Raw genomic sequence first — 57,671 nt, 5'->3', positions numbered from 1 at the left:
CTAGGTAGTTATCGGTAATCGTCTGTTTAACTAAAACCGTTACAGGCTTCGGCAAGTGAATGTAACGACTTGAAGACGCCGCTTCTTGAATCAGGTCGCGGGCTAGGGTGATGTCTTCATCCATACCGACGTAAAACGGAATCACCACCTGCATGTCCAATGCGCCATAGTTACCACTGGTGGTCACTTCATTTAAGAACTTGTTGTTCGGAATGGTAATAATGTCATCATTCAGGGTTCTCATGCGTACCGAACGCAAACCGATGGTAATAATATCGCCGTAGTTGCCTTCGAACGTGACACGGTCACCAACTTGAAAGGGTCTATCAATCATCACAGTGATACCCGCGATGAATGAAGCTGCCAAGTCTTTAAGTGCAAAGCCGACCGACACGGCGAGGGTACCACCAATCAAAGCCAGTATTTGGTCGTTGATTCTAAAGCTCATCATGAACACGATAAGACCGGTGCTCACGTAGATAAAGAACTGAGTAAACGACTGCAGTTTCTGTAGCAGCATTCGATATTGCACGAATTGGCTACCAAAACTGGTCACCATTGAGTTGATAAACTTAAGCAGCAACCACATTGCAGCGATAACGATCATGGAGAAGAACACGCCGCTCCATCGCACTAGGCTCGCTATCTTTGAGATGTTTTCTACATTTGCTAACTCTTCCGTCGCAAAAGTCGGGAAACTGACAGCACTTGCCAAGCCAACAAATAGTAGGATAAATAACTTCTTCATTTTACTTCACCAGTAGATGTTGACGGTCGAGGACGTTAGTAATGTGGCGGAACCAGTGCTCGGAAATTCGAGCCTTTTCTTCATGCCAACCAATATAACCACGGCTTTCAAAGTAACGCAGAATGCCCGTTATCTCAGCCGTACTTAGCTGCGTACAATCAGACAAGACTTCCGGAGACGCGATTTCCAATTGCACGATAGAGCGAAGCACAGCCAACATAGGTTTTGGCATGTTTTCCAGCTCTTGTGCTTCAGGAACATGGAACAAGCGCACCACGGCTTGATCGGTATCTTTGTTTCGATTCAAAGAAAGTCGGAAGAAGCGCAGAGCAACGGTAGGGTTACCATCAGAGTAATGCCACAAGATTCGGTAGAAACCTTGGCGTGCGCGGTCTTCCTCGCTCATGTCATCTTGGTCCCACTGTTTAGGCACCACCAAACCATCAAACGACAGCGGCTTCTCAAGCTCTGTATTGATACGGCTATTCAGAAGCTCACCGACCTGTTTCTCTGTCCAACGTGGTAGAAAACACACCAAATCAAACAGCAGACGTTCACCACGCGCACGATCGACAAATCGCCAGCTCGATTTAGCAATCGAAATCACGATACGGTGGTTCTTTTTAGAACGGCGCAGTAGGTTGGTTAAACGAATCAAATCAGACAGGCCGCCAACCATTGGCTTAACTAGACGTTGTGCATTGTCGATCGCAATCAAGTACGTGGTCTTGCTTTTACGAAGGTGCGCCAAGATCTGAATCTCAGTCGCTTTCTCTTCCAAGCCGATGCTCACAGCTAGATGCGCTAACAGCTCTTGATAACCTGCGTAAGGGCAACTTACGTAGACAGGTTCAGCGTTAGAGACTTTGTGCAATAGGGTATAAAGCAGCGTTGTTGCGCCCACACCACGTTCACCTGAAACAATACAGATAGCAGGGCTGTCTGACATCAGGTAGCGAGACAGTTGCTTAACCTCATCACCGGCGTAATCAATTAGAGTGCTGTCGATATTACCCGGCAGGATGTACTCATAGGTTTGATCGCCTTTGATTCGAACCAAGTTTTGTTGGTTTTTATCAAGGTCAGACTGCTTAGCCACTTCGATTCTAAATAGATAAGCCAAAGCTTGGCTAAACAGCGTGTAATTAGATAGCAAGGCCATGATGCGGTGTTGGAAGCTGTACACGCTCAACCATACGATGCCAATTGCCGTCGCTAATATATTGAGTAGGAAGGTTTCCTTACGGTTTACTGCCCAGTTCACCCATACCGGACGATCGGAGATATGTTGCAGCGTATCAAAGACTTTCACGCGCCATAATCTAAGCACTGAAATGGTAACCAGTACAAACCAGAAAAATAGGGCGCTGTAGATCCAGCTATAGATAGTACCTTTGCCTAGCGTGATGCTCGATATCTGAAGGGTCACACCCGCAACAATGAAGCTCCATACATAACGGCGAATAGTCGATAGGCGCAGCGCAATCACTTCTTGATTGGATGTGCGACCCAAACGATACGCAAATTCCAAAATAAAGCTGATGGCAATCGAACCACCTAGAATCCACCAGGTGAAGATCTCAAGGAAAATCAGGTGTTGTAGGCTAGGGATGCTGGAGAGCACTCTTAGAGAAAGCGTAATCGCGATTAACCAAGCAATCGCACGATCAGCGCGGCTGATATACCAGATCACACGTACTAAGAAAGGAGGGTTCGTTTTCGCTTCAAGAAAATTAATTCTGAACAACTCAATCAAGCGAGTGCTGTTGGCAAGCCACCACGCTAAACCAAAATAGATGAACAACACTTTTAACGATGCACCAATCACAGGTACTGGCGAAATAAAGATGTCTTTAACGAGCGCTTTAAAGCTACGAATCTGGAAGTAAACAAGATACTCAATGTTGAGCTTGGTTAATTCCCACTCTTGTTTAAATTGAGTTACGCCGTAAGGACCAAAACCGGTTAGACGCTCTTTATTAGCGGAGTTCGTCTGCTCTAACAGGTGTTGCTTGCTTACATTCAAGCTATTCAAAGTGACGTAGCTGGTTTGAACGGCAAACCATTGTTCGGCGTCATTGTTCGCTCTGTAGGCTTTTATCTGTTGCTCGAAGGTTTTGATTTCCTGTTTTTGAACTTGTAGCACTTCAGCGAGTAATATATTGACTTGGCGTCTGTCCGACGGCTCCATAAAGAGGGGGTCGGGTAACGAATCAATTCGATCATCGAGATCAACAGCGGAATCGGATACCTGCGGCTGAGATTGTAAGTCATATTCCAAGTTGGCATGACTAGGCCAAGAGAGAATGGCCAAAGTGAGGATTAAGAAGCGCGATAGTGAACGCATAAAAGTCTCTTAGAATTATGAGGTTAGGATTACTATAGTTAGATAATCTGACTTTGTGAAATCCAACCCCGTGTCGGGGGCGAGTACTTTATTCCCGTTTCGGCTGATTTTGTCATAAAATTGTCAGGGATTAGGCTAGTCTTGCCTATGTATGTTGTTGCTTTGATCGGGTTAGTTTTACTGTGACCAATCAGCATACGATATATTCAATGGTTGGCATGATTTGGGACGTTATATACCGCCCATTATGGGGCTCTGTTCGATATTTTGTTTTTCCTTAAAATCGACGGTTTTACTGCGATAAATAGAAAATCAAAAATGTGAGTCAGCTCAAACTATGATTTGGCTAGGTTATCACTCACTTAATGGCCAGTAATTGCAATCAATACTTGCAGTTAAAGCCCTGAACAAGTAACGTTGCGGCGTTTTTCACATTAAAAAGGTAATGGCATTGATCTCCACAGCAAATATCACCCAACAATTCGGCGCTAAGCCACTTTTCGAAAATATTTCAGTTAAGTTCGGCGAAGGCAACCGCTACGGTTTAATCGGCGCGAATGGCTGTGGTAAATCGACGTTCATGAAGATCCTATCTGGTGAACTAGAGCCAAGTGCTGGTAACGTAAGCTACGATCCAAACGAGCGCGTTGCTAAGCTAAACCAAGACCAATTTGCTTACGAAGAATTCACGGTAATCGACACGGTTATCATGGGTCACAAAGAGCTTTGGGCTATTAAGCAAGAGCGTGACCGCATTTACTCTTTGCCAGAAATGAGCGAAGAAGACGGCATGAAAGTGGCTGACCTTGAAGTTCAGTTCGCTGAAATGGATGGCTACATGGCAGAAGCTAAAGCGGGTGAGCTTCTTCTTGCGGTAGGTATTGAAGAATCAATGCACTTCGGTCTGATGAGCGAAGTAGCACCGGGTTGGAAACTTCGTGTTCTATTGTCTCAAGTACTGTTTGCAGACCCGCATATCATGCTTCTTGACGAACCAACGAACAACCTGGACATGGATACCATCAAGTGGTTGGAAGATACGCTAAACCAACGTAACTGCACAATGATCATCATTTCGCACGACCGTCACTTCCTAAACTCTGTTTGTACACACATGGCTGACCTTGATTACGGCGAACTTCGTCTATTCCCAGGTAACTACGATGAGTACATGACGGCTGCGACTCAAGCTCGTGAGCGTCTATTGTCTGACAACGCTAAGAAGAAAGCGCAAATTGCTGAACTTCAAACGTTCGTATCTCGTTTCTCTGCTAACGCATCGAAAGCGAAGCAAGCAACGTCTCGTGCTAAGCAGATCGATAAGATCCAACTAGATGAAGTTAAAGCGTCTAGCCGTCAAAACCCATTCATCCGTTTCGAACAATCTAAAGAGCTATTCCGTAACGCACTTGTGGTTGAAAACCTATCTCAAGGTTTTGAAGAAGACCTATACAACAAGTTCGACGGTATCTTCGAAGTAGGTGAGCGTGTTGCTATCATCGGTGAGAACGGTGTGGGTAAAACAACACTACTTAACACACTAGCTGGCGCTCTTGAGCCTCGCACTGGTGAGTACAAGTGGTCTGAAAACTCAAACATCGGTTACTACGCTCAAGATCACGCACATGATTTCGAGACAGACATGAACCTGTTTGATTGGATGAGCCAATGGCGCCAAGAAGGCGAAGACGAGCAAGTTGTTCGTGGCTTCCTAGGTCGTATGCTATTTGGTCAAGACGACATTAAGAAATCTGTAAAGGTTATCTCTGGTGGTGAGCAAGGTCGTATGCTTCTTGGTAAGATCATGATGCATAAACCAAACATCCTGCTAATGGATGAGCCAACAAACCACATGGATATGGAATCTATCGAAGCGCTTAACTTGGCTCTTGAGAACTACAAAGGCACATTGTTCTTCGTATCTCACGACCGTGTATTCGTAGACTCACTTGCAACTCGTATCCTTGAAATTAAAGATGGCAAGATCAACGATTTCCGCGGTACTTACGCTGAGTTCTTGAAAGCACGCGGCTAATACCGTGTAGCAAGAACTAATACGTAATAACACGTTAGTACGTATTCAAAATTAGAAAGGCCTCTATCTTATTAGTAAGATAGAGGCCTTTTGTTTTTCCATACCGCATAAATCAACTAACTTGCGTTAATCACTAATCACTAGTACTTGAACTGCGCGACAATCTTCTCTAGCTTCACACTCACGCTCGAGACTTGTTCACTGCAACGCACTGATCCAGAAACCACGGTATAGGTATCACTGGCAAGGTGTGCGATATCCGTAATGTTTCGGTCAATCTCAACCGACACCATTGATTGCTCTTCGGACGCTGTTGAGATCTGACTGTTTAAGTCGAACATCTCGCCAACTTGGAAGTGTATTCCTTCAATCGCATTCACCACGTCTTTGGTTTGGCTTTTCACCAGCTCAGTTTGTTCTAAGCTCGCTGTCATCTTAGCGACGGTCTTGTCTATCCCAGTGGTTAAACCATGAATCGTGGATTCTATTTGATGGGTTGAGTCGTTGGTCATTAGGGAAAGCTCTCGCACTTCCGAGGCAACCACAGCGAAACCTCGTCCATGATCACCAGCACGCGCTGCTTCAATCGCAGCATTAAGTGCCAATAGGTTAGTTTGCTCAGCAATACCTTGAATGGTCGTCACCACCTGATTGATTTCACGGCTCTGTTCTTCAAGCTGAACGATGAGATCCTGAGACTCTGCGATGTTTTCTACCAAGACATTAATGCTGTCGTTGGTTGATTGTGTCTTTTGTAGCGCTTGATGGGCATTTTCTTTGATCTTCTCGGCATTGGTTGCGGCATTTTCGATGTTCGCCGTCACCTCATTACTGGTCATCACTAACTCGTTAACTGCCGTCGCTACCGATTCAGATTGCTGCTTTTGTTTCTCTGCATTGCTCATGCTTTTAACTGCCGCTTCTTCAGAGCTGCATGAACTGTCTGTCAGCACCGTCATCACGCCGGATAGCTCTTTGATGTTACCGTGCAGTTTATCGATGAAGGTATCGAACGAGTGGGCAAGTTGAGCGAGCTCGTCGTGACCTTTGGCGTTCATTCTGACGGTTAAGTCTCCATCTCCATTTGCAATAGACTCCATCATCACGTTTATCGCTTTGATACGACCCAGGATGTTGCGACCGATGAACACCAATAACAGAGAAAGCAGAGCGACGATAGCTGCACCAAACAGATGTAACATGTTTTGTGTGTTTCTTACTGCCGCTGTAATCGCTTGGCTTATCTCATTCTGCACTTCTTCAATAGCTTGCTCCGTTTGATGAACATTGCTACGTAAGGCGCCTCTAAGCCCCAACTCTGCAGACAAACCTAGATTGCTGTTAGCAACCAACAGAGTTTCAACCGCAGCCTTATATTCGGAATAGGCTTGTTCAGTCGCAATCGAAGTTTGGGAGTAGGGTTCAAACTCAACAAGAGCCTTGGTTAACGCTGCATTCGTTTGGCTATTAATATGTGCGAGGTAATGGAAGTCTTTTTCGATCAGCTCTAACAACGCAAGTTCCAGTGCCAAACTTGATTCTGATTCGATTGCTGACTTCAGCGCTGTTCTTTTTCCATCGAGAGTTGCGACAAAGCCCAAAGGTGGGGTGGTGCGTTCAATGTCGTTCACTTGATTAACGATCTGGTGGAACTGTTTCTGATATTGATGAAGGGTATCGGAGATCTTGGTCATTTGATCGGTCAGGTGAAGCTCGTGCGAGGTTAGGGTTTGGTTCAACGTCACCAATCTTTGATTCAATGTGGCGGCGGTTTTATCGAAACGCTCTGCGTATTTTTGATCGTGGCGAGACAAGAAGTCTTTCTCATGTCGCCTAAGCGTTAATAAATCGACTGAGCTTCTGAGATTTTCGGTTGCAGCGATCTCCAATGATTCCAATTTGTCTAAGCTGAACTGCTCGTAGATGGCATAGATAAAAACAGAAATAAATAGGGTGAGGTTGATTAAAATAAACTTACTGCGAATAGAAAGAGACAGCAAACGATGCTGAGGTTCTGATGGATTGTTCATGGTTAACTCCCTTTAGCCGATGACGTTTCATGTCCATCTATGCTTAATAGTTATTAGATACATTTAAATGATGGATATGTAACTAATAGCCTATAGGGTTGTTAAAGCAAGGTCGGTTGGTGGGGAAAGCAACTTAATCGATGATATGCACCAACTTAACGATTAACTTAGTAATTTGAAGAGTCTAGTTTGCTTGATCAGATGAGGTTAAGCTCATGAGATTAGATGCGAAAAGAAAAAGTCCTCATTAACACTCATGTCGGCAATCTTGAAATCGCAGGCATCGCATTAAATGAGGACTTTCAGCTATTTTAAGTAGTTAGCTTACTATCGAGTTAACAGTTGTTAGTAACTTTACCGATCAATTTTGTTCGTTTTGTTCATCGAGAAAGTCGGTGTGCTCTAACCACAGCGCATTAATGATTCCAAACGCGCAGGCGAGTAATACGCCCAGTACCCAACATAAATACCACATAGGTTATCCTCCTATTTCATCTTTAATTAATACAGTGACGAGCTGTTATCGTGAATGTATTGGCTGTCTAGTCGACCGAACATTTTGTAGTAACACCAGATTGTGTAACCCAAAATAATTGGCACCACGATAACTGCCACAACCGAGATAATGCTCAGTGTTAACTCACTCGATGTTCCGTCCCACAGCGTTAAGCTATGCGATGGCATCAAGCTAGATGGCATGATCATTGGGAATAGGGCAACGCCCGCTGTCGTTATGATGCTTGCTATCGATAAGCTCGAAGAAGCGAAGGCCAAACCAGCGCGGTTAAGTCGAGTCATCACTGCACAGCTCAGCATTCCGATGATGCCTAATGCAGGAATTCCCCAAAGTACCGGATAGTTTTCGTAGTTGTGTAGCAGTAGGTCATCAAACTTCATGACATGTTTTAATAACGGGTTTGAAACACCATCAGTCACAACTGGGCTAGTAATCAGGTAACCCGGAAGTGTATACGCGTATATCCCACCAACAATAAACAGTCCGACAGTGACAAGCGCCATACATACGATCACTTTCTGCGCACGTTGTTTTAAATCACCCGTCGTTTTCATCTGTAGGAATGCCGCGCCTTGCGTGACAACCATCGCCAAGCTCACCAAGCCACATAGTAGTGGGAAGGGCGTGAGTAGATCCCAGAAACCACCTTGGTATGACATCATTAGCAATTCGTTAAATTCAAACGGAACACCAATCATCAAGTTACCGAAACCAACACCAAAGATAACCGGAGGAATGAAGCCACTGACGATAAGTGCAATATCACAAGCTTTCTTCCATTGTGGGTTGTCAATTTTAGCGCGGTAATCCATACCGAGCGGTCTTAACCACAAGGTCGCCAACACGATAATCATGGCTAAATAGAACCCGGAGAACGCAGCCGCGTAGATTGCAGGCCATATCGCAAAGATAGCGCCACCCGCGGTAACCAACCATACTTGGTTGCCATCCCAGTGAGGGGCAATCGAGTTAATCATGATTCGTCGATCAACTTCCGACTTCCCTAGAACAGGGAGCAACGCTGCAACGCCCATGTCGAAACCATCGGTAATGATAAAACCGATCAACAACACGCCAATAACTGCCCATGTAAACAGGCGAAGATTTTCGTAATCAAACATCTGAATTCCTTAATGAAGGTCGATAGTTTTATCTAGCTGACGCGGTGCGCTTTGCTCACCTGTAAGGGCTAGATCTTGGTTTGATTGCTCATGGTGATAGCGACCTGTTTTCAGTGCGCTCGGGCCCATTTTTGCAAACTTAACCATCAGGAACATTTCTACAATCAGGAATGCGGTGTAGAACAAGTAAACCAATCCGATAGAGATCCATAAACTTGAAGCGGGTAGATTAGAAGCCGCCATGTTTACTGGCAGAATTTCACCAATAGCCCAAGGCTGACGACCGTATTCCGCAACAAACCAACCGGCTTCACAGGCAATCCAAGGTAGTGGAATCGCGCATATTGTTGCTTTCAGTAACCAACGGTTGGTACCAATCTTACGACGACAAATTTGTACGAATGAAAGACCAATGATGGCAAACATCAAGACGCCACACACCACCATGATGCGGAAGCTCCAGAACAGAGGGGCAACCGTGGGGATTGTGTCTTTGGCTGCTTGTTTGATCTGTTGCTCTGTTGCATCCACCACATTATCGCTGTATTTCTTAACCAGTAATCCATAACCTAGATCATGTTTAACCGATTCAAAATCATCGATATTTTGTTGTGATTTATCACCAGAACGCAGTTTTTCTAATAGCCCATAAGCTAAGATGCCGCTGCGAACACGTTCTTCATTCTTTGCCAATAGATCACGAATGCCGACAACTGGCGTATCCAGAGATCGCGTTGCGATAATACCCATCACGTATGGGATCTTAATCGCGTAATCCGTTTCCATGGTTTCTTGATTCGGGAAGCCAAACAGTGTGAATGAGGCAGGGGCTTCTTCTGTGTGCCATTCAGCTTCGATAGCCGCCAGCTTCACCTGTTGAACATCACCCAATTCATAACCAGATTCATCGCCTAGCATCACTGTCGAAACAATCGCAGCCATACCAAAAGCACTTGCCACTGCAAATGAACGACGAGCGAACGGTAAATCACGCCCTTTAAGCATGTAGTAAGCACTGATACCCATAATAAATAGCGCGCCGGTTGTGTAACCTGCCGCAACGGTATGTACGAACTTCACTTGAGTCACTGGGTTGAAGATCACTTCGACGAAGTCTGTCATCTCCATACGCATGGTTTCGAAGTTAAACTCTGCGCCCACCGGGTTTTGCATCCAGCCATTGGCCATCAGAATCCACAGACCAGAGAAGTTCGAACCCAACGCCGTCAACCACGTTACCGATAAGTGCTGACGCTTAGAAAGCTTGTCCCAACCGAAGAAGAACATACCGACTAAGGTTGATTCCAAGAAAAACGCAATCAAGGCTTCAATGGCCAGCGGAGCGCCAAAGATATCGCCTACGTAATGCGAGTAATAAGCCCAGTTAGTACCGAACTGGAATTCCATGGTTAAGCCGGTAGCAACACCGACAGCAAAGTTAATACCAAACAACTTACCCCAGAACTTGGTCATGTCCTTGTAGATGGTTTTGTTGGTCATGACATACAGCGATTCCATCACTGCGAGTAAGAAGGAGAGGCCTATAGTTAGGGGGACGAATATAAAGTGATAAAGAGCGGTACTTGCGAATTGAAACCGCGACAGATCAACGACATCTGTAAGCATAAAAACTCCTTCCCGCCACGAGTGTGACGGGTAAGATAATGGAAAATAAGATGATAATTAGAGAGAACTAATTAAGGGTTTTACATGTAGCTGTGTGAAAAGAATCTATTACCAACGAAGTGCTTTGTTTTGTTTTTTAGAGAACTGTTTACGCAGCCAGTAATCTGCACTCACGTAACGGCCACCACCGTAAACAAGCAGTACTAACAACATCACGAAGTAGGTTCCTGCGAACTCCATACCGTTGTTCAGCATTACCGGGTCGCCAAGTTCTGTGATGTAGTTGTAACGACCTGGGAAGTTAACCGCGAGCCATTCGATGAAGCCGTTAAGACGAACGGTTGCTTCCATACCACCAGTCGCAATCGCATCCCAACCGTGTTTCCAGTGAACCATTGCACTCGCTACGCTCATCATGAAAATCATTGGAATCGAGATAAAGCGAGTAAACAGGCCTAGCGCGATACAGATACAACCTAATACTTCGGTCGCTGCCGCTAGGAATGCCAGTAGCTCAGGGAAGGGAAGGTTAAGACCGCCGTCGGCCGCCGAAGCACCAAACCAAGCCACCGTTCCCGAGAAGCCCAGTACTTTAGAGCGCGCACCGACGTAAATCACCGGAATCAGATAAAGACGTACTGAAAGCAGTACTAAGTAATCGTATTGTTTGCATTTTTCGACAATAGCGTCGTACCAGCTGAGGGCTGACTTAATCATAATTTTTCTCCTAAAGAGTGAACGCCAATCAGTTCAACTTCACTGAAATGTTCGACCCAATTAATAAACTCGAATCTCGCCAATTGTTGAGCAATTATTTGTTTTATATCGGCTAAAGAACGATTTGGTTGTTGTTGAATTATTTGAATAATCGCAACATCAATTTCTCTTAGTTTTATCGTGTTGACGCGTTGGTCACGGTCGCGATAAATCGCGTAGTAAATGGGGTGTCGCCTTTGTGTTAGAAACGTCAGTGACTCACCATGAACAAGGAAAGGTACCTGTACGAGCTTCATCGTACTGTTGACTAACAAACCCAATTGAAGCTGTTGTTCATCAACACGAAGGTCACCCGTCCATGACATCGGCAATACTTGCTTTGAAGCGTCAATTTCAACGCAAAAGGCACACCATTCGTACTCCAACACCGCTAGCTGGTCGGCTGTGAGATCATGACTCGCACTCAAAGTAGACAAATCACTCAGATTAGACATACCCATTGGTTGAGTGCGACGCTGGATAAAGCTGACAAACTCAGTTGCTATATGATGAAACTCCGGCTCTGAGGCGTAATGCACCACTACAAACTCATCAACCAATATCAGTAGTTGGTCTTGGTCGACTTGCTGGCAAAACAGCGGGAATGTGTTGTTTAATACACCAAATACGTTGTCTCTAATGAACTCGCTGTATCGACACACTGCGTTGTCTTCAAGTGGCGAACGTATCAGCGCGGTTAGTGCGTGTGTTTGAGTAATCATCATGCTCGGAGGGTTATGCATAAACCAACTCCTGATTCATTGGGCGATGAGCAACACCAGCATCTAGAACCTGACTGTGCATCGTTCGTAATTCCTCAGTCAGCACGACCAAAGGCGGTACGTTGTTGTCTCTTTCTAGCAATAACGGTTTACAGCCATGAATAGAGAAGGTGTAACGTGCCAAGTCAATAACCGCTTGCTGTACCGGCATACCGTGGGTATCAATCAGCGATTTGTTGCCTCCATCTGAGCCATCACTTTCAACTAAATGCCCAGCAATGTGGTAGTAGCGAATAGCATCGCTTGGTAAAGCCTTAAGCATTTCAGCCGCATCAAAATGGTGGTTATGACTGTTCACGTAGAGATTGTTGATGTCGACCAACAACTCACAGCCACTGCGCTTTGCTATTTCAGCGATAAACTCACCCTCAGGCATCTCATCTCCGTAGTTGTGGTAATAAGAGATGTTCTCCATTACCAAAGGACGTTGAATGATGTCTTGGACTTGCTTGATTCTGTCCGCTAAATAGCCGATATTTTCTGCGTGACGTGGCACGGGTAACAGTTCATACAGATACCCTTGGCTGTCTCGAGAGAAGCTCAGATGCTCGCTGTATACCTGAATATTCAGTTCATCGAGAAATTGACCAACCTGACGTACAAACTTCGTGTTAAGCGGCTGACAATCTCCAATGGATAAGCTTAAACCGTGTGCGATCAAAGGGTATTGCTTCGCTATATCCTGCAGTTGTTCGCGCTTAAGACCACCTAAGCTCATCCAGTTCTCGGGAGCCAATTCCAGAAAATCAATATCAGGGTGCTTTGGGGAACGAGCGAGCAGTTCAATATGCTCACTGCGTAGTCCAATGCCTTTGTCTGTATTCTGAATGGTTCGCACTTTATGGTTTAACTCGCTGCTTTTAGGGGCTTGGTCATTTGATGCTAAAGCCTTAGTTTTTAAAGCTTTGGTTTTATGCGTTTCTACTGGCCACATACTCCACCTGTCACCTTGCTATTCGCCGTTAGGATGCGCTCTTTGCTTGGCGAGATACCTTCAGCCGTTAAGCCACATTTCCCATCACGAGCGCGCACTAAACGGTCTTGAGGGTTGCTTGTCAGTTCCGCTTTTTCGAAGCGTTTTTCTGTACCACATTTACCCGCAGCACATTTACCACCGTGTCCTGAAGATTGTTTAGCTTCAACAGGGGCTTCGGCAGGTGCATCAGCAAATGCCATTGCAGAGTTAAGGCTAATCACAGACGTGATCGCGATTGATAGGGCGATTTTGTTGTTCATATTATTTCTCCTTTACCGCAGACATAGGGAAGCTCGCTAAATCACGACCAGACATGATTGGTCCGTCGTAGTATTCGCGTACAATTTTGATTGATTCAGATTTGCGCTTAAGGCCTAGACCCATCCAGTGGTTAAGTACCAACATTTTTGGATTGATCTCTTTTGCAATTTCACCAATTACAGAAGGCTTAGCGTGCATGAATGTAGAGACACCATCGGCTTGTTCATGAATCGCCATTGGCATCATCATGATGTCGGCGCCACGAGCGAAGTCTAAAAACGCAGGGTTGCTACCGTTTTGGTCAGCTGAAATCACCATCACGCCTTCTTCACTTTCAATTCGGTAAGCGAGACAAGGCACATCACCATGAGGAATACCCAGAGCCGTGATTTTCAAACCATCTTTTTCGTAAACGACGGTTGGCACTGTGGATTTATAGTCAACATCGGTAAGATTGACTGGGAATAGGCCATCGGTTCCATCGTATAAGCCAGCAAGGTAAGCGTATGCGCCATGGTCTGGGTCAAAGTTCGCTGCAAAGTAACCGTTGAGGCTTGGGAAGGCTGAACCTGCGGCTGGACCTGAAATCTCCAACGCCTTTTCACGTTCAAAGAAGTAGCCACCTTTAAGAAGAGCAGGCATGTCATTGACGTGATCGGTATGGAAGTGAGTTATACCCATGAAATCTAGGTCTTCAAGTTTTGCACCCGCTTGACCGAAACGTAGGTAAACACCGCCACCGGCATCAATCATGATTCGTGATTTGCCTTTCCACCATACGATTTCACCTGATGATGCACGTAGGTCATCCGAGATAGGACCACCTGAACCCAGTATTTGTAATGTAAAGTCGGTATCGACCGGCTTAAGTTCAATTGCGTGACAGTTGGCACCCAAGGTCAATCCAAGAGCTATTGCTAAAGCTTTTAAAGGCTGTTTCATATTGTTATCCAATTCTTTTTTCTTATGTATTTTCTTCGAAGTGAGCATTCAAAGAAGTGAAACTTTCGCCAAGCAGCACGATAAGTGCGTGCTTCGTTCTGTTCACGGAGCATAAGATAAAGAATTGTTAACGTTTGGTATATCTAGTAATTTTGAAATCAACGTTAAGTAAAACTAAACAGAAATGTTAAGCGCGTTCTGTTGCTGAAATAATGTGCAGAAAGGGGGTAACAGCGAACTGGCTGTTAAAATTATGCGAATAGAATGATGGAGCAAGCAGAGGGAACGGTAAGGAGAGTAAATGGAATAAAAGAAACAAAAGAAAAAGGTGCAAGCCTTCGCCTACACCTTATATAAGTTCACCAGAAAACTAGCTTTAGATAGCATTTGTCTTTAGAGAAGTTGGCCTTTAAAGAACTTACGCTGATTGTTCGCCTTTTACATCAAAGTCGATCTTGTCTGCCCCTGTGAACACTTGGAAGCGTAAACCTTTAGCGCGAGCAATCGTGGTGATGCCGAACTTCTGAGCCAGGTCTAACCCCATTTGTGTCACGCCAGAACGCGATAGCAAAACAGGGATACCCATCTGAGCAACCTTAATCACCATCTCAGACGTTAAACGGCCTGTGGTATAGAAGATCTTATCTTCACCAGTCTCTTTGTTAAGCCACATCTCACCAGCCAATGTATCAACGGCATTGTGTCGGCCAACATCTTCAACAAACGATAGAACCTTGTCGTCTTTGCAAACCGCACAACCGTGCACCGCGCCTGCTTTCTTGTAGGTATCGTTGTAGTGAGTCAACGCTTCAAGCGCTGTGTAGATTTCAGATTGTTTAATCTTGTTTTGAGGCACTTGGTAATCTTCCAACTGCTTCATTACGTTGCCATACATGGTGCCCTGACCGCAGCCAGAGGTTACTGTCTTCTTCTTAAGCGCTTGCTCAAGTTGGCTTGTATCTTCTTTGGTGATAACCGCAGCAGAGCTGGTTTCCCAATCGATGATAATAGATTCAACCGCTTCCGGATCAGAAAGGAAGCTTTGGTTTTTCAAATAGCCTAATACTAATGACTCAGGACGAGAGCCCAATGTCATTAAGGTTACTATCTCTTTCCAGTTCAACATTACGGTAAGAGGGCGCTCACACGCGATCTGTTTTGTTAGCTTTTCGCCATATTCATCAAACACTTCAACTTCGATTGTCTGAAGTGGGTTCTCACTGGTTTTTATTATGTTTGGTTTTACCACAGTCATTTCCTACTTAATGAGATAGCGATTTTATGAGATAAGAAGTCAACAAGAGCAATAAGGCTCTCATTCATCAATGCGCTAGTTTGTTGGTTCGCTTTGGCCTAGGTTTCGATTATCGTTCCGAACATGCCATAGCTCTGAGAATACATAGCTCTGTGAATAACATTAGCGAATTAGCTAAAGCAAATCTTATTCCAAAATAACGGGGATTGATGGAAACATGAAGCATTAGATTAAAATAGCGCAAAATATGAGAGTTCACCGGGTGGAGTTGTCTGAAATAACCAGTTTCGACTAACGTTATAGTGACAACTTGATAACGAACGCTATAGATACGCTCTCGCAATTAATCCGTATTGGCGTGTTTATTGCTTTATGGGGTGTATATGATTGCGCACAGTACAAAATGTCCTAAGTGCATTCAGACCAAAGAAAATCAATTGGGTGAAGTATGTCTGAGATAAAAGAATTCAAAGAACAATATGAAAAAACAGAAGCAGCTTGGCCAATCGGTGTCCAAAGAATAGAGAAAGAGATCAAAACAGGTATCTGGATAACGACGCAATGGGAATTGACGGGGTTTGAACTGTCGCCAGAACACGATGCCCAAGACGTGTGTTTACTCCAATTACATAAAGACGAGCGTACAGACTATCGTTTCAACCTCAGCTCTCAGCAACCTAAACTTTTCTTAGTAATGGATAATGTTGATTCTGGCGTTAAGCCCGTCATTCAGTTACTTACAGCATCACAAACCGTTGCAGGGCAATACATGGACGGTGACAACCAAGTCCTTTCATACGACATTCCATTGCCTGTACAAGCTTGGATGGAAGCGTTCATCGGTCGTCATGGCGAGTTATTGGAAGCAAGACGTAAGAAACGTAAAGGCGCGGGTCGATCAAATGGCAACTAACTTTTTTAGCCGTTGGTCTCAACGAAAGCTTGATGAATCGACCGACCAACCATTAGAAGCGCAACAAACGCTTGAGGAAACTGAGCTTACTTCCGCTGAAGCTTCGACTGCTGCTTCATCTATAGACGCAGAAACATCGGAGTCATTAGACCGTGAGGTTTTAGAAAATAGAGCTTTAGAAAATGAGTCTCCAGAACAGAATGAAGACGCTCATGCTGTCGATTCTCAAGCTATTGAATCTCAGGAGATAGCATCAGAAACGACTGAAGACTTGTCTGTTGCTCAATTATTGGTGTCAGAAGCCTCAGAGAGCGTAAAAAAAGCGGCATTGCGTAAATTATTCCTCTCAGAAGAGTTCAACATTCGTGATGGTTTAGATGATTACGACGACGATTACAGCAATCTTAAGTCTCTTTCTGAAGGGGTAGCGGAAACCTTGCGTGATTGGGTTAAAGACAATACGGAAGAAGAAACTGCGCCAGAAGAAGAACAACTCATTGATAATAAAGACGAAGGTGAAGTTTTAGAAAATTATGAAAGCGATCTCGAGGTGTCTGATAGTGAACTTGAAACGTCAGAAAGTGCCGAAATAACCGAACAAGAAAAAGAAAAAGAACTGTATAAAAACACAGTATCAGATAATAACGCTACAATGTCAGACGAAGCTGACCTGAAAAAGATGGGACAAAATATACCACACAAAGAATAGGTACATTTTGACTAAACACTCAATGAGCCGCTTGCGACAAAATGTCCCAAGCGGTTTTTTTATACGCACAATAAACGCTATAAATCATTAAACTACTGATATATAGGGCTTATTAAACTGGCATGGCATTTGCTAAATAACGTTCATTATCAACTTTTTTGTAGATAGACGAGTTCATGGTCTGGCGAACGGCACACTGGCTAAAGGGTTAGTTGTTAACGGATTACTCAGCAAGTTCTCTATCGCTTACTACAATGAAAGTTGAACAGATTATCCATGTCCAAAGATGGAACTGAGCAATGCTTAAACAATTATTAGAACAAGCAACTTCAAATAACGCTAAAGCAAGACTGTATGCATTTGAAAATACAGTTGAGTTAACAAATCTGATTCCACCTACCGTTAGCTACGAAAGCGGCGGTAATACTCTTGTTATTGGTCCAACTGCGATCATTGAAAGTGCTGCGGCTCAATTACCTCAATTGACGAGCCTAACCTTATTGTCAACAGATGGCGAAAAGGGCACAAACCCAGAACTGTACTTCGCGAATTCGGTTCAAGTATCCGGTTTCCTTGGCACGTTTGAAGTTGTGATCGAAAACAAAGGCACATCAAGCAACCTGGCGAAGGTCGCGATTAATCACGATTGTTTTGATGTTGTTTTAGACCTATGTCTGAATAGCTGCATGACAGAAGAAGTACCTGTACCGGGTTATTACCCTGTAGGCCGTGGCTATCCAAAACTGGCTGAAGCACTGGAAGAGATTCCAACGCTTATGGGCACATTTGATAAGCCTAAGTTCTTCCGTCTAGACACTGACCTTTGTGCACACAGTTCTCGTGGCGTAAAAGGCTGTGAGCGTTGTGTAGATGCTTGTCCCGCTGGCGCACTTTCAAGTGAAGGCTCTGATAAGACAGGCCACAAGATTGAGATTAACCCTTACCTATGTCAAGGCGTTGGTACTTGTGCAACTAGCTGTCCTACAGAAGCAATTACCTATGCGCTTCCAAATCCTGACGATACACAAAAGTTTATTGAACGTACGCTAGCGAATTATGAGCAAGCGGGCGGTCTGGATCCAATCGTACTTATCTGCAGCTCTCGTCATGAAACCTACAATGTGATGGCGCTAAAAGCATTGCCAGATAACGTGATTCCAATCGTTGTTGAAGAACTGCCTTCTATTGGTATTGATACTTGGTTTGCAGCGCTAGTGAATGGCGCAACTCAAGTTCTGTTTGCTGCTTCTCGTTTTATGCCAGAAACCATCATTCGTGTTCTTAATAACGAAGTAGGGATCGCTCAAGAGTTACTAGACCAAATCGGTGTTCCAAAAGAAACCATCGATATCCTGTATTTAGAGTCTCTACGTGAAGGTCCTCCAACACTTTGTGTTGATTCATTCGATCTTGCACTTGGCGATCTTCAAGGCAATAAACGTCAACGTCTATTCACAGCACTTGATGCTATGTCTTCATCTCGCATTCCTGTTGAGAACATCGTTGAGCTTCCTTCGAATGCGCCATATGGCACGGTTTCGTGTGAAAGCAAAGATTGTACTTTGTGTATGAGTTGTGTGGCTGTTTGTCCTACACGTGCTCTTCATACCGATGGCGCATCTCCATCACTTAAGTTTGTAGAACAAGACTGTATTCAATGTGGTCTGTGTGAAAAAGCGTGTCCTGAAAATGTTCTGACTCTAACGCCTCGTATGAACTGGGTGAAAGAAGAACGTCAGAAGGCCGTTGTGATTCATGAAGAGAAGGCAGCGGAATGTATTCGTTGTCATAAGCCATTCGCACCGCAGTCTATGATTGACATGTTACAAAATAAGTTACGCGGTCACTCTCATTTTTCAGACGAATCAGCAATCAACCGTATTGCGATGTGTGAAGACTGCCGTGTGATAGATATGTTTGATTCGATGGCTCAAGACCCATTGAAACAACTGAAATACTAGGAGTTGGCATTGGAAACAAATTTAGATCAAGAACAGACACTAAGAACTGAAATCTATTTGGTTCTTTCTGCATTATTTCGAAGCGCACCTTCTGAAGAGGTGATTGATTTCCTTAAGATGCTAGACATTGAAGCGTCTGAGAGCGCGATGCAAAAAGCTTGGATTGCGATTCAACAAGCGGCAACGGAATCAAATCGCGAAGCATTAGAAGACGAATATCAAGACCTGTTCATTGGCATTGGCCGTGGAGAGATTGTTCCATTTGGTTCTTGGCATAGAACTGGCGCCATGATGGAAAAACCATTGGCAGAGATTCGTCATGATTTAGAGCTTTTAGGCATTGAGCGTGACGATCAAGTGAAAGAGCCAGAAGATCATATTGCGGCATTGTGTGAAGTAATGGCCATGCTAAACGGTGAAGAAGAAGCACTTCAACAAGCCGTTTTCAATAAGCACCTTGGTCCTTGGTTCAACTCTTTTACGCGTCAGCTTGAAAGTGCAGAAAGTGCGAACTTCTACAAATCAGCGGCTCAGCTGTGTGAAGCATTCCTAACGTTAGAGCAAGTGCGTTTTAGCGTTAATACCAAAAGCAGTAAGCATAAATTAAAGATTGATGTGAAAAACGTCACTGATTACGAGTAATCGAGCAGTACGCGATTATATCGATAGAGGGGCATTAAGCCTCCAAAAAGATCTACCGTAAGGTAAGGAAGCAATGATGAAAGATAATAAAGAAATAAACTCAAGCCGTAGGGACTTACTCAAAGGCTTAACGACTGCAGCCGTTGCTGGTGCCGTTGTCGCTGGTACAACGAAAGTGGCAACTGCTTCAGAAACGGTTGAAATGCCGAAAGAAGACATGAAGAAGACGGGCTATCGTGAAACGCAACACATTCGCGATTACTACGACACACTTTAGGAGATAACGGATGAAACTTGTCAAACGCTCCGATAGTGTGAGCAAAGAAACCAATCAACTGGGTGTGTCTCGACGTGCCTTCATGAAAAACACTTCATTAGCCGCTGGTGGCGCGGTAGTAGGCGCAAGTCTATTCGCACCGGGCATGATGAAAAAGGCGCAGGCTAAATCAGTCGACCCTGAAACGAAAACAGAAGTGAAACGTACTATCTGTTCTCACTGTTCTGTGGGTTGTGGTATTTACGCTGAAGTTCAAAACGGTGTTTGGACAGGTCAAGAGCCTGCGTTCGATCACCCATTCAACGCTGGTGGACACTGTGCGAAAGGTGCAGCTCTGCGTGAACACGGCCACGGTGAACGTCGTCTTAAGTACCCAATGAAACTGGAAGGCGGTAAGTGGAAGAAGCTTTCTTGGGAACAAGCGATTGAAGAGATCGGTAACAAAGCGCTAGAACTTCGTAAAGAGTCTGGCCCTGATTCGGTTTACTTCCTAGGTAGTGCAAAACACAGTAACGAACAAGCTTACGCATTCCGTAAGATGGCGTCGCTTTGGGGCACCAACAACGTTGACCACCAAGCGCGTATTTGTCACTCAACCACAGTAGCCGGTGTTGCAAACACTTGGGGTTACGGTGCGATGACAAACTCGTTCAATGACATGCACAACTGTAAGTCGATGCTGTTCATTGGTTCGAACCCTGCAGAAGCTCACCCAGTAGCGATGCAACACATCTTAATCGCGAAAGAGAAGAACAACTGTAAGATCGTTGTTGCGGATCCTCGTCGTACGCGTACTGCTGCGAAATCTGATCACTATGTTTCTCTTCGCCCAGGTTCAGACGTTGCGTTTATCTGGGGCGTGTTATGGCATGTCTTTGCTAACAAATGGGAAGACCAAGAATTCATCCGCCAACGTGTATTCGGCATGGACGAGATCCGTGAAGAAGTTGCGAAGTGGAGCCCAGCTGAAGTTGAGCGCGTTACTGGCGTAAGCGAAGAAGACGTTTACCACACAGCAAAACTGCTTTCTGAAAACCGTCCGGGTTGTATCGTTTGGTGTATGGGTGGTACTCAGCACACGACTGGTAACAACAACACACGTGCTTACTGTGTACTTGAGCTTGCGCTAGGTAACATCGGTAAGTCAGGTGGCGGTGCAAACATTTTCCGTGGTCACGATAACGTACAAGGCGCAACTGACCTTGGCGTACTGTCAGACACTCTTCCAGGTTACTACGGCTTGTCTGAAGGCTCATGGCGCCACTGGTCGAAAGTTTGGGACGTAGACTTTGACTGGATCAAAGGTCGTTTCGACGACAACGCATACGGCGGTCAAAAACCAATGAACAGTGCAGGTATTCCTGTCTCTCGTTGGGTTGATGGCGTGCTTGAAGACAAAGACAAGATTCGTCAGCGCGAAAACATCCGTGCCATGTTCTACTGGGGTCACGCGGTGAACTCTCAGACTCGTGGTCCAGAAATGAAGAAGGCGATGCAAAAGCTGGATATGATGGTTATCGTTGACCCATACCCAACAGTCGCGGCAGTAATGAACGATCGTACTGATGGCGTTTACTTGCTTCCAGCTACTACTCAGTTTGAAACCTACGGCAGTGTAACGGCATCAAACCGTTCGCTACAGTGGCGTGACAAGGTTGTTGATCCTCTGTTCGAATCTAAGCCTGACCACGAAATCATGTACCTTCTTTCTAAGAAGCTTGGTTTCTCTGATCAGCTGTTCAAAAACATCCGTGTTGAGAACAACCAACCATTGATTGAAGACATCACACGTGAATTCAACAAAGGTATGTGGACGATCGGTTACACAGGTCAAAGTCCAGAGCGTTTGAAAGAACACCAACAAAACTGGCACACATTCCACAAAACCACACTTGCTGCAGAAGGCGGCCCAGCGAATGGCGAGACTTACGGTCTTCCTTGGCCATGTTGGGGCAACCCAGAGATGAAACACCCGGGTACGCATATCCTTTACGATACGTCTAAGACTGTCGCTGAAGGTGGTGGTAACTTCCGTACTCGTTTCGGTGTGGAATTTGAAGGTCAAAGCCTATTGGCGGAAGACAGCTACTCAAAAGGCAGCGAAATCAAAGATGGCTACCCTGAGTTCAGTGACAAACTACTGAAACAACTGGGTTGGTGGGATGACCTAACAGCAGAAGAGAAAGCCTCTGCTGAAGGTAAAAACTGGAAGACTGACGTTTCTGGCGGCATTCAACGCGTGGCTATCAAGCACGGTTGTATTCCTTTTGGTAACGCGAAAGCGCGTGCGATCGTTTGGACATTCCCAGACCGCGTACCACTGCACCGTGAACCACTTTACACACCGCGTCGTGACCTAGTTGCTGACTACCCAACATGGGATGACAAGGAAGCAATCTTCCGTGTTCCTACGTTGTACAAGTCAATCCAAGAGCAAGACAAGTCTGGTGAATACCCGATTATTCTTACTTCCGGTCGTCTGGTTGAATACGAAGGTGGTGGTGAAGAAACTCGTTCTAACCCTTGGCTAGCAGAACTACAACAAGAGATGTTTGTTGAAGTGAACCCGAAAGATGCAAACGACATTGGCTTTAAAGATGGCGATGACGTTTGGGTTGAAGGTGCTGAGAAGGGCCGAATTAAGGTGAAAGCGATGGTAACACGTCGTGTGAAACCGGGTCTGGCGTTCATCCCATTCCACTTCGGTGGTAAGTTCGAAGGCGAAGATTTGCGTTCTAAGTATCCAAAAGGCACTGATCCTTACGTTATTGGTGAAGCTGCTAACACAGCAACCACATACGGTTACGACCCTGTCACGTTGATGCAGGAAACGAAAGTAACCCTTTGTAATATTCGTAAAGCGTAAGGAGTCTTAAAATGGCTAGAATGAAATTTCTTTGTGACACCAAGCGTTGTATCGAATGTAACGGTTGTGTCACTGCATGTAAGAATGAAAATGATGATGCTCTGGAATGGGGTATTCAGCGTCGCCGCGTTGTAACACTAAACGACGGTGAACCGGGTGAAAACTCTATCTCAGTAGCGTGTATGCACTGTACTGATGCACCTTGTATGGCAGTTTGTCCTGCAGACTGTTTTGAACATACAGAAGACGGCATCGTACTTCACAATAAAGACCTATGTATTGGTTGTGGTTACTGCTTGTTTGCTTGTCCGTTTGGCGCACCTCAATTCCCTAAACAGGAAGCATTTGGTGAGCGCGGTAAGATGGACAAATGTACATTCTGTGCAGGTGGCCCTGAAACAGAGCCAGGTTCTGTTGAAGAGCGTCAGAAGTACGGAGCGAACCGTATTGCTGAAGGCAAACTACCTATGTGTGCTTCTTTATGTTCAACCAAAGCACTGCTAGCGGGTGACGCAGAGAAAGTTTCTGATGTTTTCCGTCAGCGTGTTGTTGAACGTGGTGCGAAAGGTGCAGGTTGGACAGACGGCAACGACCTTTCTTACGATGCGACTAAGAGCTAAGTAGGAGAGACATATGCTTACAATGTTTAAGCGTCTCTTCCTTGTTGTGCTGCCGATGTTGGCAGCACTAACAATGCTTTCTCCTATGAGTCATGCATCTGAGACGAACTCATCACAAACTCAATCGAGCTCTGCTCAACGAGAAATCACACAACTTGCTGGCGCTGATTTTTGGCGACAAGTAAGAAATGGTGAGGAAGGTTACACCACATCTCAATCAGCTGAGCACGGTGTGTTGATCAGTACTCCGGGTCAAACGTGGTACATATTGAAAGAGAAGTGGATGTCACCAGCCGGTGCTGTCGCGATCTTTGGCAGTATTGCTTTCGTGACTTTGATGTACGTTGTGATTGGCCCGCTAATGCTGAGCGCGCCAAGAACTGGTCGTAAAATCAAACGTTGGTCTCGACTAGACCGTGCCTTACACTGGAGTATGGCGTTTACCTTCTTAACACTGGCATTCAGTGGTTTGATGTTGGTTTACGGTAAGCACTTCTTGAAGCCGTACATTCCAACGGACCTTTGGGGCTTCATCGTTCTACTGGCTAAGCAATACCATAACTACATCGGCCCAATTTTCTATGTGCTGTTGATGGCTGTTCTTATCAAGTGGTGGCGTAAGTCTATCTTCAAGATGGTCGATATCCAGTGGTTCATGAAACTGGGCGGCATGGTAGGGAAACATAAAGGTTCTCATCCATCTGCTGAGTTTTCGAACGCGGGTGAGAAAGCACTGTTCTGGCTATTGATTGTTATGGGTAGTGTCGCTGCGATCAGTGGTTTGGTTTTAGACTTCCCAATCTTCGGTCAAACCCGTCGAGATATGGAGCTTTCAAACCTAGTCCACATGTTGGCTGCTTTGATCCTTATCTGTGGTTTTGTGTTCCACATCTACATCGGCTTGTTCGGTATGGAAGGTGCACTAGAAGGCATGGTAACAGGCGAAGTTGATGAAACTTGGGCAAAAGAGCACCATGACCTTTGGTACAATGAAGTGATGGAACAAGAGAAAAACGGCGTTGAACAAAGCGCTAACGCAGCAACAGAGAAAAGTGAAGGGGTGAATAAGAATGAACAAACCTCATAAAGGTATTTGGGTTGCTTACATCCTAAGCTGCTTTACACCATTTACTTGTCTTCTCTCTGGTGTAATTGCCATCATCTACGCAGGCTATCGTTTAGATAAAGGTGAAGACGGCGAAGTAGTGGATACCCATTACTACGGCTTGATTCGCTCGTTCTTCTTGAACCTGACGTTCTTTGTTGTGCTTATCGTGACCGTAGCAACCTCTAATGGCGTGTTGATCGGTGTTAACGATTACTGGTATCAAAACCACATTATCGATGACATCGCTTACTACATCCCGTATGTAGGCATGTTGTTTGGTGGTGTTGCGATTGTGGTTTGGTTTATTCGTATGTATCAAGGTATGCAGCGTTTAAGTCAAAACCTACCGCAAAACCCGACAACAGGTCCAAACTTGTAGTCGAGCATAGACTCACTAGATAGCGAATTATCTAGCACAATAGTCCTTTTGAAAGCCCAATGATTTCGGTCATTGGGCTTTTTGTTTCTAATCAGCAACGAAACTTAATGAAGCATGGTATTGACCGCTTCAATATGGTGCAACTCCCTTAATTGGTGCAATTCTTGTTTCCATTTTCACGCTTATTAAGAACCAAGAAAGTGCACCGATAAATTTATTATCAATTAATCAGCAAGTTACAAGTAAAAACTGTTGCACGAAAATTACACCACACACTTGGAACGCATCTTGCGTTCACTGTTGAGTCTTTAATTAATTACAACATTGAATCGCACGATATCAGTGCAAATCAGATAAAGCGAAGGAGAATGCTTTAATGAGTGAAACGGTGACTCAAGTTCATAGTGCAGTACAAACCCTTACCCAAAGTTCAGATACTTTATTCCTATTACTCGGTGCCATCATGGTTTTCTTGATGCACGCTGGCTTTGCATTTCTAGAAGTCGGTACCGTTCGAAAGAAGAACCAAGTAAACGCGCTCGTTAAGATCCTGTCGGATTTTGGTGTCTCCGCCATTGCTTACTTCTTTATCGGTTACTGGGTTGCTTACGGTGCACACTTTTTTGCAGACGCAGAAACACTGTCGCAAGGCAACGGATATGAGCTGGTGAAGTTCTTCTTCCTTATGACATTCGCAGCGGCAATCCCAGCGATCGTTTCAGGCGGTATCGCAGAGCGTGCACGTTTCTACCCAATTTTGATTGCGACACTGTTTACGGTTGGTTTCATCTATCCATTTTTTGAAGGCATCATTTGGAACGGCAACTTTGGATTCCAAGATTGGCTAGAAGGCCAGTTTGGTTATGGGTTCCATGACTTCGCAGGCTCTGTAGTGGTTCACGGCGTAGGTGGTTGGATTGCTTTGGTTGCGGTTTACTTCCTAGGGATGCGTAAAGGTCGAATCCGTGCGGGTAAACACACCAACTTTGCACCATCGAATATCCCATTCTTAGCACTAGGCTCTTGGATCTTATGTGTGGGTTGGTTTGGCTTTAACGTGATGTCAGCTCAAGCGATCAATGGTATCAGCGGCTTGGTGGCGATGAACTCACTCATGGCAATGGTTGGCGGTATTCTTGCGGCTCTAATTGCAGGTAAAAATGACCCAGGCTTCATCCACAATGGTCCTTTGGCTGGTCTCGTCGCTATCTGTGCGGGCTCAGATTTGATGCACCCACTTGGCGCTTTGGTGACGGGCGGCGTGGCAGGCGCGCTATTTGTTTACCTATTTACTTACATGCAAAACAAAACACAGATTGATGATGTACTGGGTGTGTGGCCTCTACACGGCGTATGTGGTGCTTGGGGTGGCATTGCAGCAGGTATCTTCGGTTCGCAGACATTCTGGGGGCTAGGGGGCGTGAGCTTTGCTTCTCAAGTTGTCGGTACACTAGCGGGTATTGCTGTGGCATTGATTGGCGCAATGATTGTTTATGGTGTGTTGAGCAAACTAACAGGCCTGCGTTTAAGTGAAGAAGACGAATTCAACGGCGCGGATCTTTCAATCCATAAGATCTCGTCTATCAACGAAGACTAACGTCGTTCACTTTGATGGGTTTAGGCTCATCAAGTAGGCATCAGTTAAACAGAACTAAGCGGCTTCGGTCGCTTTTTTGGTTCGGTGAAAAGCAAAACGGAGAGTTTGCGTAACAACGGCAGCACCCATCAAGCGAGTTATGTCACAAATAGCCAATGAATTCAGTTGCCTAAGACTATGGTCTAATCCCTAAAACTATTGTTGGAATTTGAACAGTGCTAAGCTGTTACAAAGTGACATATTGAAAAGGACGTTGTATGCATTTCCCATATCGAAATATCGTAATTCTTACTGGCGCTGGCATCTCTGCGGAGTCGGGGATACAAACATTCCGAGCACAAGACGGGCTATGGGAAAACCATAAAATCGAAGATGTCGCTACTCCAGAGGGGTTTGCAAAAGATCCCGACTTGGTTCAAGCATTCTATAACAAGCGTCGCCATGGCTTACAAGGTGAGACCATTCAACCAAATTCGGCCCATAAGGCGCTAGGTGAGCTCGAAGACAAACTTGATGGCAAAGTAACAATCATCACTCAGAACATCGACAACCTGCACGAGAGAGGCGGTAGCAACAACATTATTCACATGCATGGTGAACTTTTAAAAGCACGTTGCAGTGAATCCAATCAAGTTATCGAACATAAAGGTGACATCGAAACAGGTGAACTTTGTCACTGCTGTCAAATTCCAGCTCAAATGCGCCCTCATATTGTGTGGTTTGGCGAAATGCCATTACGAATGGGTGACATCTATTCAGCACTCGAAGAAGCAGATCTGTTTATCTCTATCGGAACTTCAGGGGTTGTTTATCCAGCGGCAGGCTTTGTTCATGATGCGAAAATGCATGGTGCGCATACCATCGAGATAAACCTCGAACCTAGTGCGGTTGAAAGTGAATTTGAAGAGAAGCGTTATGGCAAGGCGAGTATCGAGGTGCCTAAACTGGTTGGCGAGCTGTTATGTTCAGAGAAGGGCTCTCTAACGGCTTAATACTTCCTAATCCGTTATCAATGGCAAATGTACATCGGCTTTAAGAACCTTATAGTCACATGTATGTTTGCTTTTTTGTTTCTACTTACGCTTTCGCAAGTGTCATAAGTCAGGAGCGGTCATTAAAGCAAGATTCAATTAAGTTCGTTGGGCTTTCTTCATCTCGTACATTGCCTTATCGGACTCAATAAGCGCCTGTTTGAAGTTATCTTGATTGGTCACTTCAATTCCGTAAGAGAAACTGATGTTTTCTCCATGCAGTAGGTTAGTAAGTTGAGTAACAAACTCGCCTCCACGGCCAAGTTGGGCTGTCGCAACAAACTCATCGCCTCCAACCCTAAAGACCATTTCATCTTCAAGTGCAGCTTGACTGAGCGCTTGAGAGAAACGAACGATCATCAGATCGCCAACTTGATGCCCTTTGCGGTCATTGACCTGCTTTAATCCATCCAAATCAAAGTAAATTAGCTCGAACTCCTTAAGCTGGATCGCGTCGAACTTCTTGCGATTGTATAGGCCTGTTAGCTCATCTTGCTTGCCCTGATCTTTCAATTTGGTTGTCAGTTCAGTAATACCGTAAGCGATAAGTAGGAAGGCGATCTGCAATGAACCATCTTCAAGAAATGTATCGAGTAATTCGTTTCTATCTGCCCACTCATCAAGATATTTGAGCTCTGTCGTTACATCATAAAAGAGGTTGAAAATAAGCAGTAGAGCGCCGCAGCGAAGGATTTTATGAGGGCGAATAGCGTGACGAGCAACGTAATAGATGTACATGGTAATCACGAGCGTATTCGTTTCGAAGAACAGGTCGTAATTAGAATCTATGTGAATGAATGTGCTCAGACCAAGCATCAAGAATGACGCCACGAGCATCAGAGTCACAATCAATAAAATAGGGTTTGCAGGCATATTAAATCGAACTTTATACGGTTTAAATTAATCCTATATAAAGTGTAGATAAAAATAAAGCGGCTTACGCCGCTTTAATTAACTTATTAGCAAGAACCTAGTTGTTTACTTTAAGTTTTTGGAAGTACTCGTCATAAATGACACTCGCTTCACCAACTTCGTCTTGCCAAACACCGTTATCCATCACTGATTGTGGTGGGAAAACGTTCTTGTCTTCAGCAAATTCTTTAGGAAGAAGAGGGTAAGCGGTTTTAACTGGTGTCGGGTAACCGATCTCTAGAGCAATTTTCGCAGCGTTCTCTGGGCGAAGAAGGAAGTCGATCATCTTATGAGCCGCTTCAGTGTTCTTTGCACCTGCTGGAATTGCTAGGCTGTCCATCCAGAAGATAGCGCCTTTTTCTGGCCAGATAATGTCAATCGTTGCGCCTTCTTGGCGTGCCATGTAAGCAGAGCCATTCCAAAGCATACCAAGAGACACTTCACCCGCTAGGTAAGGGTTCGCTGGGAAATCTGAGTTAAATACCAATACGTTTGGCATTAGCTTACGAAGTTCTTCATAGGCTTCTTTGATTTCTTCAGGGTTAGTCGTGTTTGGAGAGTAGCCCAGTTTAGATAGAGCGATATGGAAAACCTCACGAGAGTCATCCATCATCATCAATTGACCTTCCCACTGCGTATCCCACAGATCGCCCCAGTTTTTAACTGAAGACTTGTCTAGCATGTCAGAGTTGATACCAATACCCGTCGCACCCCAAATGTATGGGATTGAGTAGTTGTTATTTGGGTCAAATGGCTTATCTAAGTAATTTGGATCCAAATCTGCAAAGTGGCTTAGCTTGGTTTTATCAAGCTCTTGAAGCATGCCTTCTTTACGCATCTTAGAAACGAAGTAAGTAGAAGGAACCACTAAGTCGTAACCCGTACCTTGAGTTTTTAACTTAGCGTACATGCTTTCGTTAGACTCGTAAGTTGAGTAGAAGACTTTGATGCCAGTCTCTTCTGTGAAGTCTTCTAGTACTTCATTTGGAATATATTCAGACCAGTTGTAAAAATACAGTTCTTGGTCAGCTGCGAAAGAGGGTGTAGAAAGTAAAGTAGCAGCACACAATGCGCCGGTATACAGTGTTTTTTTCATTACTGTTCCGTTCATTTGTTTGATTTGGAGCTGGGTAGTGAACCCAAGGTAAAAGGATTTCGAAAAATCGCGCTATATTATAGCAGCGATATAATAAAATAGGCAGCCTAAGCTGCCTATTCATTGATATTCTTATTTTTAACTTATTGATTTTCTATATCGGCTTATTAAGTAAACCAGTTACTTAGTTGCCATGAGATAATAAGCTAAATTACTGACCTGCTTTAAGTTTCATGAAGTAATCTTCGTACTTCACTGTCTTATCGCCAACCGCAGCTTGCCATTCAACACGATCAAGGTCTTCTTGCGATGGGAATAGCGCAGGGCTATCTTTGAACTTCTCGTTAGACGCTTTAACGGCCGTTAGGTAGCCTGTGTCACGAGAAATTTGCTCAGCAATTTCAGGGCGAAGTAGGAAATCGATCATCTTATGAGCTGCTTCTACGTTTACCGCACCAGAGCTAATCGCAAAGTTATCAACCCAACCGATACCGCCTTCTTTAGGGAAAACCAGTTTGATTGGTAGACCTTCGTTTTGCGCTGCAGCAGCAGAACCGTTCCACAGCATACCAAGACCCACTTCACCAGACATGTAAGGCGCGCCTGGGTTGTCTGAGTTAAATACTAGAACGTTTGGCATAAGCTTTTGTAGTTCAGCGTAAGCTTCGTCGATCTCTTTCTCGTTGGTTGTGTTACCTGAGTAACCTAACTTACGCAGTGCGATGTGGAACACTTCACGAGTGTCGTCCATCATCATCAGTTGACCTTCAAGCTCAGGCTTCCATAGGTCAGCCCAGCTTTGGAAATCTTCTGGATCGAACATGTCAGTGTTAACAGCAAGACCTGTGATCGCAACTACGTGTGGAATAGAGTAGTCGTTGCTTGGGTCGTACGGCTTATCTAGGTAGTTAGTATCTAGATTCTTGAAGTTGTTCAGCTTAGTTTTGTCGATCTTTTGTAGCATACCTTCGTCACGCATCTTAGATACGAAGTAAGTCGACGGCACAACTAGGTCATAGCCTTTGTTGTGTGTTTTTAGCTTTGCGTACAGGGTTTCGTTCGATTCGTAAGTCGAGTAGATAACCTTGATACCAGTTTCATCAGTGAACTGTTCTAGAATCTCACTGTTGATGTAAGGTCCCCAGTTCATGAATACCAATTCTTTGTTATCTTTTGCAAATGATGGTGCAGATAACATTGAAAGCGCACATGCACTACCAGCTAATAGAGTAGCCCATTTTTTCATTGACGTTAGCTCCAAACTAAACGTTGCCCGAAGGCAGTAGATAGAAAAACAGAATGGCAATTTACCATTCTGTTTATGATTAACACTTTTTAGAACTTGAAGTCTCTTAACTTCTTAATCAAGCCAGTCTCTATATAGAGTAGGAGACTTACTTGATTTTTTCTCTCGCTAATAACTGAGAAATGATCACCAGTATTAACGACACCACTAACATCACTGTTGCTAGGGCGTTTACCTCAGGAGAGATACCCACTTTAACCATTGAGTAAATCTTCAGTGGTAAGATTTCATACGTTGGGCCGGTTACGAAAGAGCTGATGATCACATCGTCCAAAGACAGAGTGAAGCTCAATAACCAACCCGCAGCAACCGCTGGCTTAGCAAGAGGTAGAATGATCTGCTTTAGAATCGTCCATTCACTTGCACCTAAGTCTTTTGCGGCTTCTAGCATCTTCACATCAAAGCCATTCAAGCGACTGTATACTGTTACTACAACGAACGGTAGACAGAAGGTAATGTGAGCAGCAAGTAGGGTAAAGAACCCCAGTTGAACACCCATTACCAAGAATAGCGCAAGAAGCGAAATCGCCATTACGATATCAGGAGACATCATTACGATGAACAGCATGCCATTTACGATGCCTTTACCTTTGAATTGGTAACGGAATAGGGCTACTGCTGTAAGGCTCCCGACAATCGTTGCGGCTGTTGCAGAGAACACCGCTACGTTGATCGAGTGCCACGCAGCCTGCATTAGGCTGTCGTTGTTAATAAGCGCGTCATACCATTTAGTGGTGAAACCACCCCATTTCATACCAAACTTATTGGCATTAAACGAGTTAGCGATCAATACGATAATAGGTAGGTATAGAAAGGCGTATACCAGCGCCATAAAGCTGAACTTAACTGTGCGACCCATTAGTCTAGCTCCACTTTCTTGTTCAATAGCTTACCTGCTCGGTAGTAGGCATACAGCATCACAGCCATTGCCATGGTCAGTGCGATACTCGTCGCTGCACCAAACGGCCAGTCTCGAGCGTTGAGCACCTGGCTCTTAATCACGTTACCAATCAATAGGTTCTTGGCTCCGCCTAATAGGTCAGAGATGTAGAACATACCTAACGCTGGCAGTAGTACTAATAAACAGCCGCCAATAATGCCCGGCATTGTTAGTGGCAGTACAACTTTCAATAGCGTTTGCAGTTTGTTCGCACCTAAATCTTTAGCCGCTTCTAAGTACGTATCGTCCAGTTTTTCAATCGCTGAATACAGCGGCAGAATCATAAACGGAAGTAGGATGTACACTAAACCGATCATTACTGCGGTTTCTGAGTACATGATACGTAGCGGTTTATCAATGATATCGAGCGCTAACAAACTTTTGTTCAAGACACCTTGGGTACCCAGTACAATTTTCAATCCGTATGTACGAATCAAAGAGTTAGTCCAGAATGGCACTATCACTAGGAACAACATGATTGGACGCCACTTCGCCGGCATTTTTGCCACGATGTAAGCGAACGGGTAACCAATGATTAAACAAAGTAGGGTTGCGACAATTGCCATATAGAAAGAGTGCATCAACACTTTAAAATACAGCGGGTCAGCCAAACGCACGTAGTTATCGAGAGTGAAGGTCATCTCGATCAAGTTCGCTTCATCACGAGTTAAGAAGCTAGTACCGATGATCATGATGTTTGGAATCATCACGAACAGCACTAACCAACCTGTGATTAAAACAACAATTGCGTTTTGTAAATTAAACTTCTTGCTCATCTTCTAATACCACTTCCCAGCTCTCAACCCAAGTTACTGCAACTTTTTGGCCCAGTGAGTGATCAACATCAGGGTCATCTTCGTTGAAGAATTCGCTAACCATGACACGCATACCAGATTCAAGTTCTACGACTGAATCTAATGTCATGCCTTTATAGGTTCGCTCGACAATGTGGCCAACAATACCGCGTTGCTCAGACTCTTTAATTTCTTCGATACGAAGATCTTCAGGGCGAAGCAATACTTGCAGTTTTTGACCCGGTGTTACGTCTTTATCGTGATAGATAATGGACTCTTCACCTTCGATTGTCGCAACAATGCGTTTTTCATCTTGACGAGATTTCGCTGTCGCTTCGAATACGTTAATTTCACCAATGAAACGCGCTACAAATAGGTTCTTAGGCTCTTCGTAGATCTCTCTTGGCGTTCCGTCTTGTTCAATCACGCCATCACGCATAACAATAATACGATCAGACATAGACAGCGCTTCTTCTTGGTCATGCGTTACAAAAATGAACGTGATACCAAGTTGGCGTTGTAATTGTTTCAGCTCGATTTGCATCTGTTTACGTAGTTTGTAATCCAGAGCAGATAGAGATTCATCCAACAAAAGAACTTTAGGCTTATTAACGACAGCACGAGCGATTGCGATACGTTGCTGTTGACCACCAGATAGCTGGTGTGGCTTTCGTTGTGCCATTTGTTCTAGGCGCACCATTTTCAAAGCATCCATTACACGAGGTTCAATCTCGCTGTTTGGAACTTTTTGCATGCGTAAGCCAAATGCCACATTGTCGAAAACGGTCATATGCGGGAATAGGGCATAGCTTTGGAATACAGTGTTTACATGCCTTTGTTCAGCAGGAACTTGGGTTACGTTTTGTTCAGCTAATAGTATTTGACCACTATCTGCCGTTTCAAAACCCGCAATCATTCTTAGCACGGTTGTTTTACCACAACCTGATGGGCCTAAAATCGTGAGAAACTCACCATGATTTACGTTTAAATCCAGATTGCCGATGACTTCCTTACCATCGAAACTTTTACTGATGCCAGTTAGCTGCACTACTGGCTTTCCTACTGATTTTTTAGCGTTCAACGTCTGTTTTTCTCCACCTTGGTTCTATTTGAGACCTGTTGCTATACACCTTTAAGGCGCGCATCATAATCACCAAAAACGTGAATTCAAAGCATTTTTTACCTTTCGAAGATAAAAAATTTCGCAGGTAAAAGTAAACATCCTTTACCATACTGTTATTTACTGGGTTTACACCCTAACAAGTGTCTAATTATTAACCATTAAGACGCAAAAGCAAGCCTTGTTACAGATTCATATTTTAGTTTGTATCCGACATATGAGTATAATGAAGGTAATTTTTTATCAATAAGTTAGGTGGCTTCGCTTAATCGGCACACCTAGGTATCAATATGAACAACGACATCGAAAAAGATTTTAATTTGGGCGGTAGTATCAACCGTGCACTTTCTGGCGATTATGAGCTCAAAGCAACGGCTGTATTCCAAGAAGCTTGGAAACATACGATAAGTCACTTTCTTTCGTTTTCCCCTGCGATTATTGCTTTGATGTTTGTGCAGCTCGCTATCTTTTATATCGCACTAAAGCTACAGCTTGGTGATCCTGCGGTTATCTTGGATGCGGTTATCGACCCAGAGTCGTTCACGCCACAAATCGTTGAGTCGATTTTTATTGCGAACTTTAGCTATGAAGTGATCAGCGCGCCTATCTATGCCGGTATCTGTTTAATGGCAATGAGCCACGCCGCTGGCCTACAAACCAAAGTACGCCACATCGGTAAAGGTTTGCAGTTTACGGTTCCGGTTATTCTGGTGACTTTGTTTAGCCTAATGCTTCAAGGCATCGCAGGTATGATTCTGCCATTCTTGTCGATCTACTTCTCACTTGCGTTCAGCCATTCGATTCTGCTGATTTGTGATAAGAAAGTGCCACCAATGCAATCGCTGCTGCTTTCATTAAGAGCGGTAAACAAGAAGATCTTCGTAGTCGCGTCTATTTACCTGATGGTTATGTTGATGTTCATCGTGGCTGCGATGATGTACGGCATTGGCTTAATCTTCGTTCTTCCGTTCTTCTTCCACGTGAAAGGTATCCTTTACCGTGAAATGTTTGGCATCAAGTTGAAACTGATTGCTTCAGACCGTCCAAAGAGCGATGACGATAACAACGACAGCAATTACGACGACAATAACAAAAACCCACAGGTGTTCGATGCATAAAGACACACAGGCAAGCACAAGCAAATCACTTGCGCTTAAAGTGACGGCACTGGCTATTGTTGGCTCTATTTCACTGATTGGTCCTTATATTTACCAAGAAGAAGAGCGTCGACGTACGACAGAGCAGAGCTCCAATTCAGCTGACCAGTTTGGTGACTTGACGGTTTCTTCAAACACACCGAATTTTGCGGCCATCGAAGATGTGAATGAGAAAAAGGACACGTTCTTTTCGTTCCTACGTCCAAGCATCAATATTGAAAACAAGCGTATCACCAAAGAGCGCGCGTTTTTATCTAAGCTCTCTGAGTCTGGTTTAAGCAATATTGATTCTGAAGACGCGTCTTATGCGAAAAGGTTAGGGAAGTTGTACAGCCTGCCAGTACCTAGTGAAGGTTTGGATCAGGCATGGCTAACAGAGATGCTTAACCGCGTGAATGTGCTGCCAGAAGCGCTTGTACTGACACAAGCTGCGAATGAGTCAGCTTGGGGGACGTCACGTTTCGCTACTAAAGCCAACAACTATTTCGGACACTGGTGTTACACCAAAGGTTGTGGCCTTGTTCCGCTACAACGTAACGAAGGTAGCTCGCATGAAGTCGCCACATTCTCTTCAAGCCAAGAATCCGTACATCGTTACTTCATGAACCTTAATCGTAATCGTGCTTACGCCGATCTAAGAGCGATTCGTGCAGAACTTGCTGCACAAGGTGATGATCTTTTAACAACTGCAACGGCGACAGAGCTCACCAATGGCTTGTTAAAATATTCTGAGCGAGGTTCCGACTATGTGACTGATTTACAAGCTATGATCCGTCACAACGAGGTATACTGGAAAAAGTAACTCATTTTGATACCAACTTGGTTGCCGTCGATAGTCGGCTTATACCAAGTAATGTCACAAAAAGAGCAGCTCATTGGCTGCTCTTTCTATTTATAAACGCTCAACTTCGACAAGATTATAATAATGAAAAAGACAGCACTCGCTTTATTAGCCTCATTAAGCCTTGGGGTTTCTCTTCCTGCTTCAGCGCAAGAGTACATGTTCACGTATTCTAAGCTTTATACTCAGCTGAAAAACAACACCAAAGAAGGGCATGATGATGTCAAAGTTGCGGTCTTCTTTGTTGATCAACAAGCTCAGCAAACCTGTCACATCAGCAAAGCTTGGATGGAAAAAGAAGAGCACTACGAAGAGCTAAAAGTCTCTCCAGCCAATGAATTACTTCTACCGGTAGATCAAAACCTACGCTCGGCGAATCCTCTTATCTTTGTACAAACACAAGAACAAGAGTGTGCGTACTCTTTGGTTGTGATGACTCAAGAGCCTTTAGCTGGCACAGTAGAAGTTGCACAGGTAGAAAACCTATTGCCACAGATGCAGGCGATGCTTGAAGACGTCAGCGGTATGTTCTCTGGTTGGTTCACACCAGATATCCAAGGGTTAACGCTAGAGTTCGCTAATAAGCTGGAAGGTAACATCGAGCTTTCAAATGGTAAGCAACTACCAATCAAAGAAGGGCGAGCGAAATTCACCTTAGAAGAACTGAATGGAAGTGACAGCATCACGTTACCAGAACCAACAGTTCGCGTATTGCCGTACATTCCCGCGCAATAGTTTTTAATGGAATAATTGTTAACGGAATCATTCCTCTAAGCTTTTGTGACATATCTTAAAGCAGCCTGATCGAATTAGATCAGGCTGCTTTTCTTTATCTGCGATACCAACCGAGAGCATGTGAAGCCGCGTTTCTCTACCAGCTAGGGAGCTTATCGAACAATAAAAGCAGAATCTTTCTATTACTCAGCTTGTTTATCCTGCCGTTACTATTTCAACATTAAATAAAAATCCGTATAATCCACGCCCTAAAACAGTCCCACTAGCAATCTACAGTCGGTAATACGACGGTGTGAGAGTCGCAATGAACCAAAACGATAATAGAAAAGAAACACTTGAATTCAACAAACTTCAGAAACGTCTGAGAAGAAATGTTGGAAATGCCATCATCGACTACAACATGATCGAAGAGAATGACGTAGTAATGGCATGTATTAGTGGCGGTAAAGATTCATTTGCGATGCTAGACATTTTGCTACGTTTACGTGAAGCAGCACCGATCAAATTTGATGTTGTGGCAGTAAACCTAGATCAAAAACAACCTGGGTTCCCTGAACACATTCTTCCTGAGTACTTTGAAACACTGAACATTCCTTACTACATCGTAGATAAAGACACGTATTCAGTGGTTAAAGAGAAAGTGCCAGAAGGCAAAACAACGTGTGGCCTATGTTCTCGTCTTCGTCGTGGTACTTTGTACTCATTCGCAGAGAAGATTGGTGCAACGAAGATCGCACTGGGGCACCACCTAGACGACATCGTTGAGACCATGTTCCTAAACATGTTCCACGGTGCGCGCTTAAAGGCTATGCCACCAAAGCTTCGTTCAGATGATGGTCGTAACGTTGTTATTCGCCCACTGACTTACTGCCGTGAAACGGACCTAATCAAATACGCTGAGCACAAAGAGTTCCCAATCATTCCTTGTAACCTATGTGGCTCTCAAGAGAATCTACAGCGTCAGAACATTAAAGCGATGCTAATTGATTGGGATAAGAAAACGCCAGGTCGTGTTGAGAAGATCTTCAAGTCAATCCAGAACGTAAGCCCAAGCCAACTGGCTGACCGCGAGCTGTTTGATTTCGTAAACCTTCCACTAGATCGTAGTGAAGACCGCAAAGCGTACGAATTCGAAGAAGCTGAAGTTTCATCTTCAAACATTGATGAGTCAATGTTCATCGACGTGACCAACGTTTAGCCATTTGACTCGATCAAGATGACGTTAGCCATTCAGTATTTGAAATGGCGTTGCTCTAGATAAACAAAAACGCCTCAAGCAATGCTTGAGGCGTTTTTTTATAAGTTAAACTTTTCCCTGACTTAACCTTTCGAAAGGTTAGGATCTAATGGGCTCACGTAACCAGACGGTTTAAGAGCCAACACATCACAGTTAATCTTGTCGATAACATGTTCCGCGGTATTACCAATAAACACGGCAGACAAGCCAGTACGACCCGTTGTACCCAGAATCACCATCGCAGCGTTATTTTCAGAAGCGACGCGAGGAATAACATCTTCAGGCAAGCCTTGCTCAACCACAGTTTGTTCTTCACACATACCGTGCTTCTGGCGCAATGCTTTCATTGCTGTTAAGTGATGACCACGAACCGCATCGGTATAAGACGTTGGATCAAACTCTGGCAGTTCAATGGTGATATTCGCAGGTGTCACAGGGTAGGCATTCACCAAGAAAGGTTCAGCATCCAAACGACCTGTGATCTCTAGTAATCTGTCGACCATCGTATCGTTAAGCTCTAAATGAGCTTCTGTTTCAGAACCGACATGAACTGAAGCAAAAATCTTCGCGTGATCTGGCCAGAAATCGTTTTTAACCAATAGCACTGGGCTAGGGCACTTTCTCAACAGGTGCCAATCGGTTGGAGTGAAGATGACAGACTCCAAAGTATCATGCTTACGCGTGCCTTTGATTAAGATGTCGTGCTCGCCACTATATACCTCGGCAATGATCGCTTCGTACGGACGGTTGTGCCAAACCACTTGCACATTAAATTCAATAGAATCATCTAGGTAAGGTTCTGCGACTTTATTCATCCAAATTTCGCGTTGGTGAATTACGCCTTTGCGCATTGCGTCTCTTTCATCGATAGAGAGCATAGATGTCATTTCATACGAAAAGTCGTATATCGACAAAAAGAAAGTGATGCGGCTTGTTGAGGTGCTTTTCTTGGCAAGTTGGATAGCACGAACTAGAGCAGGTTGCTCGTCGTGATTAATGTCTGCGACAACTAAAATTTTGTTATAGATACTCATAACTAAGCCTACTTTTCAGACCGAACATATAAATAATGTAGCGTAGTTATGGAGAGATTAAGAGAAATATAAGAGGTTTTAAGAGAGAAACATGATGTAGCTCATTATTGAACTACATCATTGATATCTAGACTATTCTTTTGAAACGCCAGCAAGTTCCATCAACGCATCGTGATCTTCGATAGTGATATATTTGCCTTTAACGCTCAAGATGTCTGCTTTTTGGAAACGGCCTAGAAGACGGCTGATCGTTTCAACAGTCAAACCAAGGTAGTTACCAATATCGCCACGAGTCATCGTTAGGCGGAACTCACGCGGGCTGAAACCACGTTGAGAGAAGCGAGTAGAAAGGTTGTAAAGGAATGCAGCAAGGCGCTCTTCCGCGTTCTTCTTAGAAAGAAGCAGAATCATTTCTTGGTCACCTTTAATCTCGTTACTCATCAGGCGCATAATTTGCTGACGCAATTTAGGCATTTTTCCTGATAGGTCATCAAGAATCTCATATGGGATTTCACATACCATAGAAGTTTCTAGCGCTTGTGCGAAACTTGGGTGTTGGTCACCAGTAATCGCATCGAAGCCAACAAGATCGCCCGCTAGGTGGAATGCAGTAATCTGCTCATCACCTTGCTCGGTAATCGTGTAGCTCTTGATCGTTCCAGAGCGAATAGCATATAGAGATTTAAGCTCGTCACCGGCTTTAAATAACTCTTGGCCTTTTTGAATAGGCTTTTTTCTCTCAATGATCTGATCAAGTTGATCGAGTTCAGATTCATTCAAAGTAAACGGAATACAGAGCTGGCTAATACTACAATCCTGGCAATGGATCGCACAGCCACCAGACTGAACACGTTTCGTCACAGGCTTTTCAGAAATCATAACAATCTTTCACTATTTGATATACGTCAATATTTTAGCATTCCTTTATCCAGTTGGGTAGTAAAAAAACCGGATTTAAAGATTGCCTATACGGTATAAATAATGAGCTGCAAAGCCATATATCCGGTATAGAAACCGTAAAGGAGGATTAAAATTGCGCCTAATTGGCGAAATAAGTCAGCTTGTTGCAGTTTTTTGAGGAAATTAGCGCCCATACCAACGGTGAGCATTGCCGGAAGCGTACCTAAACCGAAAGCAAGCATGATACCGGCTCCGTTATACCAACTTCCTGATACGGCTGCCCACGTAAGCATAGAGTAAACCAAGCCGCATGGTAGCCACCCCCAAATAAAGCCAAACGGCAAAGCGTGACTAGGGTGCTTCAATGGTAGAAATGATTTACCTAAAGGAGAGATATAGCGCCATAGCTTCTGTCCGACTTTTTCAAAGAACAACAAGCCGAACCACCACTTACCGATATACAAACCTAAGACGATCATAAAGCCAGCAGCAAATAATCGAAGCCAACCCAGCAGAGCGTTAAAATCGCTTAGCTGACCTATAGAAGAAATTGCACCGCCAATCACACCGCCAATCACGGCATAGCTCAGCAAACGGCCTAGGTTATAAAGTAGGGGAATAACAGGGGAAGGTTTACTGTTGCCAATCGAAAGAAGCGACGCAATACCACCACACATTCCCATGCAGTGGCCTGCGCCGATCAATCCAACAACAAAGGCTCCGATCCAATCAGGCGTCATCGTTCTTTTTGTCTACGTTAGTTTGGCTTTCGCTGTTAGCTTTCTCATTCTTGACAGGTTTGCTATCAGAATGGTTGTGAGCCTTTTCGTCTTCATCAAACAGAATGTTGTGACCTTGACGTTCTAGGTCTTCAAACTGTTCGCTCTTCACCGCCCATAGAAAAATACCAACAGCGATGCACACCAGAACAATCGCAATGGGGATCAGAATGTATAAACTTTCCATTATTTACCTTGCTCTTTTAAAAGCCTTAACGAGTTAGACACAACAATAATAGAGCTGGCAGACATGCCCACAACGGCAATGTATGGAGCAACCAAACCCGCGACAGCCAATGGAAGGATAAGTAAGTTATATCCTAATGACCAAGCTAGGTTTTCACGGATTATCTTACGCGTTTTTAATGCTAAAGTACGCGACTTAAGTAATCTATCGAGCTTATCACCCAATAACACCATATCCGCAGAGGCTTTCGCCACATCGGTACCGCCGCCCATAGCGACTGAAAGGTGGGCACCCGCAAGAATAGGGGCATCGTTAACGCCATCGCCAACCATCATGGTAATGTCACTTGCATCTCGAGAGTTCAGGTAAGCAAGTTTATCTTCAGGCTTCGCGTTAGCGACAATGTCTGTAATACCGATCTCTTCAGCAACAGGCTTCGCGTTAATCATAGAATCGCCAGTCAGCAGAGTCGTTTTGATTCCCGCTTCTTTAAATTGCTTAATAAACTCAATGCTTTCTTTACGGATTGGGTCTTCATAAGTAAATGTCGCGATATGACGACCCGCCATCGACAAGTAAATGCCGTTGCTTTCCGGTGGTTGAGCTTCACCTAGAATGAATTCGCTACTACCAATCGCAACTTCTTGGCCGTTCCACTCACCTGTGATGCCTGAACCAATTACGTTATTGACAGACTCTACTTCGATATCATCTGAAATATGAGTCTTGAACGCTTTAGCGATAGGGTGGTTAGCGTGTTGTTCCAGGCTCGCCGCTACCTTGAGACAAGTGTCTTTATCAAGTTCAGCGAAGGTTTCCACTTGGCTGATACGAATATCCCCCTCAGTCAATGTGCCTGTTTTATCGATGATCAAGTGATTTACTTTGCACAAGGTTTCGAATACGTGGCCTTTGCGCAGCAAAATACCGAAGTTACCCATGCGAGACGTTGAGCAAGTAATCGCCGTCGGTGTTGCCAGTGACAGAGCACAAGGACACGTTGCTACCAATACCGAAAGCATGATCCAGAAAGCGTCTTCTGGTCGTGTTTGGTGCCAGTAAAACCAAGTGCCGAATGAGATGATTAAGATCACCGCAACAAAGTATCGCGCTACAACATCAGCAATTTCTGCGATGCGAGGTTTAGACAATTGCGCTTCATCTTGCAGGCGAACGATGTTGGAAATCACCGAATCCGCTTTTGACGTCATCACTTCCAATTCAAACGATTCATCACCATTCAATGTACCAGCGAAGACGGTATCGCCTTCGTTTTTGACCACATGGATAGATTCGCCAGTCAGCATCGATTCATCGATATGAACTCTGCCAGACAATACTTTGCCATCGGCAGGAATGTGTTCACCCGGTAGAACGCGAATTTGGTCGCCAACTTTTAAGGTTTTTACCGGAACTTGTTCGCCATCTAACGTTGTTGCCATAGCAGGAACAAGCTTAAGCAGGTTACCACTAGCGGCGGCTGCTTTACGACGAGCGCGCATTTCAAGGAAACGACCAAGCAGTAGGAAGAAGGTAAACATCGAGATAGATTCGAAGAATACTTCACCTTTCTCTGTCACCGTTGCGACCAAACTTGCAACGTAGGCAAACAACAGAGCAATCGACACAGGTACATCCATACCCAATGTTCGACCTTTGAGGCTACGCCACGCGTTGATATAGAAAGGCAATGCAGAGTAGAGCAGAACCGGCGTTGCGAAGATTAAGCTCACCCAACGGAAATAGCTTTTGAATTCGGGTTCAAGGTTACCGAAGACTTCAAGGTAAAGCGCCACAGCCAGCATCATGACCTGCATGGTTGCTAAACCAGCAATACCAAGACGATAGAGATAATTTTTCATCGAACGATGATAGGCGGCTTCTTGTTGATCAGCCTCGAATGGTGCGGCTTTGTAGCCTAAGGTATGGATTGCAGACAACAGCTCGCTCAGTTTTGTCTTAGTGTTGTCCCAACTGAGCAGGGCGCGGTTAGTCGTGGTATTAACACGAATACTAACAACCCCTAACTTTGAAGAGACTTGCTTCTCAATAAGCCATGCACAAGCAGCACAAGAGACACCTTCTAGTGACAATGTCACTTCAGAGGTGTTTTCAGAGTTACGGACGAACTCCAATTGAACATCTTCGTTGTCGTAATGACTGAGTGCCAGAAGTTGCTCTGGCACGAGATCCGCTTTTTCAGCTGGAGCGGTACGATATTGGTAGTAAGAGACCAAACCGCTATCAACGATTGTCTGGGCTACGGTTTCGCAACCCGGACAACACATAGGTCGCACCGATCCTAAGATTTCTACTTTAAAATCCGTTTCCGCTGGTACATCTTCACCGCAGTGATAACAGGATTCACACATAAGCTTTAGTTCGTTAGTTGAGTAGGAGTATCAATAGGGAAGTTCATGCGACCTTGCACTAACCATTCAGAATCATGCGGAGAAAGCTCGATAAACCATGGACCTTGCATTTCATGGTCCAGAGTCAACGTGTAGTTGCCTCTCGCATCAGCGGTCAGTAGCTGAGTAAAATCACGGTCAGGCAACGTTCGGTGCACGAACATTGCGCTAATAGCAGGGAAGTGGTCTAGCTTGCCTTTGTCTAGGGTAATGATAACTGAGTTACCTTTCTCGCTAACTAAAGCTGATAGGCCAAGCTCTTTGGCAACATTTACTTTCGAAATGTCGACATTAATACCTTTACCTTTTTTATAGTAATCTTCAGTGACAACGTTAACTGAATGGTTGGTAAGTATCGCGACTCGAACCAATGTTAGCATAGAAACGCCAACGGTTAGGAAGATCAAAAACCACGGCCAAAACTGCTTATACCAAGGTTGTTCCATATTATTATTCTCAATATATACAATGAAATAAAACTAATTTTTACAAACACTTAAGGTTATAACTGTAAAAGAAAGACAGCCCCTTAAGAAGGGGCTGTTATTATTATGTTACTCTTTATCTGAGTTGCTGAGGCTCCAGACGTAGGCAGAGACGAGCTGAACCTTATCCTCACCGAGGATGTCCTTCCAAGCCGGCATTACACCAGAACGTCCGTACATGACTGTTTCCGTCACATCAGCGCGAGAATCGCCGAATAGCCAGTCACGGTCAGTCAGGTCAGGTGCGCCAACAGCAGGGTTACCCTTACCATCAGTACCGTGACACGCTGCACACACTACAAAGCGCGCTTTACCAGCTTCTGCTTCACGTGCGTTTACGCTACGACCTGAAAGGCTAAGCGTGTAGCTAACTACTTCTTTTACGCCTTCTTCGCCAAGAGCGTCTTTCCAACCTGGCATTTGACCGACACGACCATGCATGATGGTAGTAACGATAGCTTGTGGTTCACCACCATATAGCCATGCGTCATCAGTTAGGTTCGGGAAACCTTTCTGACCACGTGCATCAGAGCCGTGACACTGAGAACAGTTTTGTAGGAACAAACGTTGGCCCACTTTGATTGCATCAGCATCTGATGCAATGTCAGGGACAGAACGTAGACCATTTTCGTCGTGAGCTAGCTTTCTGAATGCTTCACCAAAGTAGGTGTCTGCATCATCAAGCTCTTTCGCGTATGCGTCTAACTGTTTGTTTGCTTGCGCAGCAGCGATTGCAGAGCGAGACTCTTCTACGCTACGAACTGTTTGGTTTGAACTCGTCCAACCTAGTAGACCTTTAAAGTTGCCAAGGCCTGGGTATAGAGCTAGATAAACAGCTGCAAACACAATTGTGCTAACGAAAAGGTATGTCCACCATTTAGGTAGCGGGTTATTAAGCTCACGAATACCATCGTATTCATGGCCCATATCCTGACCTTCTTCTACACCTGTTTTATCGTTGGAACACCAACGAAGTAAGGCTGCACAGCCAATCAATGTACCGATTGTGATTACTGTTACCCAAATACTCCAGAATGTACTCATTACTTCGTCACTCCTTGATTTTTATCTTTCGCAGGTGCTTCATCAGCGAACACTAGGTTTGCATCTTCGTCGAAGCGCGACTTACGATTTTTACCGAAAGCCCACCAAACGATGCCGATGAAACAAGCAAAAACAGTAACAGTCCAAACACTTTGAAATGTAATAATGTCCATAATTATTCCTTATTTCATTGCGTGGCCAAGCGATTGAAGGTAAGCGATGATTGCATCCATCTCTGTTTTCCCTTCAACATCTTGTTTAGCGTTAGCAATTTGTTCGTCTGTGTAAGGAACACCAAATTGATTACGGAAGATTTCAAGCTTCTGTTTAGTCAATTTGCCATCAAGTACATTCTCAGCAAGCCATGGGAAACCAGGCATGTTTGATTCAGGAACAAGTTCACGAGGGTCGATAAGGTGAACGCGATGCCACTCATCAGAGTAACGATCACCAACACGCGCTAGATCAGGACCAGTACGCTTAGAACCCCATAGGAATGGGTGTTCCCAAACGCTTTCGCCAGCTACAGAGTAGTGACCGTAACGTTCAGTTTCAGAGCGGAAAGGACGAATCATTTGGCTGTGACATACGTTACAACCTTCGCGAATGTAGATATCACGACCTTCCATTTCCAGAGCAGAGTAAACGCGTAGATTTTCTACAGGTTCAGTTGTCTGCTTTTGGAAAATAAGCGGGGTAATTTCTACTAAAGCACCAAAACTGATAGCAATAACGATAAGAATCGCTAGTAGGCCAACGTTCTTCTCTACCAACTCATGGCGATTATTTGAATTTGAGCTCATTCTAAATCTCCTTAAGCCGGTTGAGGGATAGCTTTAAGGCTATCTTTAGGTGCAGAAACAGTTTTGTACGTGTTGTATGCCATTAAGAACATACCAGATAGGAAGATGAAACCACCTAAGAAACGTACAAAGTAGAACGGGTAAGACGCTTCTACAGATTCAACGAAGCTGTAAGTTAATGTACCGTCAGAGTTAACTGCACGCCACATCAAACCTTGCATCACGCCAGAGATCCACATTGCAACAATGTAGAAAACCGTACCAATCGTTGCCAACCAGAAGTGAACATTGATTAGAGATACAGAGTACATACGCTCTTGACCAAATAGTTTAGGAACTAAGTGGTAAACCGAACCTATAGAAACCATTGCAACCCAACCTAACGCACCAGAGTGAACGTGACCGATAGTCCAGTCTGTGTAGTGAGATAGTGCGTTAACCGTTTTGATTGCCATCATTGGGCCTTCGAAAGTCGACATGCCGTAGAATGATAGAGAAACGATTAGGAAACGTAGGATTGGGTCGTAGCGAAGCTTATGCCACGCACCAGATAGAGTCATAATACCGTTGATCATGCCACCCCAAGATGGAGCAAACAGAACCAAAGACATAACCATACCTAGAGATTGAGTCCAGTCAGGAAGTGCAGTGTAGTGTAGGTGGTGAGGACCAGCCCAGATATACAGAGACACGAGAGCCCAGAAGTGAACAATCGACAAACGGTAAGAGTAAACAGGGCGACCAGCTTGTTTAGGAACGAAGTAGTACATCATACCTAGGAAACCAGCTGTCAATAGGAAGCCTACCGCATTGTGTCCGTACCACCATTGCACCATTGCATCGATCGCTCCGGAATAAATCGAGTACGATTTAAACGCAGATACAGGAACAGCAAGGCTGTTAACGATGTGCAACACGGCAACCGTGATGATGAAGGCTCCGAAGAACCAGTTTGCTACGTAAATGTGCGATGTCTTACGTTTAATCATGGTTCCGAAGAACACGACCGCATAAGCTACCCACACAAGAGTAATAGCAATATCGATTGGCCATTCAAGTTCTGCGTATTCTTTACCAGAGGTTAAACCTAACGGTAAAGTAATTGCAGCGGACAGGATAATCGCTTGCCAACCCCAAAAGGTAAAGGCTACGAGAGGGCCACCAAAGAGACGCGTCTGACAGGTACGTTGTACAACATAATATGATGTTGCAAACAGCGCACTTGTACCGAACGCAAAAATAACCGCATTAGTATGCAGGGGACGTAAACGACTGTACGTCAACCACGGCGTATCAAAGTTTAGCTGTGGCCAAACTAATTGAGCGGCAATCAAAACACCAACGCCCATACCGACAATACCCCACAAAATTGTAACTAGGGTAAATTGACGGACGACCGTATAGTTGTAGTTTTGTTCAAGCTGCTTTTCTTGGCTCATTTGCATGCTTCCAATTTCTTATTTACTACACTTTACTTCCAACACGACTCACGTCGTAATGCCACCCAAATTAGAAAAGGAAATTCAGCCTATTCAGGGCTTTATTTCCACTTGCTGATTTTAAAAAAAAGTGGCATTTTCAACGCGACACTATACTTGAATTAACAAATCAATGACAGAGTAGTAACCTTACGCTTGGTCTGGAATTGGATTTTTATTTAAAAACTTTGAACTTTGTAACAAGGAGTAAAGATTATAATGGCGGCACAAAAGCTAACAAAAGGCAGGCTTGTTCAAATTATCGTCATGTTGGTTATTTTAATAGCTGCATTTACTTGGAGAACAGTAACATACGATAATAACGAAACAGTAAACTGTATAGTTTCAAAACCTTGTGAATTTGGTATTGATAATCATAATGTTTTAATTTCGGGCGATAACCTAGGGTATTCGATCGAAACATCTAAAACTGGCAAATTTATCATTAGCTATAATGAAAGCGGAATTCTGGAAGAAAAAGGGCCATCAAATTGGCTGTTACAAACTAATGATAAGACCTCCTCAATAACGGTTACATTTCCACAACAGGTGAGCACGTTTTCTGTAAACTTGTCCAAAGAGTAACAGAGATAAAACTGGGGCACGCCTCGGGTCTTTTGATAGAAATATGTACCAAATCAGTGAAACACAATGCATTAAAGTGTTATAAAGAGAGCATTAATAAAGTTACCCAGAATCTATGAAATTTCTATCAAAAGTCTCTTACTCCCTAGACGATAAAATCGCAGTAGATGAGTTGCTCAGCGGGGTGGAAAACCCTGACGATATTGCTTGTCTTATTTGCTACTGCACAGAAGAGTATTCGACACTCGCTGTGCAGAGATATTTCGTAGATGCTCTCCCGAACACTCCCATACATGGCTGTACTACTTGTCACGGCATTATGACCGAAACTGGTTTTCATTCTGGTCCAGTCATTGGCGTCCTCATTATTTATGACTCGGGGATCAACGCCTATGGTACGGGAATCGAACATTTCAGCGACTCCATAGGCCGCAGTACCTTCAGCGCGATCGACAAAGCACTCAAGAACGCCAACCGAGAAGGTGAAATTCCTGATCTTATCTTGCTGCATTCCACACCGGGTAACGAAGAAAAGGTGATGGCGGCTATCGATAAGAAATTTGGTACTGAAGTGCCAATTATTGGTGGCAGTGCTGCAGACAACCAGGTTTCCGGAAATTGGAGTATCTTCACCGAAGAGTCGCTGTCTATAAATGGTGTGTCTTTAACGGTAGTGTTTGCGTCTCAGTCCATCTATTCCTCTTTCAGCGCTGGTCATACGCCTACGCGGTATTCAGGCACCGTGACCAAAGTAAGAAACCGAATTTTGTTGGAAATAGACCATAGGCCAGCCGTCACCGTTTACAACGAATGGACTAATTTCCACTTAGGTGGCAGTGATGATGGCTATATCTTCGAAAAGTCGTCAGTCTACCCATTAGGCAGGAAAGTCGGCTCTTCTTACGATTACCCATATTTCAAATTGTCTCATTCGATCAGAGAGACGGAGTGTAATGGGATTGAGCTATTCACAGACATCAGTGAAGGTGACACCATCTACTTGATGCAAGGTTCTAAGCAGCAGTTGATTAGCCGCGCCGCGAATATCATTCACTCCTCATACTACAACGACATGGATCTTGAAGAGAAACTAGGGGCGATCAATATCTTTTGTGCAGGCCCAATGTTGAACCTTAAACAAGATATGGATGAGGTTTGTGACCAAATAAATCAAGCACTTAATGGGCTTCCATACATATGTCCATTTACGTTTGGTGAACAAGGCAGGCTCTCTGGTGGTGAGAGTGCACACGGGAATTTAATGGTATCGTCTGCAACGTTTTATAGGTTGAAAAAGTAATGGGTTCTGAAGGTCAAGAAGCGCTGCAAGAAGCACGTATTGAACTGCAAAAACTAAAAGCCCGTGAGCGAAAACTGGCTGAAGAGAACAGGGTGATCTTATCAACGATCTCTGCGATCAGTAAGGCAAGTAACATATCTGAGATATTCTCCAGCCTTGAGTTCGTGCTCAAAAAATACATTAAGTTTGATGACTTTATCGTGGTATCAAGGGTAGGGAACGAAGGCAGTTTCAAAACCCTACTAAGCAATAACAAGGTCTTCGAACAGATGAATTGGAGCGATTGTGGCAAGCTATCGCGAGTCATCAATGGTGAATGCGCCATTCTTTTCGAACCCAAGTCTCTTGGGGAATTCAACTCTCTGCATCCCATTGTTCTCGACCAAATCAACTCCGTTCTTATTACGGGTATAGATAGCGGACTAACACAATCCGTCATCATATTTATCCACTCAAATACCAAGCACTTTAGTATTGAAACCAAGGCCACACTAAACCGTTTCCGACCGTTGATAGAGCGTGCTGTTTTCGATATTGAGAACAAAGAAAAGCTTGAAGCAACCGTTCGAGAACGTACAGCAGAGCTTGTCACAGCAAGAAAAGACGCAGAAAGAGCCAACAAGGCCAAGTCTGAATTCCTCGCGATGATGAGTCATGAATTAAGAACACCGCTAAATGCCATCATTGGCCTGATAGACACCCTAAAATCCACATCATTGAACGAAGAACAACAGTCTATACTGCTTAATATGAGCACATCATCTGAGCTTTTATTGGCAATTATCAGTGACGTATTGGATTTTTCTAAGATTGAATCTGGATGTTTCTCGTTGGCTCCTCAATGGAGCAACGTAAGAGACACTGTAACTTTTGTATTATCAGAACAAAAGAAGACAGCAGACGATAAAGGTTTGGCGCTAACAATAACCAGTGATATCCCTGAGGGTGAACTGCATTACATCGACCCAAGCCGATTAGCACAGATCCTATTTAACCTGATTGGTAACGCGATTAAGTTTACCGAGCATGGGCATGTCCATGTTTCTATCAAGTACCAGCAGAGCTCTTTCTATATAACAGTGGAAGACACAGGGATTGGCATTAGCTCGCAACAACTTTCGTCGCTGTTCAGTCCATTTGTACAAGCTGACAGCACAATCACACGTAGATTTGGTGGCACCGGTTTAGGCTTGGCTATCACTAAAAGACTGGTTGAGCTAATGCGCGGGCGCATATCGGTAGAGAGTGAGCCTGGAAAAGGTTCCAAATTTGAAGTACAACTACCAGTGCTTACTAGAGTTACGAATAATCTGGCCAACAACGAAGATGAATCTTCACGAGAGTTAAGAAGCCGTTATTCAGTGTTAGTTGTCGAAGACAATCCAACCAATCAAATGGTGATCAAATTAATCCTAACACGACAAGGCCACGAAGTTTTCATCGCAAGCAACGGTGAGGAAGCGATTGGTTTTGTGGAAAGAGCCAATGACTCGATAGACATTATCTTAATGGATGTGTCGATGCCGGTCATGGATGGATTAACCACAACCAAATACATGAGAGACGCAAACATCAAAACACCAATCGTCGCGCTAACAGCACACACATCAGTAGAAGACAAATGTTCGTGCTTAGATGTTGGTATGAATGATTTCGTGACCAAGCCAGTAAGAACCAAAGAGATCACAGAAGCAATTGATCGATTAATGCTTGAAGTCTAATAAACGTATTCTTAATCGAAGATTAGGAAATATGTTTATTAGGTATTTTATGGTAAATAGCCTTACTGTTAAATAGAACGTCGATTTGATAGATAAACAAGAGGCAGGGCATCACACAAAGATACCTGCCTTATAAACACCAAAACCAATTTAACATAATATGCATAATACGCACCGAAGGAGATTGAAATCTGAGGGGTTTCGAGCCTTATTACTCGCGGATTTTACGTACAGCGACGCATAAATCTATCTATTTAATTATTTTATGGCTTTGACTCGACGTTAATTGAACTAAATCGTGATGGCTTTATCACATGTCTGCTCAAACTTAATTAAGACTTCTGATTACGAATGCCTCTCCAAAGTTATGAGTGTTAAAAGCTATTACGCTGATTTTGCTTACCAAAAGAACCTAGATGATTAACGCTTCCACTAACTCTCGATCTATTGTCCGTACTACCAATAAACTGAAAAGACTTGGTTACTCTTGTTCGCTAGGTTTAACGATCCCAAAAGACTAAGCGTACTCTCGAATCATCTAGTCTTGTTTATCTATGTTGGGTTGTTCTTCACCAAATTGAATCAACTATTAACGCCATCAGCAACATCCGGACTCGCTTTTCAAACCACTGACTTTGAATTGTCTGATGCTCAACAGCCATTGTTGCCAAACTGCGTTGCCATCCAAAACGTACTTCTATAAACAACCTGGCTGGCAATAAGTTACAGTGCAACACAAATACTATTCGACACTGTCTGGACTGGAGTACTTTGTCTCATAACTGCGATAATGACACTTCTATTACCAACAAGCCTTTAAAATCAGATACTTAGGCTGGTTCTCAATTAGTTAGAGTATCTTTTGTTTGTTAACATATTCTGGAACTGAATAACTTAAATCTTAGAAGGCTCTTTACATGAAAATCAGTACAATCGCCCTATCGCTATTCACCGCTTTTTTTGGCATCAGCTCGCAGGCGCTTGCTAGTGAAAACGAAAACTCACCTAGAGAGCATGGTCATTTTTATGCTGGTGTTGATATCGGCTTTTATAATGAAACTGAATTAGAATATCGTGGCAGCGCCATTGAAGATTCATCTGATCTATCAGACTTTAGCTATAACTTGGTTGGGGGCTACGAATTCAATACACACGATGTCGTCAAACTGGGACTAGAGGCCGAGTACCGAAAAATCGGAAAAGTTAACTATAACGACTTAATGGATATTGAAGGCCAAGCTTTCTTCGTAAACATTAAACCAAAGTTTATTGTTAAAGGTGACGTCTTAGATCTGTATGTATCTCTATTAGCCGGTGTTGGCTCTATGGATATGGAAGCGAAAGCTTTTGGAGTATCAGACTCTAAGTCTGAAGCGGCCTACCAAGTCGGTGCTGAGCTTGGTGCGATAGTGACAGACAATATCGACATTCATATTGGTTACCGCTTTGCAAACGTTGAAATTGAATCCATCGATGTATCACCTCAAACCGCTTATCTAGGTGCAAGATACCACTTCTAAACTTGATTCACTCGTAGGCTCAATACTACTAAAGCCGTCCTTTTAAAGCTCGGCTTTAATTTTGATCACCTATTCCCTACTCGACCTCTACTTTGACAAGACAATTCAACCACAAATAAAGTTACGTTGTATCTTCTGTAAAAAGTTACAACTTGAAAGCTTTGCCTTAACGCAAAATAAACCACTTTAACAGGCTACTATTTTGTGTTTAAATTTTGATCTATCAAACAGTTATATTAATTAATTTGGTGATTAAGCAATCAAATGCTATGCATTCAATCCTTAAAAATAAATTAAAGTGTTAACATCAGGCAATTTTGTAAACTAGGTGTTTGATATGTTGCCTAAACTTTATAAGTTCAGATCGCTCCACGACAGAAACATACAATCTATTTCCGAGTGTTCGTTGTGGTTTGATTACGCTAAAACTTTTAATAACCCTTTTGAATCTAACCACGTATTCAACAAAGAGCTTCAACAAAACTTTAAGATCATGTGTTTCTCTCAGTCGAGCGACCACCCAATACTATGGTCTCAATATGGTGACAACTTTAAAGGCATGTGTATCGAGTATGATCTCAACTGCTATAACGGCGAGGCCAACCTCAACTGTTTTGAAGTCCAGTATGAAGACGAACCTAGTATGTTCCACCCGGCATCGCTAAGTGGTTTACAAACAGCAAGACTGGGAGCTGAGATATTCAAAATTAAGCATTCTAATTGGCGCTATGAAAAGGAATACCGTTGGGTATTACCTAATGATGAGATGATCGGAAATAAACTCTACCTTAATAGAGAGTGCCTAAGCTCGGTGATTCTGTCAGAGCATGCTCCTGCCGACAGGAAGTTAAAAGTTCTGATGACTTGCCAGCGCCTTGGTATCCCTGTCAAACACGCAATAGCAAAGCAAGAGTCGTTTACCTTCGAAGTGGTCTGTTAAGCGAAATAAGCAATATTATATCTACAATTCAGTCACTTACCTAAAGTTACAGCGCAACAATAAAAGAGAGCCACATTAAATGTGGCTCCCTTTTCTACATGTTCGTCGTCAGTTTTCCAGGCACTTTATCTTGCATCTGCTCAATGGTCGCGATAGACATTTGAACAGTTGAAAACCAATAAGGTCGGTGCTTAACGTTAAATAGTTCACTATTATCTAACGCCTCGAAAACAGAATATTTTCTACCTTGAGCCAAAGCTGCACCATAAACTGTTCGCTCAAGTACTGGAATGTCATTCACTTCCTCTAGAAGTGCCCTCTTGATAAACTGGTTCCCAGGGCTCCAATCGATAAATTCAACGAGATTTTTTAGTAGCTTAAGCTCTAGTTGCTCGAACATTGCTTCGAGAAACTGTGTGTTTGGCATCACTTCAGTACAAGCATAATATTCGTCATGCTTGTCACTTGCTTCACGATAACCAAGCATCGTTTTTACCAATGCGTCTTCAAACGTTGAAGAAAAGTGATTACAAATTAAAAACAAAGGCAGAACTCTCAACACGCCAAGTAAAATGCCTACGTTAGGGTCTTTAACCGACGTTTCTAGAAGTCGAATTCGAGTTGCATTGGACGTCGCGACTAAATGTTGCCAAACCTTAGGTGTAATGTGTTTAATATTTGCATCATTCCACTTAATCAGCTTCTGGCTCATTAGCAAAGGAAACAATAAACGGCAGTTTTCGATACCAATCTGTTGTGCTGCAACCTTAGGGTCGAGAATCACTTTGGACTTTCTGCCGTATTTCTCGTTAAACTCGGGATTGGAAACAAATTCGATTAAATTTGAACTCAATAATCGATTCGTTTCTAAAACCTTATGCAACTTAGAAAAATTTAAGGATGGTGAATACGCAACACTAACGAATTGATTGTAATCGGGTAAGTCCGAGAATAGTGAACTTATTAGTGTGCCTTGAAGCTTCTCAAGCATTAGAACCGAGGCTGCATTACTAACATCATCGATAACATATCTTAAGGTTTGTTGCTTCGCGTTGACTTTTTCACGATGAGCATTAACTCTATCTTGTTCACAGCGCAGCAGAATACGTTGATTATGAGATATGCGGTCAGATTCATCAAATATGACGCTATCACAATACCTTTTTTCTAAACTTAATAACGTGTCTACTGTAGATTGCGCTAGTTTATATTCAGGTGAGATTAACCATCGATTAAAGCGAGCTTCAACATTGCTTGAGACCTTCCTAGAGATCTCAACTACTTCAGGGGTATAACATTTACTTTCTAACAACAACCGTGACTTTCCTTTGCCGTAAATACTCTTGTGTCGGCATATCCTGCCTTTATAACAAAACTAATATTAATGGAAATTAGAGATTGGTTCACGAAATTGTTTCAATGAAATCAAGATTATTTAGTTATAGTGCGCTTAAGGCAGCTAATACGTGATATATAGCCGGATATACTTTTCTGGAAAGCTGTATTTGAACTTTGTCTTCTTCGGCAAGTACTTTTTCGCCTGTTTGCAAACGTTGCTATCACCAGACGTTCTCACCTTTTTGATTCTTGCGTAACCTTTAGAGTGCTTCATCTCAATCATAAGATCGCAATAACCATCGAAATCAACATTGCTCTTGTTGAGCCCTTTCATGACGGTGACTTTGATTTTTTTAGCGACGGGATTAACCAATGCATCGTCGGCAAAAGCAACTGGGGATAAAAAACACAATACGAATACTAAATATCTCATACTGCTCTCTCTTTGTTGAAGGTGAGAACAGTATGCGGAGATTTAAAGAAAATGAAGGATTAAATTAGTATGAGGATTGACCAGCTCATGCGTAACTCTAAACGATTACGCTTTCTTTGAGCCTTTAGACTTAAAACCATTATGCGGGAACACGTTACGAATACGTTGTTGTACGTTTTTAGGCACATCTTTAGTGAACTTGAGATTGTAGCCAGAGCGCTTAGCATACACTTTTAACTCACCTTTAAAGGCGTTGTTGTGACCAATTTCTTGAAGGTTGTGCTTAAAGCTCGGTGGAAGATGACCTTTAACTTGTTCGATCGCCCCATCGCTAAATTTGATTTTTAATACCGGTCGATCAACAGCAACTAACCAAAAGACCAACGCCGCACCGATTAAGATCACGTACATCATAATGTCACCACTACTGTTGATGATTATTTATCGTCAGAAAGAAGCTTGCTTAAGTCTTCTTTGAGACTGGTTACTGTTTTGCTCGCCTGTTCACTGCGGGACGCTTCGCTAACCAAATACTCGATGGCATCTGAGAGCGTACAGCCTAGCTCGTTCGCGCGTTGAGATAGCTTTTCCCATACTCGGTAATCAAGGTCGATTGATTTTTTCTTTGTATGAACTTGTTCAGCATTGAAGTGGCGTTTTCTCTTAGCTCTGATCGCTTGTTTAAGCTTGTTATCGAGCTCAGGAGACATGTTATTAGATATCCACTCAAGGACACCTGTAGGTTGGTGTTCGAGCTTCAATAAGGCTTTAACAGCAACGTCAGCTTCACTTGAATCAATGTGGCAGGTGATCGACTCGCCTTCTTTCCATTTTTTGACCAGATAGTTCCATTTCCAACCACATTCCAAGTTTTCAAGTTGCTGATATTTCATGTCTAATCTCGAGAGTTAATCCTAGTGACAGCGTAACCCAAAATGGGCTATTTAACAATTATTGTCTTGAAAGAATAGACCAAGATCATACTTATATTAGCTTAGTGATTAGTAACTACAACATAGAGCTACAAGCGAGATCGGTTTTTCTATATACTCCCTACCTCATTATCATAATCAGAAACTTAAATGACTCAAGTAGATTGGCGACATGTTACGCCTCAGTACGACGAATATAGCGCTCAATTAGAGCAATTCCCTGACATCTCGCCTTTCCCGTTTTCAGATATTCAACATAGATTCAAAGATGCGCTAACCCGCTTTGTCCGTTTGTCTAACCTTTCGCGTGTTTTACTTGTAAACGCTCCAGACAATTCGATCTATCGTCAAATGATTGTTGAATCTCTAGTCACTGCTTTAGATGATCACACTCTACCGGTTATAAAAACTGAGTCTTTAAATGCTGTTTCTCTGTTTGACCAAGTTCAATCGAAAGACGGTAAGGTTGTTGCGACAAAGCCCGGCCTACTGGCTAGAGCAAACAATGGCTACCTGATCGTTTCAGCAAACTTGATCTTGGCCAACCCAGGAAGCTGGTTACTGCTTAAATCAGCACTGCTTGGTGAAGCCGTAGAGCCTATCAGCAGCAATCCAGAGCACTTGAACCAATCCCCGACTTTGCCTTTGACTTACAACATTAAGTTGATTGTCGTTGGAGACAGAGCTCAACTAGGTGACCTTGATTACCTGGACAGCGATATTCAAACCGGTTTTTGCCTATTTAGCGAAATTGAACAAGATATCAAGCTATCTGAAGATACTTTGACTCAATATCTTGGTTACCTTAAGTGGCTTCAACAACGCTATGAATTGCCAACCATCACGCAACAAGCGTTGACGGGCATTCTTACTGCCGGAGCAAGAGAGACTGAAGATCAGAGCTATATTCCATTATGTCCTATTTGGCACAATGCGTTATTGAACGAAGCTTTGATTGAATCCGACAATGGCGAGATTGATATTCACCATATCCAACAAGCTCAACAGCACAAATACAACCGTGAATCGTACCTACCAGAACGCGCTCTTGATGATATTCGAGATGGCCAAGTCATTATCGAAACCGAGGGCGAACAAGTTGGTCAAGTTAATGGTCTGACGGTTATCGATGTTCCAGGACACCCGATCTCTTATGGTGAACCTGCACGAATTTCCTGCGTTATTCACTTTGGTGATGGTGATATTGCCGACGTTGAGCGCAAAGCCGAGTTGGGTGGTAATCTTCATGCTAAAGGTATGATGATCATGCAAGCATTTGTGAGCAGCGCACTAAACCTAGAAGATCCGTTGCCATACGCGGCTTCTGTTGTGTTTGAGCAATCGTACTGCGAAGTCGATGGCGATAGTGCTTCTCTAGCGGAACTTTGCTCTCTGGTGAGTGCTTTGTCTGAATACCCTATCAATCAACAAATAGCGGTTACTGGTGCAGTAGACCAATTTGGTCGTGTACAAGCTGTTGGCGGGCTAAACGAGAAAATCGAAGGCTTCTACCATGTGTGTAAACATAACGGCCTAACAGGCGAACAAGGTGTGATCCTACCAAGATCGAATTTAAGACACCTTGCACTAAAGCCTGACCTTATTGAAAGCATTAAGAATGAAGAATTCCATATTTGGTCTGTGTCTAATGTAGACGAAGCAATTCCTCTCATTATGAACAAGCCATTTAGAGACGATGAACAAGAAAGCGTTCTGAGTAAAATCGCGGAACGTATTGAAAACTTTGAAAGACATGAGCGCCCTATTGGAATCGTTGGACGCATTAAAAACTGGTTTGTCTAGTACTGATCGGACTTGTTTAGCGTACACCTGTTCACTAATATGCACCTATCAAAAATCGGAGTAATTGATAATGCAAAACAAACGTGATTCTTACACTCGCGAAGAGCTTCTAGCATCAAGCCAAGGCGAACTATGGCCACAAGGCCCTCAACTACCAGCACCGAACATGTTAATGATGGATCGCATCACTAAGATGTCTGAAACTGAAGGTGATTACGGTAAAGGTTTAGTTCTTGCTGAGCTGGATATTACTCCTGACCTATGGTTCTTCGATTGTCACTTCCCGGGTGACCCAGTAATGCCTGGTTGTCTAGGCCTTGACGCAATGTGGCAGCTTGTTG

The 57,671-nt window shown here is 43.8% G+C and carries 55 protein-coding genes (2 of these 55 cut by a window edge); 23 read left to right on the top strand and 32 right to left on the bottom strand.

What is annotated here, in order from left to right:
- Both AB6E85_RS07760 and AB6E85_RS07755 read right to left on the bottom strand, forming a co-directional pair.
- Window positions 1–748 carry the 5' portion of a mechanosensitive ion channel family protein gene (locus AB6E85_RS07760; protein WP_048612067.1) on the bottom strand. The gene continues 140 nt to the left of window position 1, outside the view, so the window shows 748 of its 888 coding nt (coding positions 1–748); its start codon is at window positions 746–748; its stop codon lies off the left edge, out of view.
- Between the two features lies 1 nt (window position 749).
- The gene (locus AB6E85_RS07755) at window positions 750–3,095 is read right to left on the bottom strand and encodes an ATP-binding protein (RefSeq protein WP_372142113.1); all 2,346 of its coding nucleotides are present in this window, start codon (window positions 3,093–3,095) and stop codon (window positions 750–752) included.
- Between the two features lie 451 nt (window positions 3,096–3,546).
- Between AB6E85_RS07755 and AB6E85_RS07750 the strand changes: the two genes are divergently transcribed.
- The gene (locus AB6E85_RS07750; RefSeq protein ID WP_009846736.1) at window positions 3,547–5,130 is read left to right on the top strand and encodes an ABC-F family ATPase; all 1,584 of its coding nucleotides are present in this window, start codon (window positions 3,547–3,549) and stop codon (window positions 5,128–5,130) included.
- A 140-nt stretch (window positions 5,131–5,270) separates the two neighbouring features.
- Here AB6E85_RS07750 and AB6E85_RS07745 read toward each other — a convergent pair whose 3' ends face one another.
- The 10 genes from AB6E85_RS07745 to AB6E85_RS07700 form a co-directional block, all read right to left on the bottom strand.
- Window positions 5,271–7,160 carry a methyl-accepting chemotaxis protein gene (locus AB6E85_RS07745; RefSeq protein WP_372142112.1) on the bottom strand — a complete coding sequence of 630 codons (1,890 nt, stop codon included), beginning with the start codon at window positions 7,158–7,160 and terminating at the stop codon, window positions 5,271–5,273.
- Window positions 7,161–7,521: 361 nt separating this feature from the next.
- Window positions 7,522–7,635 carry a cytochrome bd-I oxidase subunit CydX gene (cydX, locus tag AB6E85_RS07740; protein WP_004733754.1) on the bottom strand — a complete coding sequence of 38 codons (114 nt, stop codon included), beginning with the start codon at window positions 7,633–7,635 and terminating at the stop codon, window positions 7,522–7,524.
- Between the two features lie 26 nt (window positions 7,636–7,661).
- On the bottom strand, window positions 7,662–8,798 hold the full coding sequence (cydB, locus tag AB6E85_RS07735; protein WP_050052530.1) for a cytochrome d ubiquinol oxidase subunit II: 1,137 nt from the start codon (window positions 8,796–8,798) through the stop codon (window positions 7,662–7,664).
- Window positions 8,799–8,807: 9 nt separating this feature from the next.
- Window positions 8,808–10,424 carry a cytochrome ubiquinol oxidase subunit I gene (locus tag AB6E85_RS07730; protein WP_050653485.1) on the bottom strand — a complete coding sequence of 539 codons (1,617 nt, stop codon included), beginning with the start codon at window positions 10,422–10,424 and terminating at the stop codon, window positions 8,808–8,810.
- Between the two features lie 108 nt (window positions 10,425–10,532).
- Window positions 10,533–11,141: a DoxX family protein gene (locus AB6E85_RS07725; protein ID WP_017083666.1), complete on the bottom strand. Its 609-nt coding sequence runs from the start codon at window positions 11,139–11,141 to the stop codon at window positions 10,533–10,535.
- On the bottom strand, window positions 11,138–11,923 hold the full coding sequence (locus AB6E85_RS07720) for a putative DNA-binding domain-containing protein (RefSeq protein ID WP_046225232.1): 786 nt from the start codon (window positions 11,921–11,923) through the stop codon (window positions 11,138–11,140). The genes AB6E85_RS07725 and AB6E85_RS07720 overlap by 4 nt, the downstream gene beginning before the upstream one ends.
- Window positions 11,916–12,800: a DUF692 domain-containing protein gene (locus AB6E85_RS07715; RefSeq protein WP_372142216.1), complete on the bottom strand. Its 885-nt coding sequence runs from the start codon at window positions 12,798–12,800 to the stop codon at window positions 11,916–11,918. The genes AB6E85_RS07720 and AB6E85_RS07715 overlap by 8 nt, the downstream gene beginning before the upstream one ends.
- Window positions 12,801–12,883: 83 nt before the next feature.
- Window positions 12,884–13,198 carry a hypothetical protein gene (locus tag AB6E85_RS07710; RefSeq protein ID WP_004733741.1) on the bottom strand — a complete coding sequence of 105 codons (315 nt, stop codon included), beginning with the start codon at window positions 13,196–13,198 and terminating at the stop codon, window positions 12,884–12,886.
- Between the two features lies 1 nt (window position 13,199).
- Window positions 13,200–14,141 carry an MBL fold metallo-hydrolase gene (locus AB6E85_RS07705; RefSeq protein ID WP_048612073.1) on the bottom strand — a complete coding sequence of 314 codons (942 nt, stop codon included), beginning with the start codon at window positions 14,139–14,141 and terminating at the stop codon, window positions 13,200–13,202.
- A gap of 418 nt (window positions 14,142–14,559) precedes the next feature.
- A complete protein-coding gene (locus AB6E85_RS07700) occupies window positions 14,560–15,390 on the bottom strand; it encodes a formate dehydrogenase accessory sulfurtransferase FdhD (RefSeq protein WP_048611568.1) in 831 nt (276 codons plus the stop codon).
- Window positions 15,391–15,844: 454 nt separating this feature from the next.
- On the opposite strand from AB6E85_RS07700, the gene AB6E85_RS07695 reads away from it, so the two are divergent.
- The 11 genes from AB6E85_RS07695 (at window position 15,845) to cobB (ending at window position 27,460) form a co-directional block, all read left to right on the top strand.
- Entirely contained in the window at window positions 15,845–16,309 is a 465-nt protein-coding gene (locus tag AB6E85_RS07695) for a DUF3305 domain-containing protein (protein WP_050645560.1), read from the top strand.
- Window positions 16,299–17,018, top strand: a complete 720-nt coding sequence (locus tag AB6E85_RS07690) for a DUF3306 domain-containing protein (RefSeq protein ID WP_372142111.1) — start codon at window positions 16,299–16,301, stop codon at window positions 17,016–17,018. The genes AB6E85_RS07695 and AB6E85_RS07690 overlap by 11 nt, the downstream gene beginning before the upstream one ends.
- A 299-nt stretch (window positions 17,019–17,317) precedes the next feature.
- Entirely contained in the window at window positions 17,318–18,979 is a 1,662-nt protein-coding gene (locus AB6E85_RS07685; protein ID WP_050634332.1) for a 4Fe-4S dicluster domain-containing protein, read from the top strand.
- A gap of 9 nt (window positions 18,980–18,988) precedes the next feature.
- Window positions 18,989–19,621 carry a molecular chaperone gene (locus tag AB6E85_RS07680; RefSeq protein ID WP_372142109.1) on the top strand — a complete coding sequence of 211 codons (633 nt, stop codon included), beginning with the start codon at window positions 18,989–18,991 and terminating at the stop codon, window positions 19,619–19,621.
- 76 nt (window positions 19,622–19,697) lie between these two features.
- Window positions 19,698–19,898 (top strand): twin-arginine translocation signal domain-containing protein, encoded by a 201-nt coding sequence (locus AB6E85_RS07675; RefSeq protein ID WP_048610996.1) that lies wholly within the window; start codon window positions 19,698–19,700, stop codon window positions 19,896–19,898.
- 10 nt (window positions 19,899–19,908) lie between these two features.
- On the top strand, window positions 19,909–22,764 hold the full coding sequence (locus AB6E85_RS07670) for a formate dehydrogenase subunit alpha (RefSeq protein ID WP_372142107.1): 2,856 nt from the start codon (window positions 19,909–19,911) through the stop codon (window positions 22,762–22,764).
- An 11-nt stretch (window positions 22,765–22,775) separates the two neighbouring features.
- Window positions 22,776–23,384, top strand: a complete 609-nt coding sequence (gene fdh3B, locus AB6E85_RS07665) for a formate dehydrogenase FDH3 subunit beta (RefSeq protein WP_004742271.1) — start codon at window positions 22,776–22,778, stop codon at window positions 23,382–23,384.
- Between the two features lie 13 nt (window positions 23,385–23,397).
- A complete protein-coding gene (locus AB6E85_RS07660) occupies window positions 23,398–24,471 on the top strand; it encodes a formate dehydrogenase subunit gamma (RefSeq protein WP_372142105.1) in 1,074 nt (357 codons plus the stop codon).
- A complete protein-coding gene (locus tag AB6E85_RS07655; RefSeq protein WP_010440849.1) occupies window positions 24,455–24,871 on the top strand; it encodes a hypothetical protein in 417 nt (138 codons plus the stop codon). The genes AB6E85_RS07660 and AB6E85_RS07655 overlap by 17 nt, the downstream gene beginning before the upstream one ends.
- A gap of 376 nt (window positions 24,872–25,247) precedes the next feature.
- Complete coding sequence (locus tag AB6E85_RS07650) at window positions 25,248–26,468, top strand: ammonium transporter (RefSeq protein WP_048610990.1); 1,221 nt, start codon at window positions 25,248–25,250, stop codon at window positions 26,466–26,468.
- Between the two features lie 257 nt (window positions 26,469–26,725).
- On the top strand, window positions 26,726–27,460 hold the full coding sequence (gene cobB / locus AB6E85_RS07645) for a Sir2 family NAD+-dependent deacetylase (RefSeq protein WP_372142103.1): 735 nt from the start codon (window positions 26,726–26,728) through the stop codon (window positions 27,458–27,460).
- A 138-nt stretch (window positions 27,461–27,598) separates the two neighbouring features.
- Here the strand turns inward: cobB and AB6E85_RS07640 are convergent, their stop codons facing one another.
- The 6 genes from AB6E85_RS07640 to potA all read right to left on the bottom strand — a co-directional run bounded on the left by AB6E85_RS07640 (window position 27,599) and on the right by potA (window position 33,628).
- On the bottom strand, window positions 27,599–28,372 hold the full coding sequence (locus AB6E85_RS07640; RefSeq protein WP_372142101.1) for a GGDEF domain-containing protein: 774 nt from the start codon (window positions 28,370–28,372) through the stop codon (window positions 27,599–27,601).
- Between the two features lie 97 nt (window positions 28,373–28,469).
- Entirely contained in the window at window positions 28,470–29,507 is a 1,038-nt protein-coding gene (locus AB6E85_RS07635; protein WP_017066410.1) for an extracellular solute-binding protein, read from the bottom strand.
- 211 nt (window positions 29,508–29,718) lie between these two features.
- Window positions 29,719–30,753 carry an extracellular solute-binding protein gene (locus AB6E85_RS07630; protein WP_372142100.1) on the bottom strand — a complete coding sequence of 345 codons (1,035 nt, stop codon included), beginning with the start codon at window positions 30,751–30,753 and terminating at the stop codon, window positions 29,719–29,721.
- A 148-nt stretch (window positions 30,754–30,901) separates the two neighbouring features.
- Window positions 30,902–31,672, bottom strand: a complete 771-nt coding sequence (gene potC / locus AB6E85_RS07625) for a spermidine/putrescine ABC transporter permease PotC (protein ID WP_004733706.1) — start codon at window positions 31,670–31,672, stop codon at window positions 30,902–30,904.
- Window positions 31,672–32,529 (bottom strand): spermidine/putrescine ABC transporter permease PotB, encoded by an 858-nt coding sequence (gene potB / locus AB6E85_RS07620; protein ID WP_372142099.1) that lies wholly within the window; start codon window positions 32,527–32,529, stop codon window positions 31,672–31,674. The genes potC and potB overlap by 1 nt, the downstream gene beginning before the upstream one ends.
- Window positions 32,513–33,628, bottom strand: coding sequence for a spermidine/putrescine ABC transporter ATP-binding protein PotA (gene potA / locus AB6E85_RS07615; protein ID WP_017059631.1), 1,116 nt, complete (start codon window positions 33,626–33,628; stop codon window positions 32,513–32,515). The genes potB and potA overlap by 17 nt, the downstream gene beginning before the upstream one ends.
- Window positions 33,629–33,957: 329 nt before the next feature.
- Here potA and AB6E85_RS07610 point away from each other — a divergent pair, with 329 nt between their 5' ends.
- The 4 genes from AB6E85_RS07610 to ttcA all read left to right on the top strand — a co-directional run bounded on the left by AB6E85_RS07610 (window position 33,958) and on the right by ttcA (window position 37,598).
- Window positions 33,958–34,785 (top strand): hypothetical protein, encoded by an 828-nt coding sequence (locus tag AB6E85_RS07610; RefSeq protein ID WP_372142098.1) that lies wholly within the window; start codon window positions 33,958–33,960, stop codon window positions 34,783–34,785.
- Complete coding sequence (locus AB6E85_RS07605; protein ID WP_372142097.1) at window positions 34,778–35,626, top strand: glucosaminidase domain-containing protein; 849 nt, start codon at window positions 34,778–34,780, stop codon at window positions 35,624–35,626. The genes AB6E85_RS07610 and AB6E85_RS07605 overlap by 8 nt, the downstream gene beginning before the upstream one ends.
- 123 nt (window positions 35,627–35,749) lie before the next feature.
- Complete coding sequence (locus AB6E85_RS07600; protein ID WP_372142096.1) at window positions 35,750–36,400, top strand: DUF2987 domain-containing protein; 651 nt, start codon at window positions 35,750–35,752, stop codon at window positions 36,398–36,400.
- Window positions 36,401–36,704: 304 nt separating this feature from the next.
- Window positions 36,705–37,598: a tRNA 2-thiocytidine(32) synthetase TtcA gene (gene ttcA, locus AB6E85_RS07595; protein ID WP_372142095.1), complete on the top strand. Its 894-nt coding sequence runs from the start codon at window positions 36,705–36,707 to the stop codon at window positions 37,596–37,598.
- 122 nt (window positions 37,599–37,720) lie between these two features.
- Here ttcA and uspE read toward each other — a convergent pair whose 3' ends face one another.
- From uspE to ccoN, 10 genes are all read right to left on the bottom strand, one after another.
- Window positions 37,721–38,671 carry a universal stress protein UspE gene (gene uspE / locus AB6E85_RS07590; RefSeq protein ID WP_102321163.1) on the bottom strand — a complete coding sequence of 317 codons (951 nt, stop codon included), beginning with the start codon at window positions 38,669–38,671 and terminating at the stop codon, window positions 37,721–37,723.
- Window positions 38,672–38,803: 132 nt separating this feature from the next.
- Window positions 38,804–39,550, bottom strand: coding sequence for an FNR family transcription factor (locus AB6E85_RS07585; RefSeq protein ID WP_017059637.1), 747 nt, complete (start codon window positions 39,548–39,550; stop codon window positions 38,804–38,806).
- A gap of 86 nt (window positions 39,551–39,636) precedes the next feature.
- Window positions 39,637–40,311, bottom strand: a complete 675-nt coding sequence (locus tag AB6E85_RS07580) for a sulfite exporter TauE/SafE family protein (protein ID WP_017059638.1) — start codon at window positions 40,309–40,311, stop codon at window positions 39,637–39,639.
- Entirely contained in the window at window positions 40,301–40,537 is a 237-nt protein-coding gene (ccoS, locus tag AB6E85_RS07575; protein WP_017059639.1) for a cbb3-type cytochrome oxidase assembly protein CcoS, read from the bottom strand. Before ccoS ends, AB6E85_RS07580 begins: the two co-directional genes overlap by 11 nt.
- Window positions 40,537–42,909, bottom strand: a complete 2,373-nt coding sequence (locus AB6E85_RS07570) for a heavy metal translocating P-type ATPase (protein ID WP_372142093.1) — start codon at window positions 42,907–42,909, stop codon at window positions 40,537–40,539. The genes ccoS and AB6E85_RS07570 overlap by 1 nt, the downstream gene beginning before the upstream one ends.
- Window positions 42,910–42,914: 5 nt before the next feature.
- A complete protein-coding gene (locus AB6E85_RS07565) occupies window positions 42,915–43,394 on the bottom strand; it encodes a FixH family protein (protein ID WP_050649904.1) in 480 nt (159 codons plus the stop codon).
- Window positions 43,395–43,502: 108 nt separating this feature from the next.
- On the bottom strand, window positions 43,503–44,477 hold the full coding sequence (ccoP, locus tag AB6E85_RS07560) for a cytochrome-c oxidase, cbb3-type subunit III (RefSeq protein ID WP_017063857.1): 975 nt from the start codon (window positions 44,475–44,477) through the stop codon (window positions 43,503–43,505).
- Window positions 44,477–44,650, bottom strand: a complete 174-nt coding sequence (locus AB6E85_RS07555) for a CcoQ/FixQ family Cbb3-type cytochrome c oxidase assembly chaperone (protein ID WP_004733679.1) — start codon at window positions 44,648–44,650, stop codon at window positions 44,477–44,479. The genes ccoP and AB6E85_RS07555 overlap by 1 nt, the downstream gene beginning before the upstream one ends.
- A gap of 9 nt (window positions 44,651–44,659) precedes the next feature.
- The gene (gene ccoO / locus AB6E85_RS07550; protein WP_017059643.1) at window positions 44,660–45,280 is read right to left on the bottom strand and encodes a cytochrome-c oxidase, cbb3-type subunit II; all 621 of its coding nucleotides are present in this window, start codon (window positions 45,278–45,280) and stop codon (window positions 44,660–44,662) included.
- Window positions 45,281–45,291: 11 nt separating this feature from the next.
- Entirely contained in the window at window positions 45,292–46,725 is a 1,434-nt protein-coding gene (gene ccoN, locus AB6E85_RS07545) for a cytochrome-c oxidase, cbb3-type subunit I (protein WP_009846707.1), read from the bottom strand.
- 252 nt (window positions 46,726–46,977) lie between these two features.
- Here ccoN and AB6E85_RS07540 point away from each other — a divergent pair, with 252 nt between their 5' ends.
- The 5 genes from AB6E85_RS07540 (at window position 46,978) to AB6E85_RS07520 (ending at window position 52,824) form a co-directional block, all read left to right on the top strand.
- Window positions 46,978–47,343, top strand: coding sequence for a hypothetical protein (locus tag AB6E85_RS07540; protein WP_048610975.1), 366 nt, complete (start codon window positions 46,978–46,980; stop codon window positions 47,341–47,343).
- 115 nt (window positions 47,344–47,458) lie between these two features.
- On the top strand, window positions 47,459–48,643 hold the full coding sequence (locus AB6E85_RS07535; protein ID WP_372142091.1) for an FIST signal transduction protein: 1,185 nt from the start codon (window positions 47,459–47,461) through the stop codon (window positions 48,641–48,643).
- A complete protein-coding gene (locus AB6E85_RS07530) occupies window positions 48,643–50,364 on the top strand; it encodes an ATP-binding protein (RefSeq protein ID WP_372142089.1) in 1,722 nt (573 codons plus the stop codon). The genes AB6E85_RS07535 and AB6E85_RS07530 overlap by 1 nt, the downstream gene beginning before the upstream one ends.
- A gap of 917 nt (window positions 50,365–51,281) precedes the next feature.
- A complete protein-coding gene (locus AB6E85_RS07525) occupies window positions 51,282–51,884 on the top strand; it encodes a porin family protein (RefSeq protein ID WP_048615960.1) in 603 nt (200 codons plus the stop codon).
- Window positions 51,885–52,221: 337 nt separating this feature from the next.
- Window positions 52,222–52,824 carry a DUF2971 domain-containing protein gene (locus AB6E85_RS07520; RefSeq protein WP_372142087.1) on the top strand — a complete coding sequence of 201 codons (603 nt, stop codon included), beginning with the start codon at window positions 52,222–52,224 and terminating at the stop codon, window positions 52,822–52,824.
- A 94-nt stretch (window positions 52,825–52,918) separates the two neighbouring features.
- On the opposite strand, the gene AB6E85_RS07515 is transcribed toward AB6E85_RS07520, so the two are convergent.
- The 4 genes from AB6E85_RS07515 to matP all read right to left on the bottom strand — a co-directional run bounded on the left by AB6E85_RS07515 (window position 52,919) and on the right by matP (window position 55,488).
- Window positions 52,919–54,139 (bottom strand): hypothetical protein, encoded by a 1,221-nt coding sequence (locus tag AB6E85_RS07515; protein ID WP_372142085.1) that lies wholly within the window; start codon window positions 54,137–54,139, stop codon window positions 52,919–52,921.
- 144 nt (window positions 54,140–54,283) lie between these two features.
- Window positions 54,284–54,595 (bottom strand): hypothetical protein, encoded by a 312-nt coding sequence (locus tag AB6E85_RS07510; protein WP_372142083.1) that lies wholly within the window; start codon window positions 54,593–54,595, stop codon window positions 54,284–54,286.
- Window positions 54,596–54,700: 105 nt separating this feature from the next.
- Window positions 54,701–55,009, bottom strand: a complete 309-nt coding sequence (locus tag AB6E85_RS07505) for a DUF3634 family protein (RefSeq protein ID WP_048612126.1) — start codon at window positions 55,007–55,009, stop codon at window positions 54,701–54,703.
- Window positions 55,010–55,032: 23 nt separating this feature from the next.
- The gene (gene matP / locus AB6E85_RS07500; protein WP_017059673.1) at window positions 55,033–55,488 is read right to left on the bottom strand and encodes a macrodomain Ter protein MatP; all 456 of its coding nucleotides are present in this window, start codon (window positions 55,486–55,488) and stop codon (window positions 55,033–55,035) included.
- Between the two features lie 189 nt (window positions 55,489–55,677).
- Here matP and AB6E85_RS07495 point away from each other — a divergent pair, with 189 nt between their 5' ends.
- Together AB6E85_RS07495 and fabA are read left to right on the top strand one after the other, a co-directional pair.
- On the top strand, window positions 55,678–57,330 hold the full coding sequence (locus tag AB6E85_RS07495; RefSeq protein ID WP_372142081.1) for an AAA family ATPase: 1,653 nt from the start codon (window positions 55,678–55,680) through the stop codon (window positions 57,328–57,330).
- A 70-nt stretch (window positions 57,331–57,400) separates the two neighbouring features.
- On the top strand, window positions 57,401–57,671 hold the 5' portion of the coding sequence (gene fabA, locus AB6E85_RS07490; RefSeq protein WP_017059675.1) for a bifunctional 3-hydroxydecanoyl-ACP dehydratase/trans-2-decenoyl-ACP isomerase. 245 nt of this gene lie beyond the right edge of the window; only the first 271 of its 516 coding nucleotides appear in the window; its start codon is at window positions 57,401–57,403; its stop codon lies off the right edge, out of view.

The sequence above is a fragment of the Vibrio sp. 10N.247.311.51 genome (genome assembly GCF_041467855.1).
GTDB lineage: Bacteria > Pseudomonadota > Gammaproteobacteria > Enterobacterales > Vibrionaceae > Vibrio > Vibrio coralliirubri.
Note: the sequence above shows the minus strand (reverse complement) of the source record. Positions and strands in the feature narration are given on the sequence as shown.

Coding starts and splice junctions, on each gene's coding strand:
- AB6E85_RS07755 (WP_372142113.1), bottom strand. CDS start 3,095: ATGCGTTCACTATCGCGCTTCTTAATCCTCACTTTGGCCATTCTCTCT.
- AB6E85_RS07745 (WP_372142112.1), bottom strand. CDS start 7,160: ATGAACAATCCATCAGAACCTCAGCATCGTTTGCTGTCTCTTTCTATT.
- cydX (WP_004733754.1), bottom strand. CDS start 7,635: ATGTGGTATTTATGTTGGGTACTGGGCGTATTACTCGCCTGCGCGTTT.
- cydB (WP_050052530.1), bottom strand. CDS start 8,798: ATGTTTGATTACGAAAATCTTCGCCTGTTTACATGGGCAGTTATTGGC.
- AB6E85_RS07730 (WP_050653485.1), bottom strand. CDS start 10,424: ATGCTTACAGATGTCGTTGATCTGTCGCGGTTTCAATTCGCAAGTACC.
- AB6E85_RS07725 (WP_017083666.1), bottom strand. CDS start 11,141: ATGATTAAGTCAGCCCTCAGCTGGTACGACGCTATTGTCGAAAAATGC.
- AB6E85_RS07720 (WP_046225232.1), bottom strand. CDS start 11,923: ATGCATAACCCTCCGAGCATGATGATTACTCAAACACACGCACTAACC.
- AB6E85_RS07710 (WP_004733741.1), bottom strand. CDS start 13,198: ATGAACAACAAAATCGCCCTATCAATCGCGATCACGTCTGTGATTAGC.
- AB6E85_RS07705 (WP_048612073.1), bottom strand. CDS start 14,141: ATGAAACAGCCTTTAAAAGCTTTAGCAATAGCTCTTGGATTGACCTTG.
- AB6E85_RS07695 (WP_050645560.1), top strand. CDS start 15,845: ATGTCTGAGATAAAAGAATTCAAAGAACAATATGAAAAAACAGAAGCA.
- AB6E85_RS07690 (WP_372142111.1), top strand. CDS start 16,299: ATGGCAACTAACTTTTTTAGCCGTTGGTCTCAACGAAAGCTTGATGAA.
- AB6E85_RS07685 (WP_050634332.1), top strand. CDS start 17,318: ATGCTTAAACAATTATTAGAACAAGCAACTTCAAATAACGCTAAAGCA.
- AB6E85_RS07675 (WP_048610996.1), top strand. CDS start 19,698: ATGAAAGATAATAAAGAAATAAACTCAAGCCGTAGGGACTTACTCAAA.
- AB6E85_RS07670 (WP_372142107.1), top strand. CDS start 19,909: ATGAAACTTGTCAAACGCTCCGATAGTGTGAGCAAAGAAACCAATCAA.
- fdh3B (WP_004742271.1), top strand. CDS start 22,776: ATGGCTAGAATGAAATTTCTTTGTGACACCAAGCGTTGTATCGAATGT.
- AB6E85_RS07660 (WP_372142105.1), top strand. CDS start 23,398: ATGCTTACAATGTTTAAGCGTCTCTTCCTTGTTGTGCTGCCGATGTTG.
- AB6E85_RS07655 (WP_010440849.1), top strand. CDS start 24,455: ATGAACAAACCTCATAAAGGTATTTGGGTTGCTTACATCCTAAGCTGC.
- AB6E85_RS07650 (WP_048610990.1), top strand. CDS start 25,248: ATGAGTGAAACGGTGACTCAAGTTCATAGTGCAGTACAAACCCTTACC.
- cobB (WP_372142103.1), top strand. CDS start 26,726: ATGCATTTCCCATATCGAAATATCGTAATTCTTACTGGCGCTGGCATC.
- AB6E85_RS07640 (WP_372142101.1), bottom strand. CDS start 28,372: ATGCCTGCAAACCCTATTTTATTGATTGTGACTCTGATGCTCGTGGCG.
- AB6E85_RS07635 (WP_017066410.1), bottom strand. CDS start 29,507: ATGAAAAAAACACTGTATACCGGCGCATTGTGTGCTGCTACTTTACTT.
- AB6E85_RS07630 (WP_372142100.1), bottom strand. CDS start 30,753: ATGAAAAAATGGGCTACTCTATTAGCTGGTAGTGCATGTGCGCTTTCA.
- potC (WP_004733706.1), bottom strand. CDS start 31,672: ATGGGTCGCACAGTTAAGTTCAGCTTTATGGCGCTGGTATACGCCTTT.
- potB (WP_372142099.1), bottom strand. CDS start 32,529: ATGAGCAAGAAGTTTAATTTACAAAACGCAATTGTTGTTTTAATCACA.
- AB6E85_RS07610 (WP_372142098.1), top strand. CDS start 33,958: ATGAACAACGACATCGAAAAAGATTTTAATTTGGGCGGTAGTATCAAC.
- AB6E85_RS07605 (WP_372142097.1), top strand. CDS start 34,778: ATGCATAAAGACACACAGGCAAGCACAAGCAAATCACTTGCGCTTAAA.
- AB6E85_RS07600 (WP_372142096.1), top strand. CDS start 35,750: ATGAAAAAGACAGCACTCGCTTTATTAGCCTCATTAAGCCTTGGGGTT.
- ttcA (WP_372142095.1), top strand. CDS start 36,705: ATGAACCAAAACGATAATAGAAAAGAAACACTTGAATTCAACAAACTT.
- uspE (WP_102321163.1), bottom strand. CDS start 38,671: ATGAGTATCTATAACAAAATTTTAGTTGTCGCAGACATTAATCACGAC.
- AB6E85_RS07585 (WP_017059637.1), bottom strand. CDS start 39,550: ATGATTTCTGAAAAGCCTGTGACGAAACGTGTTCAGTCTGGTGGCTGT.
- AB6E85_RS07580 (WP_017059638.1), bottom strand. CDS start 40,311: ATGACGCCTGATTGGATCGGAGCCTTTGTTGTTGGATTGATCGGCGCA.
- ccoS (WP_017059639.1), bottom strand. CDS start 40,537: ATGGAAAGTTTATACATTCTGATCCCCATTGCGATTGTTCTGGTGTGC.
- AB6E85_RS07570 (WP_372142093.1), bottom strand. CDS start 42,909: ATGTGTGAATCCTGTTATCACTGCGGTGAAGATGTACCAGCGGAAACG.
- AB6E85_RS07565 (WP_050649904.1), bottom strand. CDS start 43,394: ATGGAACAACCTTGGTATAAGCAGTTTTGGCCGTGGTTTTTGATCTTC.
- ccoP (WP_017063857.1), bottom strand. CDS start 44,477: ATGAGTACATTCTGGAGTATTTGGGTAACAGTAATCACAATCGGTACA.
- AB6E85_RS07555 (WP_004733679.1), bottom strand. CDS start 44,650: ATGGACATTATTACATTTCAAAGTGTTTGGACTGTTACTGTTTTTGCT.
- ccoO (WP_017059643.1), bottom strand. CDS start 45,280: ATGAGCTCAAATTCAAATAATCGCCATGAGTTGGTAGAGAAGAACGTT.
- ccoN (WP_009846707.1), bottom strand. CDS start 46,725: ATGCAAATGAGCCAAGAAAAGCAGCTTGAACAAAACTACAACTATACG.
- AB6E85_RS07540 (WP_048610975.1), top strand. CDS start 46,978: ATGGCGGCACAAAAGCTAACAAAAGGCAGGCTTGTTCAAATTATCGTC.
- AB6E85_RS07535 (WP_372142091.1), top strand. CDS start 47,459: ATGAAATTTCTATCAAAAGTCTCTTACTCCCTAGACGATAAAATCGCA.
- AB6E85_RS07530 (WP_372142089.1), top strand. CDS start 48,643: ATGGGTTCTGAAGGTCAAGAAGCGCTGCAAGAAGCACGTATTGAACTG.
- AB6E85_RS07525 (WP_048615960.1), top strand. CDS start 51,282: ATGAAAATCAGTACAATCGCCCTATCGCTATTCACCGCTTTTTTTGGC.
- AB6E85_RS07520 (WP_372142087.1), top strand. CDS start 52,222: ATGTTGCCTAAACTTTATAAGTTCAGATCGCTCCACGACAGAAACATA.
- AB6E85_RS07510 (WP_372142083.1), bottom strand. CDS start 54,595: ATGAGATATTTAGTATTCGTATTGTGTTTTTTATCCCCAGTTGCTTTT.
- AB6E85_RS07505 (WP_048612126.1), bottom strand. CDS start 55,009: ATGATGTACGTGATCTTAATCGGTGCGGCGTTGGTCTTTTGGTTAGTT.
- matP (WP_017059673.1), bottom strand. CDS start 55,488: ATGAAATATCAGCAACTTGAAAACTTGGAATGTGGTTGGAAATGGAAC.
- AB6E85_RS07495 (WP_372142081.1), top strand. CDS start 55,678: ATGACTCAAGTAGATTGGCGACATGTTACGCCTCAGTACGACGAATAT.